General features: G+C 57.2%; 48 protein-coding genes. 15 read left to right on the forward strand and 33 right to left on the reverse strand.

Annotation, left to right across the window (positions count from 1 at the left end; genetic code table 11):
* The first annotated feature begins 36 nt into the window (after positions 1-36).
* Genes ACIOUG_RS14970 through greB form a run of 3 tightly spaced genes read left to right on the forward strand, consistent with a single transcriptional unit; the run spans position 37 to position 3,744 of the window.
* Positions 37-708: an ABC transporter ATP-binding protein gene (locus ACIOUG_RS14970; protein ID WP_401066690.1), complete on the forward strand. Its 672-nt coding sequence runs from the start codon at positions 37-39 to the stop codon at positions 706-708.
* Positions 708-3,212, forward strand: coding sequence for an ABC transporter permease (locus tag ACIOUG_RS14975; RefSeq protein WP_401066632.1), 2,505 nt, complete (start codon positions 708-710; stop codon positions 3,210-3,212). Before ACIOUG_RS14970 ends, ACIOUG_RS14975 begins: the two co-directional genes overlap by 1 nt.
* A 34-nt stretch (positions 3,213-3,246) precedes the next feature.
* Positions 3,247-3,744 carry a transcription elongation factor GreB gene (gene greB / locus ACIOUG_RS14980; protein WP_007964774.1) on the forward strand — a complete coding sequence of 166 codons (498 nt, stop codon included), beginning with the start codon at positions 3,247-3,249 and terminating at the stop codon, positions 3,742-3,744.
* 5 nt (positions 3,745-3,749) lie between these two features.
* On the opposite strand, the gene ACIOUG_RS14985 is transcribed toward greB, so the two are convergent.
* From ACIOUG_RS14985 to ACIOUG_RS14995, 3 genes are all read right to left on the reverse strand, one after another.
* Positions 3,750-4,058: a hypothetical protein gene (locus ACIOUG_RS14985; RefSeq protein WP_103483841.1), complete on the reverse strand. Its 309-nt coding sequence runs from the start codon at positions 4,056-4,058 to the stop codon at positions 3,750-3,752.
* 249 nt (positions 4,059-4,307) lie between these two features.
* Positions 4,308-4,742, reverse strand: coding sequence for a DoxX family protein (locus ACIOUG_RS14990; RefSeq protein ID WP_003226822.1), 435 nt, complete (start codon positions 4,740-4,742; stop codon positions 4,308-4,310).
* Between the two features lie 108 nt (positions 4,743-4,850).
* Positions 4,851-6,272, reverse strand: a complete 1,422-nt coding sequence (locus ACIOUG_RS14995; protein ID WP_401066634.1) for a transglycosylase SLT domain-containing protein — start codon at positions 6,270-6,272, stop codon at positions 4,851-4,853.
* Positions 6,273-6,507: 235 nt separating this feature from the next.
* Between ACIOUG_RS14995 and ACIOUG_RS15000 the strand changes: the two genes are divergently transcribed.
* The 3 genes from ACIOUG_RS15000 to ACIOUG_RS15010 all read left to right on the forward strand — a co-directional run bounded on the left by ACIOUG_RS15000 (position 6,508) and on the right by ACIOUG_RS15010 (position 9,525).
* Positions 6,508-7,314, forward strand: coding sequence for a TatD family hydrolase (locus ACIOUG_RS15000; RefSeq protein ID WP_401066636.1), 807 nt, complete (start codon positions 6,508-6,510; stop codon positions 7,312-7,314).
* A gap of 175 nt (positions 7,315-7,489) precedes the next feature.
* Positions 7,490-8,971: a methyl-accepting chemotaxis protein gene (locus tag ACIOUG_RS15005; RefSeq protein ID WP_401066638.1), complete on the forward strand. Its 1,482-nt coding sequence runs from the start codon at positions 7,490-7,492 to the stop codon at positions 8,969-8,971.
* A 188-nt stretch (positions 8,972-9,159) separates the two neighbouring features.
* Positions 9,160-9,525, forward strand: coding sequence for a terminase (locus tag ACIOUG_RS15010; protein ID WP_401066640.1), 366 nt, complete (start codon positions 9,160-9,162; stop codon positions 9,523-9,525).
* A gap of 1 nt (position 9,526) precedes the next feature.
* Here the strand turns inward: ACIOUG_RS15010 and ACIOUG_RS15015 are convergent, their stop codons facing one another.
* From ACIOUG_RS15015 to ACIOUG_RS15025, 3 genes are all read right to left on the reverse strand, one after another.
* A complete protein-coding gene (locus tag ACIOUG_RS15015) occupies positions 9,527-10,321 on the reverse strand; it encodes an acyl-CoA thioesterase (protein ID WP_401066641.1) in 795 nt (264 codons plus the stop codon).
* A gap of 220 nt (positions 10,322-10,541) precedes the next feature.
* Positions 10,542-11,306 (reverse strand): CHAD domain-containing protein, encoded by a 765-nt coding sequence (locus tag ACIOUG_RS15020; RefSeq protein ID WP_401066643.1) that lies wholly within the window; start codon positions 11,304-11,306, stop codon positions 10,542-10,544.
* 79 nt (positions 11,307-11,385) lie between these two features.
* Positions 11,386-11,664 (reverse strand): hypothetical protein, encoded by a 279-nt coding sequence (locus ACIOUG_RS15025; protein ID WP_401066645.1) that lies wholly within the window; start codon positions 11,662-11,664, stop codon positions 11,386-11,388.
* Between the two features lie 215 nt (positions 11,665-11,879).
* Between ACIOUG_RS15025 and ACIOUG_RS15030 the strand changes: the two genes are divergently transcribed.
* Positions 11,880-12,917 carry a patatin-like phospholipase family protein gene (locus tag ACIOUG_RS15030; RefSeq protein WP_401066646.1) on the forward strand — a complete coding sequence of 346 codons (1,038 nt, stop codon included), beginning with the start codon at positions 11,880-11,882 and terminating at the stop codon, positions 12,915-12,917.
* Positions 12,918-13,052: 135 nt separating this feature from the next.
* On the opposite strand, the gene ACIOUG_RS15035 is transcribed toward ACIOUG_RS15030, so the two are convergent.
* The 6 genes from ACIOUG_RS15035 to kdpF form a co-directional block, all read right to left on the reverse strand.
* Positions 13,053-13,751 (reverse strand): response regulator, encoded by a 699-nt coding sequence (locus ACIOUG_RS15035; RefSeq protein WP_262142259.1) that lies wholly within the window; start codon positions 13,749-13,751, stop codon positions 13,053-13,055.
* A gap of 48 nt (positions 13,752-13,799) precedes the next feature.
* The gene (locus tag ACIOUG_RS15040) at positions 13,800-16,451 is read right to left on the reverse strand and encodes a DUF4118 domain-containing protein (protein WP_401066648.1); all 2,652 of its coding nucleotides are present in this window, start codon (positions 16,449-16,451) and stop codon (positions 13,800-13,802) included.
* Between the two features lie 115 nt (positions 16,452-16,566).
* Positions 16,567-17,112, reverse strand: coding sequence for a potassium-transporting ATPase subunit KdpC (gene kdpC / locus ACIOUG_RS15045; RefSeq protein ID WP_401066650.1), 546 nt, complete (start codon positions 17,110-17,112; stop codon positions 16,567-16,569).
* Positions 17,113-17,307: 195 nt separating this feature from the next.
* Positions 17,308-19,365 carry a potassium-transporting ATPase subunit KdpB gene (gene kdpB, locus ACIOUG_RS15050; RefSeq protein ID WP_401066652.1) on the reverse strand — a complete coding sequence of 686 codons (2,058 nt, stop codon included), beginning with the start codon at positions 19,363-19,365 and terminating at the stop codon, positions 17,308-17,310.
* Positions 19,366-19,375: 10 nt separating this feature from the next.
* Complete coding sequence (kdpA, locus tag ACIOUG_RS15055) at positions 19,376-21,070, reverse strand: potassium-transporting ATPase subunit KdpA (protein ID WP_401066653.1); 1,695 nt, start codon at positions 21,068-21,070, stop codon at positions 19,376-19,378.
* Positions 21,071-21,078: 8 nt separating this feature from the next.
* The gene (gene kdpF / locus ACIOUG_RS15060) at positions 21,079-21,168 is read right to left on the reverse strand and encodes a K(+)-transporting ATPase subunit F (protein WP_007963673.1); all 90 of its coding nucleotides are present in this window, start codon (positions 21,166-21,168) and stop codon (positions 21,079-21,081) included.
* Between the two features lie 416 nt (positions 21,169-21,584).
* On the opposite strand from kdpF, the gene eat reads away from it, so the two are divergent.
* The 3 genes from eat to ACIOUG_RS15075 all read left to right on the forward strand — a co-directional run bounded on the left by eat (position 21,585) and on the right by ACIOUG_RS15075 (position 24,032).
* Positions 21,585-22,949, forward strand: coding sequence for an ethanolamine permease (gene eat / locus ACIOUG_RS15065; RefSeq protein ID WP_401066654.1), 1,365 nt, complete (start codon positions 21,585-21,587; stop codon positions 22,947-22,949).
* Between the two features lie 221 nt (positions 22,950-23,170).
* Positions 23,171-23,338, forward strand: a complete 168-nt coding sequence (locus ACIOUG_RS15070) for a DUF2897 family protein (protein WP_003226857.1) — start codon at positions 23,171-23,173, stop codon at positions 23,336-23,338.
* Positions 23,339-23,474: 136 nt separating this feature from the next.
* A complete protein-coding gene (locus ACIOUG_RS15075; RefSeq protein WP_401066656.1) occupies positions 23,475-24,032 on the forward strand; it encodes a TetR/AcrR family transcriptional regulator in 558 nt (185 codons plus the stop codon).
* Here ACIOUG_RS15075 and fabF read toward each other — a convergent pair.
* The 6 genes from fabF to ACIOUG_RS15105 form a co-directional block, all read right to left on the reverse strand.
* Positions 24,029-25,303: a beta-ketoacyl-ACP synthase II gene (fabF, locus tag ACIOUG_RS15080; RefSeq protein ID WP_401066657.1), complete on the reverse strand. Its 1,275-nt coding sequence runs from the start codon at positions 25,301-25,303 to the stop codon at positions 24,029-24,031. The genes ACIOUG_RS15075 and fabF overlap by 4 nt on opposite strands.
* Before the next feature lie 17 nt (positions 25,304-25,320).
* Positions 25,321-26,118, reverse strand: a complete 798-nt coding sequence (locus tag ACIOUG_RS15085) for an SDR family NAD(P)-dependent oxidoreductase (RefSeq protein WP_401066658.1) — start codon at positions 26,116-26,118, stop codon at positions 25,321-25,323.
* A gap of 209 nt (positions 26,119-26,327) precedes the next feature.
* On the reverse strand, positions 26,328-26,663 hold the full coding sequence (locus tag ACIOUG_RS15090) for a ComEA family DNA-binding protein (RefSeq protein WP_401066660.1): 336 nt from the start codon (positions 26,661-26,663) through the stop codon (positions 26,328-26,330).
* A gap of 110 nt (positions 26,664-26,773) precedes the next feature.
* Complete coding sequence (locus ACIOUG_RS15095; RefSeq protein WP_401066662.1) at positions 26,774-28,768, reverse strand: polysaccharide biosynthesis protein; 1,995 nt, start codon at positions 28,766-28,768, stop codon at positions 26,774-26,776.
* An 86-nt stretch (positions 28,769-28,854) separates the two neighbouring features.
* Complete coding sequence (locus tag ACIOUG_RS15100) at positions 28,855-29,883, reverse strand: glycosyltransferase family 4 protein (protein WP_401066663.1); 1,029 nt, start codon at positions 29,881-29,883, stop codon at positions 28,855-28,857.
* A 96-nt stretch (positions 29,884-29,979) separates the two neighbouring features.
* Positions 29,980-31,872 carry a hypothetical protein gene (locus ACIOUG_RS15105; RefSeq protein ID WP_401066664.1) on the reverse strand — a complete coding sequence of 631 codons (1,893 nt, stop codon included), beginning with the start codon at positions 31,870-31,872 and terminating at the stop codon, positions 29,980-29,982.
* Between the two features lie 447 nt (positions 31,873-32,319).
* Between ACIOUG_RS15105 and ACIOUG_RS15110 the strand changes: the two genes are divergently transcribed.
* From ACIOUG_RS15110 to ACIOUG_RS15130, 5 genes are all read left to right on the forward strand, one after another.
* Positions 32,320-33,327: a glycosyltransferase family 2 protein gene (locus tag ACIOUG_RS15110; RefSeq protein ID WP_401066665.1), complete on the forward strand. Its 1,008-nt coding sequence runs from the start codon at positions 32,320-32,322 to the stop codon at positions 33,325-33,327.
* A 154-nt stretch (positions 33,328-33,481) separates the two neighbouring features.
* Positions 33,482-35,566 carry a hypothetical protein gene (locus ACIOUG_RS15115; protein WP_401066666.1) on the forward strand — a complete coding sequence of 695 codons (2,085 nt, stop codon included), beginning with the start codon at positions 33,482-33,484 and terminating at the stop codon, positions 35,564-35,566.
* A gap of 387 nt (positions 35,567-35,953) precedes the next feature.
* Positions 35,954-36,352, forward strand: a complete 399-nt coding sequence (locus tag ACIOUG_RS15120) for a GtrA family protein (protein ID WP_121186553.1) — start codon at positions 35,954-35,956, stop codon at positions 36,350-36,352.
* Positions 36,353-36,362: 10 nt separating this feature from the next.
* Positions 36,363-37,646 carry an NAD-dependent epimerase/dehydratase family protein gene (locus ACIOUG_RS15125; protein ID WP_401066668.1) on the forward strand — a complete coding sequence of 428 codons (1,284 nt, stop codon included), beginning with the start codon at positions 36,363-36,365 and terminating at the stop codon, positions 37,644-37,646.
* Entirely contained in the window at positions 37,636-39,219 is a 1,584-nt protein-coding gene (locus ACIOUG_RS15130; protein WP_401066670.1) for a GMC oxidoreductase, read from the forward strand. The genes ACIOUG_RS15125 and ACIOUG_RS15130 overlap by 11 nt, the downstream gene beginning before the upstream one ends.
* Positions 39,220-39,320: 101 nt before the next feature.
* Here ACIOUG_RS15130 and ACIOUG_RS15135 read toward each other — a convergent pair whose 3' ends face one another.
* From ACIOUG_RS15135 to ACIOUG_RS15205, 15 genes are all read right to left on the reverse strand, one after another.
* Entirely contained in the window at positions 39,321-40,712 is a 1,392-nt protein-coding gene (locus ACIOUG_RS15135; RefSeq protein ID WP_401066671.1) for an FAD/NAD(P)-binding protein, read from the reverse strand.
* The gene (cysC, locus tag ACIOUG_RS15140; protein WP_210558234.1) at positions 40,709-41,302 is read right to left on the reverse strand and encodes an adenylyl-sulfate kinase; all 594 of its coding nucleotides are present in this window, start codon (positions 41,300-41,302) and stop codon (positions 40,709-40,711) included. The genes ACIOUG_RS15135 and cysC overlap by 4 nt, the downstream gene beginning before the upstream one ends.
* 64 nt (positions 41,303-41,366) lie before the next feature.
* Positions 41,367-46,256 carry a glycoside hydrolase family 99-like domain-containing protein gene (locus ACIOUG_RS15145; protein ID WP_401066672.1) on the reverse strand — a complete coding sequence of 1,630 codons (4,890 nt, stop codon included), beginning with the start codon at positions 46,254-46,256 and terminating at the stop codon, positions 41,367-41,369.
* A 4-nt stretch (positions 46,257-46,260) separates the two neighbouring features.
* Positions 46,261-47,628, reverse strand: a complete 1,368-nt coding sequence (locus ACIOUG_RS15150; RefSeq protein WP_401066674.1) for an ABC transporter ATP-binding protein — start codon at positions 47,626-47,628, stop codon at positions 46,261-46,263.
* Positions 47,618-48,436 (reverse strand): ABC transporter permease, encoded by an 819-nt coding sequence (locus tag ACIOUG_RS15155; RefSeq protein WP_182401933.1) that lies wholly within the window; start codon positions 48,434-48,436, stop codon positions 47,618-47,620. Before ACIOUG_RS15155 ends, ACIOUG_RS15150 begins: the two co-directional genes overlap by 11 nt.
* Before the next feature lie 117 nt (positions 48,437-48,553).
* Positions 48,554-49,561: a glycosyltransferase family 2 protein gene (locus tag ACIOUG_RS15160; protein WP_401066675.1), complete on the reverse strand. Its 1,008-nt coding sequence runs from the start codon at positions 49,559-49,561 to the stop codon at positions 48,554-48,556.
* A gap of 364 nt (positions 49,562-49,925) precedes the next feature.
* A complete protein-coding gene (locus ACIOUG_RS15165) occupies positions 49,926-50,888 on the reverse strand; it encodes a UDP-glucose 4-epimerase family protein (RefSeq protein WP_401066677.1) in 963 nt (320 codons plus the stop codon).
* Positions 50,885-51,808 carry a glycosyltransferase gene (locus tag ACIOUG_RS15170; RefSeq protein WP_401066679.1) on the reverse strand — a complete coding sequence of 308 codons (924 nt, stop codon included), beginning with the start codon at positions 51,806-51,808 and terminating at the stop codon, positions 50,885-50,887. Before ACIOUG_RS15170 ends, ACIOUG_RS15165 begins: the two co-directional genes overlap by 4 nt.
* 53 nt (positions 51,809-51,861) lie before the next feature.
* On the reverse strand, positions 51,862-52,752 hold the full coding sequence (gene rfbA / locus ACIOUG_RS15175; RefSeq protein ID WP_210558223.1) for a glucose-1-phosphate thymidylyltransferase RfbA: 891 nt from the start codon (positions 52,750-52,752) through the stop codon (positions 51,862-51,864).
* On the reverse strand, positions 52,749-53,642 hold the full coding sequence (gene rfbD, locus ACIOUG_RS15180) for a dTDP-4-dehydrorhamnose reductase (protein ID WP_401066681.1): 894 nt from the start codon (positions 53,640-53,642) through the stop codon (positions 52,749-52,751). Before rfbD ends, rfbA begins: the two co-directional genes overlap by 4 nt.
* Positions 53,639-54,715: a dTDP-glucose 4,6-dehydratase gene (rfbB, locus tag ACIOUG_RS15185; RefSeq protein WP_401066683.1), complete on the reverse strand. Its 1,077-nt coding sequence runs from the start codon at positions 54,713-54,715 to the stop codon at positions 53,639-53,641. Before rfbB ends, rfbD begins: the two co-directional genes overlap by 4 nt.
* A gap of 225 nt (positions 54,716-54,940) precedes the next feature.
* Positions 54,941-55,180, reverse strand: coding sequence for a lipopolysaccharide assembly protein LapA domain-containing protein (locus ACIOUG_RS15190; RefSeq protein WP_401066684.1), 240 nt, complete (start codon positions 55,178-55,180; stop codon positions 54,941-54,943).
* Positions 55,181-55,207: 27 nt separating this feature from the next.
* A complete protein-coding gene (gene ihfB, locus ACIOUG_RS15195; RefSeq protein WP_003189779.1) occupies positions 55,208-55,504 on the reverse strand; it encodes an integration host factor subunit beta in 297 nt (98 codons plus the stop codon).
* Between the two features lie 146 nt (positions 55,505-55,650).
* The gene (locus ACIOUG_RS15200) at positions 55,651-55,929 is read right to left on the reverse strand and encodes a hypothetical protein (RefSeq protein WP_401066686.1); all 279 of its coding nucleotides are present in this window, start codon (positions 55,927-55,929) and stop codon (positions 55,651-55,653) included.
* Between the two features lie 207 nt (positions 55,930-56,136).
* Positions 56,137-56,616 (reverse strand): S1 RNA-binding domain-containing protein (locus tag ACIOUG_RS15205; protein WP_401066688.1); only part of this gene is annotated, 480 nt, incomplete at its 5' end.

The raw sequence follows: 56,616 nt of genomic DNA on the forward strand, positions 1-56,616 counted from the left end.
AACCCCCCCCCCACCCCATACTCCCAGCGCGCAAGCATTCACCCCCCCCAGCACCTCACCAAACTGGTCCCCAGCGCGGAAGGTGAACTGACTATCCTGCACGAACTCAGCCTGGAACTGAACAAGGGCGACAGCCTGGCCATCGTCGGCGCGTCCGGTTCCGGCAAATCCACCCTGCTCGGCCTGCTCGCCGGCCTCGATCTGCCAAGCAGCGGCGAAGTCATCCTCGCCGGGCAATCCCTGAGCAGTCTCGACGAAGACCAGCGCGCGCGCATCCGTGCCGAACACGTGGGTTTCGTTTTTCAGTCATTCCAGTTGCTCGACAGCCTCAACGCCCTGGAAAACGTCATGCTGCCGCTGGAACTCGATGGGCGCAAAGACGCTCGCGAGCGCGCCACCGAATTGCTGCAACGAGTCGGCCTCGGCCAGCGCCTGACCCACTCGCCGCGCCAGCTCTCCGGTGGCGAACAACAGCGCGTGGCGATTGCCCGGGCCTTCGCTGCCGAGCCGGACGTGCTGTTCGCCGACGAGCCCACCGGCAACCTCGACAGCCACACCGGCGAGCGCATCAGCGACCTGCTGTTCGAACTGAACAAGGAAAGCGGCACCACCCTGGTGCTGGTGACCCACGACGAACGCCTGGCCCATCGCTGCCGGCGTCTGATCCGACTTGAAGCCGGGCTGCTGGTCGCCCCTCTGGAGCCTTGATGGCACGTCTGCCGCTGTTGCGTCTGTTCAGTCTCGCGCTGCGCCAATTGCTGCGCGATGCCCGCGCCGGAGAATTGCGCGTGCTGTTCTTCGCCCTCGTCGTAGCGGTGGCGGCGAGTACCGCCATCGGTTACTTCGGCGCTCGCCTCAACGGCGCGATGATGTTGCGCGCCACTGAATTTCTCGGCGCCGATCTGGTGCTCGAGGGCAGCTCGCCGGCCCGTGCGGAACAGATCAAGAGCGGCACCGAGCTGCGTCTGGCTCATGCGCAGATCGTCGAGTTCTCCAGCGTCATCGCCACCGACAACGGCATTCAGTTGTCGAGCATCAAAGCGGTCGACCGCGCCTATCCACTGCGCGGCGAACTGAAAAGTGCCCCTGCACCGTTTGCTGCTGAAACACCCGGCGGCGAACCGCAACCCGGTGAAGCCTGGGTCGAAGCACGTCTGCTGACCGCCCTGGACCTGAAGATCGGCGACAGCATCGACGTCGGTATGAAGACCTTGAAGCTGACCCGTGTGCTGACCTACGAGCCGGATCGCGCCGGCAACTTCTACAGCCTCACGCCTCGGGTGATGATCAACCTCGACGACCTCGCCGCCACTGGCGTGGTGCAGCCCGGCAGCCGGGTAAGCTACCGCGAGTTATGGCGCGGCGAACCGCAGGCGCTGGAAACTTACCGGCAACTGATCAAACCGGGGCTGGCGGCCAATCAGCGAATTCAGGATGCCCGTGACGGCAACCGGCAGATTGGCGGCGCGCTGGGCAAGGCCGAGCGCTATCTGAACATGGCCAGTCTGGTCGCGGTGTTGCTCGCCGGCGTGGCCGTGGCGTTGTCGGCCAACCGCTTTGCCAGTCGCCGCTTCGATGCCAGTGCGCTGTTGCGCTGCCTCGGGCTGTCGCGCCGGGAAACCATGGCGCTGTTCAGTATTCAGCTGACGGTGCTGGGCCTGGTCGCCGCGCTCAGTGGTGCACTGCTCGGCTGGCTGGCGCAATTGGGACTGTTCGCTCTGTTGCATGATCTGCTACCCGCCGATGTGCCACCGGGCGGCCTGTTTCCGGCGCTCGCCGGGATCGGTACGGGGCTGGTGGCGCTGGCCGGTTTCGCCCTGCCACCGCTGGCGGCACTGGGTCGGGTGCCACCGCTGCGGGTACTGCGCCGCGACATGCTGCCGATTCCGTCGAGCACCTGGATGGTCTATGGTGCGGCGCTGGGTGCGCTGGGCCTGATCATGTGGCGCCTGAGTCTCGACCTGCTGCTGACCTTCGCCCTGCTTGGCGGTGGCGTGGTCGCTGCGCTGGTTCTGGGTGGCTTGCTGCTGTTGTTGCTCAACAGCCTGCGCCGAATGCTCGCCCGTGCGCCGCTACCGTGGCGTCTCGGCCTGGGTCAACTGCTACGTCATCCACTGGCCGCTGCCGGGCAAGCGCTGGCGTTCGGTTTGATCCTGCTGTCGATGGCCTTGATCGCCCTGCTGCGCGGCGAATTGCTCGACACCTGGCAAAACCAGTTGCCGAAAAACGCCCCCAACTACTTCGCCCTGAACATCCTGCCGGCGGACAAACAGGCCTTCACCGATCATTTGATCAAGGTGTCCGCGCAGGCAGCGCCGCTGTACCCGGTGGTGCCGGGACGGCTGATCAGCATCAATGGCGAACCGGTGCAGCAGATCGTCAGCAAGGATTCGGCCGGCGACCGCGCGGTACAACGCGACTTGAGCCTGACCTGGGCCGCCGACCTGCCGGCCGGCAACAAGCTCACCGCCGGTTCGTGGTGGACCGAGCAACCCTCGGACGACGTTCCGGGCGTTTCGGTTGAAGGCAAAGTCGCCGAAAGCCTCAAGCTCAAACTCGGCGATCACATGGTGTTCAGCGTGGGCGGGGTCAATCGTGAAGCCAAGGTCACCAGCCTGCGCGAGATCAATTGGGACAATTTCCAGCCGAACTTTTTCATGATCTTCCAGCCCGGCACCCTGAAGGATCTGCCGGCCACCTACCTGACCAGCTTCTATCTGGCACCCGGTCACGACCAGCAGATTGTCGAGTTGTCGCGGGCATTTCCGGCAGTGACCATCCTGCAGGTCGAAGCCCTGCTGGAACAGCTGCGCAGCATCCTCGCCCAGGTCACTCTGGCGGTGGAATATGTGCTGTTGTTTGTGTTGGCGGCGGGGATGGCCGTGCTGTTCTCCGGGTTGCAGGCAACGCTGGATGAACGCATTCGCCAAGGCGCGTTATTGCGAGCACTGGGCGCGCAACGGCAATTGCTGGTCAAGGCCCGGCGCATCGAGTTCGGCTTGCTCGGGGCGGTCAGCGGCTTGCTGGCGGCCATCGGTTCGGAGGTGGTGAGTCTGGTGTTGTATCGCTTTGCGTTCGATCTGCCGTGGCATCCGCATCCGTGGCTGCTAGTGCTGCCATTGATTGGCGCCGCGCTGATTGGCGGTGCCGGCGTGTTCGGCACACGTCGAGCGCTGAACGCGAGTCCGCTGACAGTCTTGCGCGAGGGTTGATAGACTCCAGCCTTCGTCACCACAAGAAGTTGCCATGAGCCGTTATCGCCCTCCCCGCACCGCCGGCACCGCGCTGATCACCCCAGAAGGTGAAGCGCGGATGCGTGCCGAATTTCATGAGCTGTGGCATGTGCGCCGCCCGCAGGTGACGCAAGCGGTCAGCGAGGCAGCGGCGCAGGGTGATCGGTCGGAAAACGCCGAATACACCTACGGCAAGAAAATGCTGCGCGAGATCGACAGCCGCGTGCGGTTTCTCACCAAGCGCCTCGAAGCCCTGAAGGTCGTCAGCGAAAAACCCAGCGATCCGAACAAGGTCTACTTCGGCGCCTGGGTCACCATCGAGGACGAAGACGGCAAGCAGTCGCGCTACCGTATCGTCGGCCCGGATGAACTGGATCTGAAACTCGGTCTGATCAGCATCGACTCACCGCTGGCCCGCGCCTTGATCGGCAAGGCGCTGGACGCCGAAGTACGGGTACAGACGCCAACCGGTGAGCAATTTGTCTATATCGTGGCGATCGACTATCCCTGAGCGCTTCAGCGGCGGGTGATCAAACCCTGCCGCGCAACGCGGACCAGTTGCTTGATCATTTCCGGGGCGTCTTCCTGAGTCGGTGCCTGAATCACTGCCAGATCGAAACTGTCGCTGGCAAAGCGGGCCAGCGATTCACCGTCTTCGACAAACTGGATCAGGAACGCGGCAGGACCGCCGCTGCGGCGTGGCCAGCCATCGAGATAACGCAACAGCGTCGGCTGATGTTTGCCGCCAAGCAGGATTTTCGGGTTGCGCTGGGTGATATGTGCCGTGATCGGCGCGGGACGTGCTGGAGGGCGTAGTGCATTCATCGTGTCGTGTCTCTGCCTCAAAAGTCTGCATGGCAGGTGAGAGGCAACACCGAACCAGCGCTTTAGCGGTATTTCGAAGCCCTGTTCCGGCTTCTGACGGCAACTGTAGAAGTCACCTGGCGCCCCGCAAGTAGCTGTTTAAATCGGCGCATGAGCAACATCCTAGAGAACGTGACCGATGAGTGTCAAGAATCAGCCGCAACAAAAAAAGGCCCGCACAATGCGGGCCTTTTGCTGGAGCCAGAGCGTTCAACCGGCGATGGCGCGATCCACCGACAGCTTGCCGGCGCCTTCGATCATCACCGCAAGGCTGCCACCGAGCAACGCCAGGGCGAACTCGTAGCCGTTGTTGGCCATGAACAGCCCGTTGCTGATGTGCACGGTGAAGATCGCCACCAGCGACAGGAAGGTCAGCCCCAGCGCCGCCGGGCGCACCAGCAGGCCGATGATCAGTGCCAGACCGGCAAAAAACTCGGTGCCGCCGGCCAGGGTGGCCATCAGGTAACCAGGGTGCAGACCAAGGCTGTCCATGTACTGCGCGGTGCCCGCCAGACCGTAACCACCAAACAGACCAAACAGCTTTTGCGAACCGTGGGCAGCGAAGATCACGCCGACCGCGATGCGCAGAATGGTCAGGCCGTAACCGGCGCGGGTGAACAGTACCTTGTTGATCAGAGAGCTCATGGGGCATTCCTTGTTTTGCGAGAAGTGTGTTGGGATTGGCCGCTATATTAATCAGTTAAATTCATGTTAAAAGCGCAATTATTTCGCCATAACAATCAAATTATTAGATCATTTCCGTGAGGCGACTTTCTGGCCCCGGGGCTCCAGTGACTCCCGCTCCCGGTCGAACGCCAGGTAGTACTTGTTCACGCTATTAACATAGCTGACGGGGCCCATGCCCACCTGCTCCATGGCAATGCGCTCGACCTGAAAGAACCACTGGTTCGGATTCAACCCGCGCCGCCGCGCTTCGGCGCGCATGCCTTGCACACGCTCCGGGCCGATATTGTAGGCCGCCAGGGTGAACGCCATGCGCTCGCGCTCATTGAGTTTCGGACTGTTGAAAAACTTGCGCCGGATCATCGCCAGGTACTTGGCCCCGGCCTGCACATTGGCATCGAGATTCTGGATATTGTTCACGCCGACCCGCTGCGCGGCGGACGGGGTGATCTGCATCAGCCCTGTCGGGCCGCTGCCGCCCCGGGCGCTGGGTTGCAGGGCTGACTCCTTGAAGGCCAGCGCCGCCAGGTTCAGCCAGTCCATGCTTTGCGCGTCGGCGTGTTTTTGCAGAGTCGGGCGCAGTTTCTCCAGACGCTGGCGGTCAGCCTTGGCCAACGGATAGTGCACTTGATAGAGGCGCCGATAGATCCGCAGAAACTCTGCATCTTCGTTCGCCGGTTTCTTGTAGCCGACCAGGAAGCGATCGATGCTCGCCCGCAGCATCGAGGCATCGCGGCGCACGAACCAGTATTCCTCACCCGGTTCGCTGATCATCAACTGCCGGTCGAAACGCAGCTTGGGCAGGATCTTGCCCCAGCGCTCGGCGATTGGTTGCTCGACAATGGTCAGGTGGAAAATCCCGCCCTGCACCATCTCCAGCACGTCCTCGACTGCCAGCGTCGGGTCGACCCATTCGATCTTGATCGGCGCCAGTTTGTGCAGGGCCAGTTTCTGGTTGAGCTGGCTGACCGCCTCCCCCGCCGCACTGCCGGTGGGCAAGGCCAGGGTCTTGCCGGAAAGCTGCTCGACCTTGGTGTAGCGGCGCTCGCCCTTGATGCCGACCAGCACCAGCGGCACGTTGCTGGCGATCGGTTCACTGCTGGCGACCGCATGGCCCGGTTGCAGGTCGAGCAATTCGCCGGGTGCGACCAGATCACCTTCACCGCGCTGCAACGCGCCGAGCAGTTGATCCTTGGCTTTGGGAATGATTTTGAGGGTGATTTCCTGGCCGTCGCGGGCGTGGCCATTGAGGTATTGCTCGAAGGCCCGCAGGCGATGGTATTCGACGCCTATGGCCTGGCCCTGAACTTCTCCGGAGCTGTTGCGGCTCTGGTTGACCAGCACGCGCAGTACGCGGCTGCTACGAATCTCCGAGAGGTCGCGAACCTTGGCGGCCGGCACGGCTTGCTGTGGCCCGGGCAGGCGCGCAACCGCCGTTATCGGCAGCAGCAGCGACGCACACAACAGGAGCAAAACCGAGGGACGATGCATCCACTCTCCGGAAAGAATACGGGGCGCTTTCACCGCTGAACGGGGGAAATCGCCGACGAAAACAGAGCGCCTGGAGCGCTGGCAAAGTGCGAGAGACTGGCACAGTGATGGCATTCCTGCCAACACGGGCTGCGTCGCGGCATCAAAAGACAGCTATAACTCGTTGTAGTTCTTGGCTTTTCTTATAAATCTACAGCTCTGATATGCTTTCCGGCCTTCGGCCCGAGGTAGCACCATGCAACTCATCGATATCGGCGTCAACCTGACCAACCCCAGTTTCGCCGAAAAACATCAGGCCGTACTCGACCGCGCCTACGCGGCCGGGGTCTGCCAACTGGTGCTGACCGGCACCAGTGTCGAGGGCAGCGAACAGGCGCTGGAGCTGTGCCGGCAACTGGATGAAAGCGGCCAGCGGCTGTTCGCCACCGCCGGCATTCACCCGCATTCGGCAAGTGACTGGAACGCTGACAGCGCGCGCCGTTTGCGCAGTCTGCTGCAGGAGCCGAACGTGGTCGCCGTGGGTGAATGCGGGCTGGATTTCAACCGTGATTTCTCGCCGCGCCCGCAACAGGAAAAAGTCCTCGAAGAACATCTGGCGCTGGCGGTAGAACTGCAGTTGCCGGTGTTCTTGCACGAGCGCGACGCCAGTCAGCGCCTGTTGGAAATCCTCAGGGACTTCCGTGATCAGCTGTCCGCTGCCGTGGTGCACTGTTTTACCGGCGAGCAAAAAGCCTTGTTCAGTTACCTGGATCTGGACCTGCACATCGGCATCACCGGCTGGATCTGCGACGAGCGCCGTGGCACGCATCTGCATCCGCTGGTCAAGGAGATCAAGCGCGGCCGGCTGATGCTCGAAAGCGACGCGCCGTACCTGCTGCCGCGCACCTTGCGCCCGAAGCCGAAGAACGGGCGCAATGAACCGGCGTATCTGACCGAAGTGCTGCGAGAAGTGGCGCTGCATCGCGGCGAGACCGAGGAAGATCTGGCTGCGCATACTACGGCGTGTGCCCGCACATTCTTCAACCTGCCGACATTGGTTTAAACAGCAAAAGATCGCAGCCTTCGGCAGCTCCTACATTGAGAGGGTGAATTCCCTGTAGGAGCTGCCGAAGGCTGCGATCTTTTGATCCGTTGACCCATATCAAGCCCGACTTCCAGGGTAGCGGCACAATGCTGGCACCTTGCCAAAACTGTTTCCGCTATCAGAGAAGACCTCCATGGGTGCCTGGCTTAGCAATATCTCGCTGAAATACAAATTCTGGGCGGTCAATGCGGTCGCCTTCATCACCACCCTGTTGCTGGTGTTGTACGCCGTACAACTCGAGCAGCAGGCCCGCAGTCACGCCTCACAAGTTTCCGCTCAGGCACAGGCACAACTGCTCAAGGCCTGGCCGGCCGGGCAGGCGTTACCCAAGGCCGATCAGGTGCTGACCTTCAAACGCGGTGAAGCGCCGCGCCTCAACGATCAACCCGTGCTAGAGATCGGCGACAGCAACGGCTGGATCGAGATCAATCACCTGCCGTTGTTCGGCAACAACCCGCTGCTGGGGGCCGAAGTGTTCAGTCGTGCCGACGGCCAGCAGGTCGCGGTCATCGCCTATGGCCCAAGCCTGGCGCAAGTGTTCAGCGAACGCTTTGCCAACTACGCGGTGGCGGTGTTTATTCTGATGCTGGCGATGCTCGGCGCTTCGCAGTTGCTGATCCGTTTTCTGCTCAGTCAGCTCAACACCTTGAAAGACGTGATGCTGCACGTCGAGAAAAGCGGTGACCTCTCGGCCCGCGTGCCGCTGGCCGGCAAGGACGAAGTCGGGCAGATGGCCAACGCGTTCAACGCGATGCAGGCCGGTTATCAACGGGTGGTCACCACCGTCGCCAACACCGCGCGGCAACTCGACGTCGGCGCTGCACGTCTGGCAGCGAGCATGAACGAAGTGCGCCACGGCATGCTCGGCCAGCAAAGCGAAACCGATCAGGCCGCCACCGCGATCAATGAAATGACCGCCACGGTTTATCACATCGCCCAGCACGCCGGCGCCACCCGCGATCTGTCGCAGACCGCTGACGGTTTGGCCGGTAGCGGGCAGCAAGTGGTCAGCCGTGTGCAGCAGTCGATTGCCGGGCTGTCCAGCGGAGTGCAGCAGACCGCCGAGATGATTCAGCGCCTGGCCGAGGACAGCCAGAAGATCAACGGCGTGGTCAGCGTGATCCACAGCATCGCCGAGCAAACCAATCTGCTGGCGCTGAACGCCGCCATCGAAGCGGCGCGTGCCGGCGAGATGGGCCGCGGTTTTGCGGTGGTCGCCGATGAGGTGCGCAACCTCGCCAAACGCGTGCAGACCTCAACCGACGAAATCACCACCATGGTTTCGGCACTGCAGGCCGGCACTCGCGATGCGGTGGACTTCATGCAGGAGAGTTCGTACAAGGCCGACGACTGCGTGCAGCAGGCGCAGGAGGCTGGCGAGGCACTGGCGGAAATCACTGGCGCCGTAGCGCAGATGCGCGAGAGCAACACGCAGATTGCGGTGGCGGCGGAGCAGCAGAGTCAGGTGGCTGAAGAGATGAATCGGGCGGTGGTGAGCATTCGTGATGTGACTGAGAACACTGTGCAGCAGACGGTGGATTCGGCAACCACGAGTAATGAGCTGGCGACGTTGGCCGGGGAGCTGAGCAAGGCCATCGGGCAGTTGAAACTCTGAAGATCAAAAGATCGCAACCTTCGGCAGCTCCTACAGGTGTACGCATTTCAATGTAGGAGTTGCCGAAGGCTGCGATCTTTTTTTGTCCATCATTACTATGATGCCAATAGCCAAGCTTGATTCGCCGCCCCACCCGCCCCGGCCTATTCTTCAACCATGTGTTCAACATGGATCAAGGAGTAGCCAACATGGGCAAACGTCACCCCAACCTTCCCGCGTGGCAGTGGCGCGCGTACCCGAACAATCACCAGCATCCGACCAATCTGGTGTTGCACCTGATTGCCGTGCCGTTGTTCATCGTCGCGTTTCTGTTGATCGTCTCTGGCGTGTTCAGCCTGAGTCTGGCCAGTGTCGCCATCGGCGTGATCGGTATTGTTGCGGCGCTGGCTTTGCAGCGCCACGGCCACAGCCTGGAGGCGCAAGCCTCCGAGCCTTTCAGTGATCACCAGGATGCGGTGTCACGCTTGCTGGTCGAGCAGTTCCTGACCTTTCCACGGTTTTTCCTCAGTGGCGGCTGGTGGCGCGCCTGGCGTGAGCGTCATCGTCGGCATTGATTCAGGCAAAAATCGTCACAGTCTGCCGGCTCATGGCGATCAATTCCCCCTCCGCGCTCCACAGCTTGGCGGCGACATGGCCGTAGCCGTCAGCGGCGTATTCGATGTCCGCCAGGTATTTGCACCAGTCCAGCGTGCTCAAGTCGCGTAGCGGCTGCACGAATTCAATGGTCCAGGTCAGCGTGCTGCCCGGTGCCGGTTTCTTCAGATACGGCAACAATGCCGGTGGCCACGCGTCCACCAGCGCCAGCAGATGCGCCTCATTGACCGGCTCGTCTTTCACCTCGCCACGCAAACGCACCCACCCGCCCATCTGTCGCGATTGGTTGCCGGTGAACGGCATGCCGCCGACACTCCAGCGCATCGCCAGATGGCGCATGAACTCCGGGGTCACGCCCTTGATGTAAGGCAACTCCTGGCATTCGTCCCAGGGTTTCATTTGCGCAGCGGGATAGGCTTCAACCGCGACTTCCGAAGGCCGCGAAGCGCCGAAGCTGCCCTGCACGATCGTCACCACCTGATCGTTCTGCATGGCCCGGCCCAGCACTTGGCTGACCGCTTTGCCTTCACGCAACACGTCGACTTCGAAACGCACCGGGACCTCTGGCTCGACCGGACCGACGAAGGTGATCGCCAGCGAACGCACCGGGCGATCGGCCGGCACCTTGGCGCGCATGGCTTCGTATTGCAACGCCGCCACCAAGCCACCAAAACTGGCCCGACCCTGGCCCCACTCGGCGGGAATGGTCAGTTCGGGATCGCGGCGCACCGCGTCGAGCAGATCGGAAAAGCGCATGACAACCTCACCAGGCGAAAATTGAATGCAGCGATCTTAACCAGCATGGCAGAGCGCCGCAGCGTCTATTCCGGTCAAATGGACTGACAGAAAGGCCTTACCCGGATTTCCCATTCAAACAAAACCCCTGTAGGAGCTGCCGCAGGCTGCGATCTTTTGATTTTAAAAAACAAAGATCGCAGCCTGCGGCAGCTCCTACAGGGGCCGGGTGCTATCGATATTATTTGAAGCAGCTTGAACTGAGTTTATCCAGCACTCGGTCCGCCTTGCCTTCAGCCTTGATCAGGCCCGCCTGCCAGGTCGCGACGCACGGTTGCAGGTCGCTTTCCAGCTCGGCCCGCGCCAGCCACTGCCAGCAATCGTGCCAGTCACCCAGCGCGCCCTGCGCCGATTTCAGCCGCGCCAGCGCCGGCTCAGGCAGGCGATCAAGTTCCGGATAGGCTTCGATGCCATAACGCACGCGCTTGATCAGCAGGCGCAGACGATGCCGGTCGTGCGCCGGATCGTCCAAGGCCTCGTCGAGTTTTTTCCATTGTTTGTGCAGGCGTTTTTCGATGCGTTTGCCCAGGCCCTTGAGCAGTCCCTGGCGCTCGGAGGCACGCAGAAAGCGCGGGAAGGCATCGAGGATGATCAGCAGCGAAGCCACTTCGGCACTCGCCGCCAGCGCGGGATAGGCCTCGGCCATCTGCGCCAGGCGCCGCTGCGCCGCTTGCGGTTGATCATGTTTGAGCAGATACGCCGCCAGCACCTCGCGATCGCGCCACGGCGTGGTCAACTGACCGACCGCCGACGCGGCGCCCTCCAGCTGTTCCACACCCGGCAAGCCACGCAAGGGCCGCAACAGGCTGCGCAAGCGGCGGACCGTGGTGCGCAAGTCGTGCAGCGCCTCGGGGTCGGTACGCGCAGTCAGGCGCGCCTGACAGGCCAGCAAACGCACTTCCAGACTCAGGACATGAGCCACCAACCGGTCAACCAACGCAGACATCGCTTGCTCCTGATTCACATGGCTTGAAGGCTGAGTCTGCCGTGAGCAGGCAGGCGCATCCTTGCGTCAAGTCAGCAGCTTAGCGCCCGGCGCGGGATTCGCGAATATAGAAACGGGCTTTCTCGGCCTTGTTGCTGCATCCCTCGAAGCCTTCGAATTGCTGCTGGGTCTTGGCGGCGGTCAAGAGCGACAGCGCCTTGGAGTAACTGACCGTGCCGGCGAACCCTTCGGCCTTGGCCAGATCCAGTTCATGCCACGCCGTATCGAGCTGACTGCCGCAGCTGTCGCGATATGCAGTCTTGCCAGCGCAACCGGCCAATGCCAGCGCAATCAACGGCACACAGATCCAGGCTTTCATCACTCACACCTCAAATAGGTCAACAGTCGTGCAGGTAAGACGTTGCGGCGCAGAAAAAGTGCCTTGGCGTCCCATGAATCTGCGGTGACAACAGCATAGTGCCAGGTGGTCACGCCGTTGCGAAAAGCGACACCCTGACCGCCTCGAACGACGCTGGCGATTGTCGCCCGCCCTCGGTTGGGTGCATTGTGGAGGCCTTGTCGGGAGGAAGTTTGATGAAAAAGCGTGTCGCACTGGTGCTGGGCTCCGGTGGCGCCCGGGGCTACGCCCATATCGGGGTCATCGAGGAGATCGAAAGACGCGGTTACGACATTGCCTGCATTGCCGGTTGTTCGATGGGCGCGGTGGTCGGCGGGATCTACGCGGCGGGCAAACTCGACGAGTACCGCACCTGGATCGAAAGCCTCGACTATCTGGACGTGCTGCGGCTGGTGGACGTGAGTTTTCGCCTCGGGGCGATTCGCGGCGAGAAAGTCTTCGGGCAGATCCGCAAGATCGTCGGCGAGATCAACATCGAAGACCTGCGCATCCCCTACACCGCCGTCGCCGCCGACCTGACCAACCAGCAGGAAATCTGGTTTCAGGAAGGCTGCCTGCATCAGGCGATGCGCGCCTCGGCGGCGATTCCCAGCCTGTTCACTCCGGTGATGCAGGGCAACCGGATGCTGGTGGACGGCGGCATTCTCAACCCGTTGCCGATCGTGCCGGTAGTCTCCAGCCACTGCGATCTGATCATTGCGGTCAACCTCAACGCGACCAACCAGCGCCACTACAAACTGCCGGTGATCGAGCGCCCGCCAGCGTTTCGTTCGCGCTTCGACAGCCTGCTCAGTTCGCTGGGTTCGAAGATGCCGTTCCGGCGCAAACAGGCCGAACAATTGCTGTTGCTCGAACAGGAAGCCCTGCGCGCCGAGGCGGCCGAGATCAACCCGTGGCTCGAGGGCAGCGAGCCGGAAAGTCAGCAACCGGCAGCGGCCCCCGAGCGCGAAGGCGCACCGAAATCCGCCACCGGTTCGTTCATCATCGACAACGTCGGGCCGGCCTCACTGCTGGACCTGATCAACCAGAGTTTCGAGGTGATGCAGACCTCGCTGGCGCAATACAAGATCGCCGGCTATCCGCCGGACATTCTGATCAACGTGCCGAAGCGCGTGTGCCGGTTTTTCGAGTTCTACAAGGCGCCGGAGTTGATCGCGCTGGGACGCGAGATTGCGCGGGACACGCTGGATCGGTATGAGAGTGAGCAGGGTTGAGTATCTGAAAGGTCTCCGCTGGATGTAAGGCCCTCATCGCGAGCAGGCTCACTCCTACACTGGATCTGCGCCGTTCACAAAAACCTTGTAGGAGTGAGCCTGCTCGCGAAGGGGCCAGACCAGGCAACACAAAAACTACAGGCTGCTCTCACTCAACAACCGATACCCCACCCCCGCTTCAGTCACGATAAACCGCGGCCGCGTCGGATCATCCGCCAGCTTCTGACGCAAATGCCCGACCACAATCCGCAGATAATGACTGTCCTCGGTATGCGTCGGCCCCCAGATGTCCTTGAGCAATTGCTGCTGGGTGATCACCCGGCCCGGATGCCGCGCCAGCTGCGCCAGCACCGCGTATTCCTTGCGGGTCAGCGCCACTTCGACGCCGTCGAGCAACACCCGCCGATAAGCCAGATCCACGGTCAGCGGGCCGAACGTCAGCGCCGCTTGCTGGGCTTCGCCGGCCGGCGCCTGACGCAACAACGCGCGGACCCGGGCGAGAAATTCCTGAATGCCGAACGGCTTGGTCACGTAATCGTTGGCGCCGCCATCCAGCGCCTGGACTTTCTGCCCTTCACTGGCGCGCACCGAGAGCACCAGCACTGGCGCCGTGGCCCACTCGCGAAACTCGCGCAGCACCTGTTGGCCGTCCATGTCCGGCAGGCCGAGGTCGAGCACCAGCAGGTCGGGCTTGTTCAGCGCCGCCTGCGCCAGGCCCTCGGCACCGGTGCCGGCCTCCAGCACTTTGTAGCCCTGTGAGGCGAGGCTGATGCGCAGGAATTTGCGGATCTGCGGTTCGTCATCGATGACCAAAATGGTCGCGGTCTGGCTCATGAATTCACATCAACACAAAAGATTGGCAAGAGAGTAGCGCAGTCACGATCAGGCTTCATTGTCCATCCCCGGCTGCGTCTGCAACGGCAGGTGCAGGGTGATGCAGGTGCCGCGACCGTCGATGCCCTCGGCGACACTGATCCGCCCGCCATGCGCACCGACCATGCCCTGACAGATCGCCAGCCCCAGCCCCGTGCCCTGCCCGCCGCGATCACCACGGGCGGCGGTGTAGAACATGTCGAAAATTTTCGCTCGCTCGTCCTCGGGAATTCCCGGTCCTTCATCGCTGACCGCGAAGAAAATCTCTTCGTCACTGGCCCCGGTACTCAGTTGCAAACGCCCGTGTACTGGCGAGAACCGCGCAGCGTTTTCCAGTACATTGACCAGCGCCTGCTCGATCAACGCCGCATGCACGAACAGCAGCGGCAACTCGGACGGCACATCGGTGCTGACCTGCAACGGCGCGAGCACCGCGCGCAGGCGATTGAGCGAACTGCCGACAATGTCTGCCGGCGCCACCCAGTCGCGCGCCAGCTTCAATGCACCGTGGCCGAGGCGGGTCATGTCCAGCAGGTTCTGGATGTAGCGGTCGAGGCGTTCGGCTTCATCGCGGGTGCCTTCGAGCAGTTCGCGGCGATCCTCCAGCGGGATTGCTTCGCCAAGGGCCAGCAAACTGTCGATGCTGCCGCGCATCGCGGTCAGTGGTGTGCGCAGATCGTGCGACACCGAGGCCAGCAGCGCGCTGCGCAATTGCTCGGTTTCACCGTGCAGGCGCGCGGCTTCCAGATCGTCCGCCAGTTGCGCGCGGGCCAGCGCCTGCGCCAGTGGCTGACTCAACGCGGTGAGCAGGCGTCGGCGCTGGCCGCTCAGGGTCTGGCCCTCTTTCGCGCAGACTCCGAGCAGTGCCAGCGGCCCGTCCTCCACTGACAGCGGCCACCACCACCAGCGACCGAACGGCAGCGTGCCGGTGCCCATGCCCGCCGGTTGATCGTGTTGCCAGGCCCAGTCGGCGGCGGCGCGTTCCGATTCGCTGAATTCCAGCGGCCCGCCGGTCTCGACTTTCCAGCCGCCCTGCCCGTCTCGATTGAGCAGGCACAGTTGCAGATCGCTCCAGCCGTTGAGGTGCTGCGCGGCGGCGCTGATCACCGCCTGACGATCCGTCGCCGCAGTGAGTTTGCGCGACAGATCGAGCAGTTCGCTGGTCTCTTCCTGCGTATCGCGCAACGCCTGCAACTGCCGGCGCTGGCGTGCGGCGAGGTTACCGGTGAGCGCCGCCATCAGCAGGAAGAACAGCAAGGTCAAAACGTCTTCTTCGCGCTGAATGGCGAAGGAAAAATTCGGCGGAATGAACAGGAAGTCGTAGGTCAGAAACGACAACGCCGCGCAGGCCAGCGCCGGCCCCAGACTGCTGCGCACGGCCACCAGCAACACTGCCGCGAGGAACACCAGCGAGATGTTCGGCAACGGCAAAATACTCGACACCGCCCACGCCAGCGCACTGGCCAATAGCGTGGCAACCAGCGCCAGCAGATAGTCAAACCAGACCAGCGTCGGCGTGACCCGCAGGCGCGGCTGCGGGTGTTCATGGTCGTTGTCGAGGACGTTGATTTCCAGGCCATGGGCCTGACGCAGCAAACGCGCGGCAAGCCCGCCACCGAACAGACGCCGGCGCAGACTCGGCCGCGACTGGCCGACCAGCACCAGACTCGCACGGCGTTCGGCGGCATGCTGGATGAGGGTCTTCGCCACCTCGCCGGCGCGCAGCAACACCACTTCGCCACCGAGGCGTTCAGCCAGTTGCTGAGCACTTTGCAGGCGCAGGCGCGATTGCTCGTCGCGCACCGTGCCGTTGTCGACATGCACCAGGCTCCACGGCAGATGCCGACGCTGGGCCACCCGGCTGGCATGACGTACCAGGCGTTCGGCATGCGCATCGCCATCGACGCCGACCAGCAATCGACCACGCACCGCAGGAGCCGCCTGACCAAGTTGGCGATAGCCTTGCGCGAGATCGTTATCGACCTGCGCGGCGGCAGTCTGCATCGCCAGTTCACGCAGCGCGGTGAGGTTGGTCTGGGTGAAGAACGCATCGATCGCCGCCCGCGCCTGTTCCGGCACATAGACCTTGCCTTCGCGCAGACGCTCCAGCAATTCGCGCGGTGGCAGGTCGATCAGCAGCAGTTCGTAGGCTTCCTGCAGTACCCAGTCCGGCAGGGTTTCGCGCACCTGCACACCGGTGATGCCGCGCACTTGATCGTTGAGACTTTCCAGATGCTGGACGTTGACCGTGGTGTAGACGTCGATGCCGGCAGCGAGCAGTTCCTGAATATCCTGCCAGCGCTTGGCGTGACGACTGCCGGGGGCGTTGGTGTGCGCCAGTTCATCGACCAGGACCAGTTTTGGTTTGGCCGCAAGCAAGCCGTCGAGGTCCATTTCTTCGAGCATCACGCCACGGTATTCCGAGCGCACCAGCGGCTGCTGCGGCAAACCGCCGAGCAGCGCTTCGGTTTCTGCACGACCGTGGGTTTCGACGACGCCAGCGATGATTTTCACGCCCTGGCGCAACTGGGTATGAGCGGCCTGGAGCATGGCGTAGGTCTTGCCGACACCGGGGGCGGCGCCGAGGAAAATCTTCAGCCGGCCACGGCCGTCGCGGGGCAGGTCTGCTAACAGGGCGTCGGCGCGGCCGGAATCGCTCATCGGGGATTGCCTTGTTCGGTTTGAAATGAGGGTGAACCGTCAAAAGATCGCAGCCTGCGGCAGCTCCTACAGGTCGATCCAGTGTAGGAGCTGCCGAAGGCTGCGATCTTTTGATCTACAGTTTTTCCAGCGCCATGTTCAGCTCCAGCACATTCACCACCGGTGGCCCCACCAGCGGCTGTTCGATATGCGCATCGAGCAGTTGCTGCAAGGTCGACACCGGCAGGTTGCGGGCAGCGGCAACACGCGCCAGTTGATAGGCAATTGCCGCCGGTGGCAAGTGCGGATCGAGGCCGCTGCCGGAAGTGGTCAGCAGCGCCAGTGGCACCGGCCCCTGACCGGGCACCTGCAACTTGTTGGCGTCGTCGATCACCCGGGTGGCCAGCGCCGGATTGCTCGGCGCGAGGTTGCTGGCGCTGCTCGACACGGTCGCGAAGGCGCCCGCCGAAGGACGCGGATGGAACCAGGCATCACCGACGAAATCCTGGGCGATCAGCGACGAGCCGCGCACCTTGCCATCGGCGTCGTGCACCAGGCTGCCGTTGGCCTGTTCAGGGAAAGCGACCTGGGCGACGCCGGTCACCACCAGTGGATAGGCCACGCCGGTGATCAGGGTCATCAGCACCAGCAGGCTCAGGGCCGGACGTATCATTGTGGACATTGCAAAATCCTCTTCCAAATTGGCAACGCTGCGCCACCTGTGGCGAGGGAGCTCGCTCCCGCTCGGCTGCGCAGCAGTCGTAAACCATTCAATGCGGTGTGTCTGACGATCCGTGGTGGCCGGGTCGGGCCTGCTTCGCAGCCCAGCGGGAGCAAGCTCCCTCGCCACAAAAAGCGGCGCCCGGCCAGTCAGTCGTTACACCAGATGCAGCGCCGTCAGCAGCATGTCGATCGCCTTGATCCCCACGAACGGCACCAGAATCCCGCCCAGTCCGTAGATCAGCAGATTGCGCCGCAGCAACGCCGCGGCACTCGCCGCCTGCACCCGCACGCCACGCAATGCCAGCGGAATCAGCACCACGATGATCAGGGCGTTGAAGACGATGGCCGAGAGGATCGCGCTCTGCGGACTGGCCAAGTGCATGATGTTCAGCACGCCCAGTTGCGGGTAGATCGCGGCGAACAGCGCCGGCAGAATCGCGAAGTATTTGGCTACGTCGTTGGCGATGGAAAACGTCGTCAGCGCGCCACGGGTTACCAGCAATTCCTTGCCGATCTGCACCACGTCCAGCAGCTTGGTCGGGTCGCTGTCGAGATCGACCATGTTCGCTGCTTCGCGTGCGGCTTGCGTGCCGTCGTTCATCGCCATACCGACGTCAGCCTGGGCCAGCGCCGGAGCATCGTTGGCACCGTCGCCGCACATGGCGACGAGACGACCGTCGTTCTGCTCAAGGCGGATGCGCGCGAGTTTCTTCTCCGGGGTGGCTTCGGCCAGTACGTCATCGACGCCCGCTTCTGCCGCGATGGCCGCGGCGGTCAGCGGGTTGTCACCGGTGACCATCACCGTGCGAATCCCCAGTTTGCGCAGCTCGGCGAAACGCTCGCGAATGCCGGGCTTGACCACGTCCTTGAGGTGGATCGCACCGAGCAGTTTGCCCTCGGCGCAAACCAGCAGCGGCGTACCGCCGCTCTGCGCAATCTTGTCGATTTCCCGCGACAACGCCGGGGCCAGATCGGAGCGTTGTTGCCCGAGGAACGCCAGCAGCGAATCGACTGCGCCCTTGCGGTAAACGCGGCCCTGATAGTCGATACCGGACAAGCGGGTTTCCGCGCTGAACGGTACGGCAGTCAACGTATCCAGTGCCGGTTCGGTTTGCGGGTGCAGACCGCGCAGGTACTCGACGATCGATTTGCCCTCGGCGGTTTCGTCCGCCAGCGAGGCAAACAATGCGCCTTCGGCCAACTCGCGACCACTCACGCCCGGCGCGGCATACACCGCGCTGCAACGGCGGTTACCGAAGGTGATGGTGCCGGTCTTGTCCAGCAGCAGCACGTGCACGTCACCGGCCGCTTCCACGGCACGCCCGGATTTGGCAATCACGTTCAGCCGTACCAGTCGATCCATACCGGCGATACCGATGGCGGACAGCAGGCCACCGATGGTGGTCGGGATCAGTGTGACCAGCAGCGCCACCAGAAACACCAGCGGCAGGCTGCCGTTGGCGAAGTGGGCGAACGGTTGCAGGGTCACCACCACCAGCAGGAAGATCAGGGTCAGGCCGATCAGCAGGATATCCAGCGCGACTTCGTTCGGGGTCTTTTGGCGTTTGGCGCCTTCGACCAGTGCGATCATGCGGTCGAGAGTCGATTCACCGGGGTTGGCGGTGATCTTCACCAGCAACCAGTCGGACACCAGGCGCGTGTTGCCGGTGACCGCCGAGCGATCGCCGCCGGACTCGCGAATCACCGGCGCCGATTCACCGGTGATCGCCGCTTCGTTGACTGCGGCGATCCCCTCGATGACTTCGCCGTCACCGGGGATCATTTCCCCGGCTTCGACGCGCACCACGTCACCTTTGCGCAGGCTGGCGGCGGGCACCACCTGGAAGCTGCCATTGGCCAGTTTGCGCCGCGCGCTGAGGCCTTCGCTACCGGCCTTGAGGCTGTCGGCGCGGGCCTTGCCACGACCTTCGGCCAAGGCTTCGGCGAAGTTGGCGAACAGCACCGTGAACCACAGCCACAGGGCAATCTGCGCGGCGACGAAAGTCGGCACGACGTTGTCCGGGATGAAGCACAGCACGGTGGTGAAAATCGCCGTCAGTTCGACCACCAGCATCACTGGCGAACGCACCAACTGGCGCGGGTCGAGCTTGACGAAGGCTTGCACCAGCGCCGGACGCCACAGGGCCGAGATCGCAGTTTTCGCTTGTTCCGGTGCCTTGACGGCAGCGGGTTTGATTGCAGGCATATTCATGATCGATTCCTTAGAAGCCCATGCTCAGGTGTTCAGCAATCGGACCCAGCGCCAGCGTCGGCAAGAACGTCAGGCCGCCCACCAGCAAAATGGTCACGGTCAACAGCGTCACGAACAGCGGGCCGTGGGTCGGGAAGCTGTTCTGGCCGATCGGTGCGGTTTTCTTCATCGCCAGGCTGCCGGCCAGGGCCAGTACCGGCAGGATGTAGCCGAAGCGACCGATCAACATGCCCAGACCGAGCATCAGGTTGTGGAATGGCGTGTTCGCGCTCAGACCACCGAAGGCCGAACCGTTGTTCGCACTGGCCGAGGTATAGGCATAGAGCAACTGGCTGAAACCGTGCGGGCCGGGGTTGCTGATGGTCGCTGCCGGGCCTGGCAGGACCGCCGCGATGGCGCCGAGTACCAGCACACCGATCGGCATCACCAGCAGGGTGACGACCAGCAATTGCACTTCCCGCGCCTGCAGTTTCTTGCCGAGGTATTCCGGGGTGCGGCCAATCATCAGGCCGGCGAGGAACACCGCGATCAACACGTTGAGCAACATGCCGTAGAGCCCGGCACCGACGCCGCCGAAGATCACTTCGCCGACCATCATGTTGACCAGCGCGACCATGCCGCTGAGCGGGTTGAGGCTGTCGTGCATGCCGTTGACCGAACCGTTCGACGCAGCGGTGGTGGTCACCGACCACAGCACAGTGGCGGTGGTGCCAAAACGCGCTTCCTTGCCTTCCAGCGGTGCAGTCTGTTCGACGGCAACATTGTTCAGCGCAGGGTTGGGTTGGTATTCGGCCCACAGCGAAGTCGCGCCGCCGATCAGGAACAGTGCGAGCATGCAGGCGATGATCGCGCGGCTCTGACGCTGGTCTTTGACGTAATGACCGAAGGTGAACACCAGCGCTACCGGAATCAGAATGATCGACGCGAGTTCGAAGAGGTTGCTCCACGCGGTCGGGTTCTCGAACGGATGCGCCGAGTTGACGCCGAAGAAGCCACCGCCGTTGGTACCCAGTTGCTTGATCGCAATCTGACTGGCCGCCGGGCCGAGCGGGATCACCTGATCTACGCCCTGCATGGTTACGGCATTGACGTATTGCGCGAAAGTCTGCGGTACGCCCTGCCACACCAGGTACAGCGCCAGCAGCAGGCACAGCGGCAGCAGGCCGTAAAGGGTGGCGCGGGTCATGTCGACCCAGAAGTTACCCAGAGTCTTGGTCGACTTGCGACCGATCCCACGGCACAACGCAACCAGCACGGCGAGACCGGTAGCGGCGCTGACAAAGTTCTGCACGGTAAGGCCGACCATCTGGCTCAGGTAGCTGAGGGTCGCTTCACCGCTGTAGGACTGCCAGTTGGTGTTGGTCATGAAACTGACCGCGGTGTTGAACGCCTGAGTCCATTCCTGGCCCGGCAGGTTTTGCGGGTTCAGCGGCAGGTGATCCTGAAACAACAGGATCGCGAACAGCAGCAGGAACCCGGCAAGGTTGAACGCCAGCAGCGCCAGCGTGTACTTCTGCCAGCTCTGTTCAGCCTGCGGATCGACCCCGGCAATCCGATAACAGCCGCGCTCGACCGGGCCGAGAACCGGCGTCAGCCAGGTGCGCTGACCTTCCATCACCTTGTAGTAAAAACGCCCGAGGAACGGCGCCGGCAGCAAGACCACCGCAAAAAACGCGAGGATCAGCCAATAGTCATAACTGTGCATAGCCGCTCCTAGTTCCGATCCGCGCGCAACAGCGCAACCAACAGATAAATGAACAGCCCGGCTGCCAACAGCAGGGACACCCCGTCCAGAACGCTCATGGAAGATCTCCGTGTTACGGCGTATTGCCGCGTGTGGAGGCATTGTCGGAAAGGAGGCTGTAAAGGAACGAGACCGAGGGGGTTGGCTGGGCATAAAGAAAGCGTAAAGAGTCGGTTTATGCGTTCGTTACAGGTGGGTTTTGCGTCGTGTTGGCGGGCCCCTTCGCGAGCAAGCCCGCTCCCACAGGAGTAGGCGTTGTTTGGGCGAGCGCATTTCAAAATGTGGGAGCGGGCTTGCTCGCGAAGACGGCAGCACAGACAACATCGCACCCAACTGGCGCACAAAAAACGCTCATCCAGCCGCGAACATCCCCGATACGACAGCTTTCATCACATTACGACCTGACTCACAGCACTGGCACGCCCACTGCACACGCCCTCCCCCGAGCTTTCCAAACCGTTCAGGGAGCATGCGCATGAACACACAACTCAAACCCACGCTGGGCACCTTGCACCTGTGGGGCATCGCCGTCGGGCTGGTGATTTCCGGGGAGTATTTCGGCTGGAGTTACGGCTGGGGCGTAGCCGGTACGCTGGGCTTTCTGGTGACCTCGTTCATGGTCGCGACCATGTACACCTGCTTCATCTTCAGCTTCACCGAACTGACCACCGCGATTCCGCATGCGGGTGGGCCGTTCGCTTACAGCCGTCGCGCGTTCGGCGAGAAAGGTGGGCTGATCGCCGGGCTGGCCACGCTGATCGAATTCGTCTTCGCCCCGCCGGCAATCGCCCTGGCGATTGGCGCTTATCTGAATGTGCAGTTTCCGGCGCTAGACCCGAAACACGCAGCGGTCGGCGCATATATCGTCTTTATGGGTTTGAACATTCTTGGTGTGAAACTGGCCGCGACGTTCGAGCTGATTGTCTGCGTGCTGGCGGTGATCGAATTGCTGGTGTTCATGGGCGTGGTCGCGCCCGCCTTCAGCTTCAGCAGTTTTGCCCTGAATGGCTGGGCCGGTTCCGATGTGTTCGGTGCGCCGGCGATTGCCGGGATGTTCGCCGCGATTCCGTTTGCGATCTGGTTTTTCCTCGCCATCGAAGGCGCGGCGATGGCCGCCGAAGAGGCCAAGGATCCCAAGCGCACGATCCCCAAGGCCTACATCAGCGGGATCCTGACCCTGGTGTTGCTGGCGATGGGCGTGATGTTCTTCGCCGGCGGCGTCGGTGACTGGCGCACCCTGGCGAACATCAATGACCCGCTGCCGCAGGCGATGAAGACCGTGGTCGGCGACAACTCCGGCTGGCTGCACATGCTGGTGTGGATCGGCCTGTTCGGTCTGGTGGCGAGTTTCCACGGGATCATCCTTGGCTACTCGCGGCAGTTCTTCGCCCTCGCCCGCGCCGGTTACCTGCCGGCCTCGCTGGCGAAACTCTCGCGCTTTCAGACCCCGCACCGGGCGATCATTGCCGGCGGTATCATCGGCATTGCCGCCATCTACAGCGACGGCCTGATCAACCTTGGTGGCATGACGCTGACGGCGGCGATGATCACCATGGCGGTGTTCGGCGCGATCGTGATGTACATCATGAGCATGCTCAGCCTGTTCAAACTGCGCAAATCCGAACCGAATCTCGAACGTACTTTCCGCGCGCCGTGCTACCCGCTGATTCCGCTGATCGCACTGGTGCTGGCGGTGGTGTGCCTGATCGCCATGGCCTGGTTCAACGCCCTGATCGGCCTGATTTTCCTCGGCTTCATGGCAGTCGGCTTCGGCTACTTCCTGCTCACCGGTCAACTGCGCGCTGACGCCCCGGCCGATGCGATGCTCACCGGCCGGTAAACCCCTCATGTAGGAGCTGCCGAAGGCTGCGATCTTCTGATCTTGTTTTTGAAAAAGCAAAGTCAAAAGATCGCAGCCTTCGGCAGCTCCTACCGGAATTAGGGTGCGGCGGGGATATCGGGCCTAGAATGGAACCACTGCGAAGTCATTTCGCTCATAAGTGGTATGCAGCGTCGCTGGCGAAACCCTCGCCCGCCGAGCTGCCATTAAGGAGAGCCGTTATGCCCTGGTATGCCTGGTTGATTCTGGTCGTTGCAATCGGCTCGATCGTTGGCGGATTGATGATGCTGCGCGACACTGCCAACAAGGTTGAACTCACCGATGAAGAACGCAAACGCGTTGCGCAGCGCAACGCCGAAGCGGACATCAAGGACGCGCAGGATCGCTAAATGAAAAACCCCGCCAGAATCGGCGGGGTTTGTTTTTTATGGCTTTGGACTTATCCGCACCCTTTTTAGAAGTAGAAGTACAGTCACCATTCAATTTTCCTTGGTTAAGATGGTGGCCTTGTCGCGGAGAGTCGAAATGCGTTACTCGCAGGATCACAAAGCCCAGACCCATCAGCGCATCATCAAGGAAGCTTCGGCACGATTTCGCCAGGACGGTATCGGCGCGACCGGTTTGCAGCCATTGATGAAAGCACTCGGGCTGACCCATGGCGGGTTCTATTCACATTTCAAGTCCAAGGACGATCTGGTGGAAAAAGCCCTGCAGGAGGCTGGCGCGCAGCTGGATGCGCATTGCGCCATGCTGTTCTCCGAGGAACGCCCGCTGGAGGCGTTCATCGACAGCTACCTCTCCGAATGGCACTACAGCTCTGCGCACGAAGGCTGCCCGTTACCGACCATGTCCTCGGAAATGGGTCTGCGCGGTCAGCCCAGCCCGACCACCGACGCGGTGCTCAACAGCCGACTGGAACAAGTGCAAAACACCCTGGAAGGCCCATCCGCCGCTGATCGCAGCATTGTCATCATGGCCACACTGGTTGGCGCACTGGTGCTCGCCCGCAGCGTCGAAAATCCGCAGTTGGCCCAACGGATTCTCGACGTCACACGTGACGCCCTGAAGCAAGATCAGGACTAGCCTTCCCAGCGTTTGAACAGCACGCTGGCATTCACCCCGCCAAAACCGAAACCATTGGACAGCGCATATTCGATCGGCATCGACCGCGCCTGACCGTGAACGACGTCCACGCCCTCGCTCGCCGGATCGGGATTGTCGAAGTTGAGCGTTGGCGGCACCACCTGATCGCGGATGGCCAGTAACGTGAAGATCGCCTCCAGCCCGCCGGCAGCGCCGAGCAAATGCCCGGTAGCGGACTTGGTGGAGGTGACGGCGATTTTGTTCTGCTCGCCAAACACACTTTTGATCGCCGCCAACTCACCCAGATCGCCGACCGGGGTGGAGGTGGCATGTGCGTTGAGATGTTGCACTTGACCCGGGGCGATACCAGCCTGAGCCAGCGCCAACTGCATCGCCCGTCGTGCACCACTGCCGTCCTCCGGACCGGCGGTGAGATGATAGGCGTCGGCACTGGTGCCATAACCCACCAACTCGACCAATGGCTGTGCACCACGTGTCAGCGCATGCTCAAGCGACTCGATCACCAGCAAACCCGCGCCCTCACCCATCACAAAGCCATCGCGTCCGCTGTCAAAGGGCCGCGAAGCACGCTCGGGAGTGTCGTTATAACCACTGGACAACGCTCGCGCCGCGGCAAAACCGGCCAGGCTGACCCGATCAATGCAGGCTTCCGCTCCACCGCAAACCGCGATATCCGCTTCACCAGCACGAATCATCCGTGCAGCATCGCCGATCGCCTGGACCCCGGCAGCACAAGCAGTCACCGGCGCACCCAACGGGCCTTTCAAAGCATGCTGGATCGACACATGCCCGGCCGCCAGATTGACCAGAAACGATGGGATGGTGAACGGCGACAGACGTCGCGGGCCACGACTGTCCGTGGTGCGCACGGCGTCGGCTATTGCACCGAACCCGCCAACACCGGAGCCGATGATCGTTGCGGTGCGCTCCTGATCCCTGGCCTCGGACGGCTGCCATTCGGCCTGCGCCAACGCCTGCCGCGCCGCTTCCATGGCGAACAGGATGAAGCGGTCCATCTTCTTCTGCTCTTTGGGTGGCGTGGCAAGGTCCGGATCGAAACCGGCCTCGACGTCCTCTGCCGCCGTTGGCACCATCCCGGCAACCCGGGTCGGCAGATCTGCACTCACCGCGTCCGGCAAATTGCGCAAGCCGGAGCGCCCGTCCAGCAAGCGCTGCCAGACAACCTCGACGTCACTGCCCAAAGGAGAAACCAGGCCCATACCGGTGACAACAATTCGACGCTGACTCATACCGCAGTTACCTCTGATCAATTTTTGTAGCGTTCAGCCGCCGAACTGCGCGACAGATTTGGTGCCATGACATGCCGCGCTCGCACGAATGCCTGCCATTCACCTTCGTCCGGTAGCGACGGGATGGTGATCAACTCACCCTGATCCAGACCGGCCAGCGCCGCGTCGACCATCTCGCCGGCTTCCATCACCATCTCCGCCGGTATGCCACTGGCGTCGATGCCGGAACGCTCCCAGATTTCGGTGCGGGTAACGCCAGGCAACACCGCTTGCACCTTGACGCCGGTGCCTTCGAGCTCGGCGTTGAGCGATTGAGTCAGGCTCAACACATAGGCTTTACTCGCACTGTAGGTCGCGTTGAAACGCTCCGGAAACAGCGCCACCACCGAGGCGATGTTGATGATCGTGCCGCGTCCGGCCTTGGCGAAACTGGCGGCTGCTGCTGAGGCCAGCAACGTAACGGCGGTGACGTTCAACTGAATCAGACGTTCCAGTTGCTCGGCGTCGGAATTTGCCAGCAAGCCATCGGCTGCAACCCCTGCGTTATTCACCAACAGGCTGATGCTCGAATCACTGCGCAGGCGTTGCTGGAGTTTCAGCACATCGTCCTTTTGCGTCAGGTCGGCTTTGAGCACTTCGACCTTTACACCGTGGGCCTCGCGCAACTGATTCGCAGCGCTTTCCAGACGTTGCTGATCACGGGCGACCAACAGCAAATCAAAACCTCGCGCTGCCAGCCGCTGCGCGTAGATGGCACCGATACCTGATGATGCGCCGGTGACGACGGCCGTACCTTGAGACTGGACTGAACTCATGAGAGCGCTCCTGAAATACTTTGGGATTGGCCCTCAGCGTTGTATGCATGAAGGCGGCGGAAATTATTATAGGCATAATCTCACAGCCATATGATACCCATAATTTTCAGCTCACCGACAGACGCAACGCAGCTCCCTTTGGCGAATCTCTGACATCAGAAAACGGAAAGGCCGGTCAATGACCGGCCCCTTGGCGTTTAATTATCAGCTTAGTTCACTTCCAGCTTGTCGCGGTTGCGATCCAGAATCGCCTTGCCGATGCCCTTCACTTCCAGCAACTCATCCACCGAGGCAAACGGCCCATTAGCGTCACGGTACGCAACAATCGCTTTGGCTTTCGCTTCACCGACTCCGGCCAATTGCTTCTGCAGAGTAGCGGCATCGGCACCATTGAGATCGACCTTTTCACTCGGGGATGCCGTCACCGCTTCCGTCACCATCGCTGCCTTTTCCGCTTGAGGGGCAACGGCAGGTGCGGCGATTGCAGCGATTGAGGCGCTGGTTAGCAAGGCAAAAACCAGAGAGTAGAAAAAACCGTTACGCATAATTGACGCTCCATCATCGTTTGAGAAAGCAGCTTTTCCGAAGCTGCTCTCCAAACTTAGGCGATGGTTGGCGGGTGTCAAAAATGTGTCTATTACAGGATGTGAAACAATCAGGGTTCGAGACGGCGTTGCTGATAGATCCAGTCGACGATTTCGCCGTCGGGGGTGTAACCGCTGACAGTTTCTCGCAGCAACTGACGCACTCGTGAGTAATCATCCTTTTCGACCGCGACGAGCAATTCGTGCAGGCGAGCCTTGAGTACATCCCAGGAAAGGTGATCCTCGTTGGCGGTCATGATCATCGGGTGGGACGTGGCTGCTACGTTGTCGCCGATCAACAGCTCCTCGTAGAGCTTTTCACCTGGCCGCAAGCCAGTGAATTCGATGGAAATATCGCCCTGCGGGTTGCGCTCGGATCGAATGCTCAAGCCAGACAGGTGGATCATTTTTTCCGCCAGCTCGACAATTTTGACCGGTTCGCCCATGTCCAGCACGAAGACATCGCCCCCCTGCCCCATGGATCCGGCCTGTATCACCAGTTGCGCGGCTTCCGGGATCGTCATGAAGTAGCGAGTGATCTTGGGATGGGTGACCGTCAGTGGGCCGCCTGATTTGATCTGGCTGTGAAACAGCGGGATCACCGAACCCGACGACCCCAGCACATTGCCGAAACGCACCATGGTGAACCGGGTCTTATTGACTCGGGACACGTTTGATTTATCACCAAACAATACCGGCGCAATCTCACGGCTCAAGGCCTGCAACGTCAACTCGGCCAACCGCTTGGTGCTGCCCATGACGTTCGTGGGCCGCACCGCTTTGTCGGTGGAGATCAGGACAAAGTTCGCAACACCCGACTGTAGGGCCGCCTGAGCAGTATTGAGCGTACCGATTACATTGTTCAGCACGCCCTCGGCTATGTTGTGCTCGACCATAGGCACGTGTTTGTACGCCGCGGCATGGTAAACCGTGTCGACTTTCCAGGTTTTCATCACATCCAGCAGTTTGTCCTGATGGCGGATTGATCCAAGTATCGGCAACAGCCGTACTGAGACCGATTCCCTGTTACCGCGCTGCTCGAGCTCCGAAAGAATGCTGTAGAGATTGAACTCGCTATGTTCGAAAAGAATAAGTGTGGTCGGACCCAGGGCAAAAATCTGCCGACACAACTCCGAGCCAATGGACCCACCAGCGCCGGTCACCATCACTACGCGGCCGTTGATACACCGGGCCAGCAGGTCAGGTTGTGCCGGAACCGAGTCACGCCCCAGCAAATCGGCAATATCGACCTCCTGGATGTCTTCCACCCGGACCCGTCCGCTGGCCAGATCAGTAAAGTTGGGAACACTGCGAACATGCAGCGGAAACCCTTCGAGCAGATTGAGAATTTCCCGGCGACGAGCCCGGGTTGACGATGGTAGTGCCAACAGAATTTCCTGAGCACCAGTGACATCGATCATTTCTTGAATGTGCTTGGGTTTATATACCTGAAGACCGGATATCGCGCGATCGGCAATACTGGCATCGTCATCGATAAAAGCGACCGGGCGCATGACACGTCCCATACGCAATGCAGCGACCAACTGATTCCCGGCGACACCGGCACCGTAGATGGCGACCTTGGTAAGGCTGTCGTCCCTGCTCGTGAAGGGGACGTGCTGGACGGCTGTGAACCAATCGCCCATGAAATATTGGCGCATGCACAGGCGCAAGCCACCGATGATAACCAGGCTCAACCACCAATAGTTGAAAATGATGGAGCGCGGCACAACACTTTCATGATTGCTATACCAGTAAACCACCAAGGCGAGAATCAACGAGGACAGACTTACAGCCTTTCCGATTGCAATCAACGCGTCATTGCCAAAATAACGCATGACCGCTCGATACATTCCGAAACGTATGAAGAGCGGAATGGCAACGATGGGAGCACTGATGAACAGCCAAAAATGCACTTTCAGTGGGTTGTACATATCGTCGATACCAAGCCTGACGATAAACGCAAGCCAGAGCGAGACCCAGACTAGAAAAACGTCCGTGGCAACCTGTATCAATCGCTTTTGCCGGCGTGGCAAACCTAACAAAAAGGCGCGAATTTTATCCATAAACCTCAACCGATCAGAACAGTTTGACCGCGTAGTCCCAACTCATTGTACGAAATAATCCGGAGCCGACGGACATTTTCCTTGATTCAACGCTTAACGGTTGCCTCCTCCGGTTTCCCCGCGTGGAATGTTAGAGCAAGCACCAGAAGCGGTGTGTACGCCACAATCAGCGCCAGCATGCCGTCCATTCCGAATGCGATGACGCAAAATGCGATGGGAAACAGCCAAAAGATATTGATGGCGGCCACCCCTAACGTTACCGGCAAATGGCTGCCATAACGCCGAGAAGCATACTGATAGGCATGACTTCTGTGAGCCTGGTACACCTTGGCCCCCTGCAAAAGACGTCGCAACAGGGTGAAGGTTGCATCAACGATGAAAACACCCAGCAAAATCAGCCAAACCCACAGCAAGTCTGGATTGACCCAAGCAGCTTGAAGCGACAAAACCCCGAGAATAACGCCCAAAAACCCACTGCCTGAGTCGCCCATGAATATCTTTGCAGGAGGAAAATTCCAAAACAGGAAACCCAAGACCGCCATCAGCAACAAAACCGGGCCCCAGATCAACGTCCCATGACCGCTTATCCAGTAAAGGATGCTTACGCCAGCGCATACGCAAACAGCCTCAACACTGGCTATGCCATCAATGCCGTCCATGAAGTTGTACAGATTTAATATCCACACCAGATAAAGCACGGCAAGAGCACTGCCGATCCAGCTCAAATCAACCAATGAGCCAAGCAAATTCAATGGCGCAAGTCCGCCTATCCAGACAACCCCCCAGATCGCGGCGATGAAATGTCCGAGCAGACGCCAGCGAGCCGCGATGTGACCGTGGTCATCCATAAATCCGATGACAGCCGCGAGCAGACCGCAGCCAACAGCGCCGAGAAAAAAAGAAGTAGCGATCCATCCGCCAGACCAAAGACAGACAAGTGAAATCAAAAAGGTGACAACGATAGATACACCGCCCCCTCTGGGAGTGGGGACCGTATGTGAACTACGGTCGTTCGGGATATCGATCATGTTGCGCGTCAGCGCGTATCGACGCAGCACCGCAGTCAACCCGAAAGAAAGACCGAAAACCAGAGGCAAGATCCACCAAAAAACCATTGATACGTCACTCCATTTTTTCAGCTAACCCGGTAAAAACCCGTGCATGTGAATAAGCCTCGCGCATGTTGCCGGCCTATAGCCACTTCAGCGGTGCTATTTACTCATGTCGTACTTTTTGACTTCGATGGAATTCACGTGGATCTCGCCGCCGCGGAACCCGGTCGGAACAACAAGAAGCTCAGTGACATCATCATCTACGTAGATAACCTGTTTCGTTTCCAGAAAATTGGTAGGAAACCGCCCGTAAACATGATTTTCGGAGAAATCCTTAACTTTTGGAGACTTCCAGTAAACAGTCATGAAGTCATAGTAAAAACCGCCACTTATCTTCAGAACGACTTTCGAAACTATGCGTTCACCGTCAGAAACAGTCGCTTGCGGAACAGAAAGACTTATAACAGGAGGAGCGTCCACGTCATTGACATATACACCCTCAACGATTTTCGTGGCATTACCTACGGGTAGCGCGTTGACATCAAACTTATAGGAACCGACCTCGCGCTCGGCGGTTGCCTGAGAAGGCGTTACTCCCATATACCGCGCCAGTCGATAGGTCGACATTTCCTTGTGTATATTCCACGCAAAAAGATACGTGCTGTACACAACCACAATGGAAAGCAGGATGGCGGAAAACAAAAAGCTCGTGCGAACCACTCTATTCCAGCCAGCATAGTTTGGTTTTATCACGTCCAAGGCATTCACTCGGGCTTGCGAACTGAATCGCTCAACCAGGTAGCTCAACAACACGCCAAATATGATAAATACGAATGGTAGCGCCGGGTATGCGTATCGTGGCAACCCGTGAAAAGGCGCATTCATAAAGGTAATCGCGAGAGGCACTGCCGCCACAAAAAGTACTCGGGGTTCAGCCTTGCGCGCCAGAAACGGTATGACCACCAATGTTGGAATAATCAAAAGATGCTGCAACAGCAACCACGGACGCAGCAGCGTCTGAGCGTGTACAAGCCGCTCATCCCAGACATCGCCCCACATTTGCTGGGTATAGCCGAATACGCGCCAGTTCCAATATGTCAAAGGGGCGGGCGTACTGTTGGCTGCAATAACGTCAGTCAGATGACGATTGACGGTTGCGCCCATATCAAGAAAATATGGGACGGCCCCCCAGATCATCGGGCCTATGCCGGTTTCCGGGAGTAAAAGAATTCGACCGAACTCGAGGTAATTGTGTAGCCAATAGGGCGCCATCCCCAAGACCACGCCCAGCACAAATACACCGGATTGCCAGCAACATTCCTTGAGAACACCTCGCCCGTAAAGAATGAAAAAGACTATCGCCAGTAATGCGAACGGCAATGCCTGTGCTCGAACATGAACTGCGCAAGCCAGCACGAGCGCCGCAAGCAACGCGAGCCGGGCGGACCCTGTGCGCAGAGAGCTTATGAAGGCTGAAACAAAACCAAGCATGAAAAAAACAAACAAATGCTCTGTTAACAGTCGGTCGTTATTATACAAAAACCCCGGATATACAGCCGACAGCAATAGAGACAACAACACCAACAGTCTATGGACCTTCAACTGACTTAGAATCACAGCGATGAGAATCAGTGAAAATATGCTGAGAAGCACCTGCGCAACGATAATATTCTGAAAACTTTCGCCCGCAAATTTATAGACAAGAGCAAGGAACACAGGATATCCCGGCGACAGTCCTGTCACTGCTACAGATCGAGAAAAATCGCCATTGGTGATGTAGGGTTCCCTGACCATATAGCCATATTCAATAATGCTTTTGGCAGCATTATGATAGGTATATTCATCACCAGGAACAGGTGCTCGGTCCAGATCCGTGTAGGCAAGTCTAAAGTAAGCTCCAATCGCTAAAACCAACACCAATGCAACAAAATAAAAGTAATCTTGCCAGTGGACCCGGTTAAGCCGCACCACCGATAACTTATTTTTGCTTTCTAAAGCCGCAGAGGCTGCCTGAGCAGATGGTAGTACCGTTGACATGAAAAACTCTTCCATTATGAGTGCCGCTTTTAGTACGACTTCCGAAACATTTCTAATCGACGAAAAATGTGAACTTGCGCCATCAAAGGAAATACGGCCTCTCCCCGATCTCCTGAAAAGAATCAGCGCATCGTTTGGCTTGCCCCTTGACATTCCCTACTGGCGAGGCTACCCCCCCCCTCAACACGTGAGCAACTGCCACCACCCACGAGCCCTCGGAGCCCACACGTCTTGCAATCGCCGATTATGCTTGATTTTTTTTCGTGTGCATAAGGCAATCCCGACGTTTAGTCTGTAAAATGCGCCCCAAACAGGCTAGACCAAGCGCCAGCACGCAGGTTTTTCCAATATACAGTGGAAAATTCGGCAGATAGAAGCGCGGAGTTAAATTAATTTATCATGAACGGAAGCTATTAACTAAATTCAGTTTTTTGCTTTCAAACAAGACTGGGCGATCATCGGATGAGCACTGAAAAAAAAATTGCTGTAGTAATACCTAGTTTTCGGGTACGCAGTCATGTTCTCAACGTCATCAATAAAATCGGACCTGAAGTTGAAAAAATCTACGTTATTGATGATTGCTGCCCGGAACAATCGGGCGATTTCGTAGAGCAAAACTGCAAGGACGAACGCGTCAAAGTATTACGACACATCGAAAACCAGGGTGTGGGCGGCGCAGTAATGACCGGGTACCAGGCCGCGATCGACGACGGTATGGATGTCATTGTAAAAGTTGATGGGGACGATCAGATGGAACCCCATCTGATCCCCAACTTCACCGCCCCTATTCTGGCCGGCGAAGCAGACTACACCAAGGGTAACCGTTTCTTTGACCTCGAAGAAATCACGGCCATGCCGAAGCTCAGACTGTTCGGCAACTCCGTACTGTCATTGATGACAAAACTCTCATCTGGCTATTGGGACCTGTTTGATCCGACTAACGGATTTACGGCTATTCACCGCGACGTAGCCAAACATCTGCCTTTTAAAAAAATCAGCCGCCGCTACTTCTTTGAAACAGATATTCTTTTCCGCCTGAACACGCTTCGCGCGGTGGTGGCAGATATTCCGATGGATGCTAAATATGGCGATGAAGTCAGCAACCTGAAGATCTCCAAAATTATTGGCGAATTCCTTGCCAAGCACACTCGTAACTTTTTCAAAAGAATTTTCTACAACTACTATCTACGCGACATGTCGATTGCCTCGTTCGAGTTACCCCTAGGCATACTGCTGTTCCTGTTCGGCACTATTTATGGCGGATATAGCTGGATACACGGGCTATCGACCGGCATCGCGACCACCTCAGGCACAGTGATGCTGGCCTCGCTCCCCATCATTCTGGGGACGCAACTTATATTGGCGTTTGTCGCCTATGACATTTCGGCACTGCCCACCAAGGTGTTACACAAAAAGATGGCGCAGTTCAAAATAATGAAAAAAGAAGCCAGCAGCGTACAAGCAGAATAAACTCAGGCGCTACTCATTAAGCCTTTCAAAGGCTTAGTGAGTAGCGTAGATATAGATATTGGACGATATATCGAGCCACGTCGAGACCACGGACCGCCAAAGCAATACATGGACCTGCGCTCAAACGGCTCACTATTAAAAAGGCATTATAGACATGCTGCAAACTGATAGAAACAAGTGGTGGCTGGCCCTGGCCGCACTTTCCTGCATAGCTTTGATTTGGGTTGCGCTTGGACTTTACCAAAGCCACTTTATATCCGCGCTGCGCATTCTTGGAGACTACTCGACTCAAAGTATCATTGGCGTTTCCAAAGAGGGACGCGGAGACGAGTGGTCTACCTACCTGCCGATTCTAAAGCAGGCATACCTTGAGGGCTTTCCGGATAAATCGTCGCTCGTACCTTACTACGAAAACCTTGAATGGGTCATTTCCATTCCAAAGTTCAACGCATCGCTGTTTTTCCTGCCTAACCATCTTGCATTCTGGGTCCTGCCAGGAGCCAATGCACTTGCCTTGCAAGGCGCTTACTACAACTTTATCTTTCTATTTTCCATCTGCTGGCTTTTGAAAAACCTGGGAGTCAAGCCTGGCATCGCCATTTCCGTAAGTTTGATGATACTGTTCAGTCAAATGTACCAGGTTTGGTGGACAAGTAACTTCCCCGCCCTCGGCGCAAGCATTTTGCCTTTTGCGGTATTTGCCAGCAGGCTTCGCCCGCTCATTAAGTTTCCGCTTTTCTTCTGGGCAGTCGGACACGTCATTTTTGGGCAAATCTACCCACCGTTCTATGTCTCGCTCGCAGCAGCACTTCTTCCGATCCTGCTGGCTGCACGGCCGGACCTCATCAACAAGAAACAGATTTTCTGGTCGCTGATCGCCGCCGCGGCCGCCATTGCGTTTTTCATGTATATGCGATGGGACTACGTAAAAGACGTTTCAGCCACTTCTTATCCCGGGGTAAGGGTAAGTACCGGGGGCAATGTTCAACCAGAACTCTTGCTCTCGGCGATATTTCCCAGCATTCCCGTCGGCCCTGGCGGTCCGGGAGTGGATCCGGTACATGAGTTCAGTCTCATCGGCACCATTCTGCCGCTGATTTTTCTGTCCTTGCTGCCATTCATCAAATGGGACAAATTCAGTAGAAATCTGACCGCTGCCACGGCAGTGATGCTGGTCATCATGAGCGTCTTCATGCTCATTGGATTCCCAAGACTCCTGTCGAAGATTTCCCTGTTCTATCTGGTGCCCGGACGGCGCATGCTGCTTGGATTCTCCATGCTGATTGTTCTTTACTGCACAGTGATGATCTCTCATCAATGGCAGCAGATAAGAATCAGCGCTGTGGTTTTCGCATGTCTGGTGTTTTCGGCGATTTCCTACGCTTTCGGCGTACGGCATGATATCGAAACCGAATTTTATCTGATCAATTGGCTGTGGCTCATACCCACCTTGCTGGCTGTTTTGGCAATTCCGGCCTGGCTGTTCTTCAAGGATGAAAAAAGAGCGCGCAATGTATTTATCAACCTGTTCTTTATCGGAATGGTGTGCTTCCAGTTCCTGACTTACGGCTCATTCAACCCAATCATGAATGCGGGTGACATTCTCAGGCCAGTCGATAACCAACTTACGCGAGATGTGCGCAAGCTTGTTGAGCTTAGCGATGGAAAAGGTGCTTCCGTGATTGGCAACTACGGACACTTGCTCAGGGGCGAGGGTTTGGCGGTTTATAACGCCATTCATTTGGTTAACGTCAACAGATCGATCTACACAAAACTATTTGACATTACTCAAGACGAATCCGATGCACTCTTCAATCAGTTCCGCGGAATCTCGTTTGACAATATCGGCACTGCCAATACAACCGGCGCGACAGTCATATTCCCGGGAAATGTAGGCGCGGTAGCGTTTGCTCACAGCGTCATTAACTCGAGCAATGCCAGTAACTCACTGATCAGCAACATTCAAACCGGTGTCATCGGCAAATCCGACAAAGGCTTTGAGCTGTTCTGGAACAGCAGACTGTCGCAGCCCGTTCCTGTGGACGCTAAACTGACGATATCGCTTCCTTGCGGCACAGGTAATTCGTGGATGACCCGCTACCCGCTGATGGCTGGTGGAGAGGAACTGGTAGATGCCGCATTGCGAGGCATTTCTGGCAGAATCGAGGTTGAGGCGCAAACTGTCGAGCAAGCACAGGAGTGCTTGAAGCAGCTCACGGTCTCCTTGCCGCAGAAATAGGGTCTACGCAACTACCGTCTTCCGGGTGAGGCCAGCCCGACCACCGGTGAAGACACGGTTATCTGCTGACCCGTTCAAAAAGTGCTCGCATCGGAAGATGCGAGCATTTTTTTGCGCCAGGCAACGAACTCTGGATGCCCTTCTCAGCCACGCCCTTCCCCCGTGACGCTATCATCGAGGCGCACCCCGGCGGCTTTCCTGAGCTCGTGCAACCAGAAGTTTCTGATCGGCTACCCAAGCAGCAAATAGTATGTGCGATAATCAATGCGGGCTTCGCCCGGTGAGCTGCCTCCTTGCCGATAACCCTGATCACAGAGCCGTTTGGCTGTTTAAACATCCAGCCCTACAGTCTCCATCACCGCGTATCTTTATAAGGAAGAACAAGGTTTGATACTTGCAAAATACATAGGCGTACAATTTTTAGCGTACGCCTTGGACATGGGATTCTTCTTCCTTTTTGTTTATTTATTGGGTGGACGGCATGTTGAGGCGAATGTTCTTAGCAAGCTGTTTTCCGGCATTGTCTCCTTCTTCTTACATCGTCACTTCACATTTAAGTCGACACAGCTCAGCCCAAGAACTCAGGCAATCAGATATTTCTCATTGCTGGGTCTGAACATCCCCATTTCCGCAGGCCTGTTCAGCCTTACCCTCCAGTTCATAGCCCCACCGGCACTGGCCAAATTTGTATCTGATGCCGCCTGCACTGTACTTTCCTATTGGATCAGTAAAGTGGCAATCTTCCATAACAATCCATCAATCAATAAAAAGTCTACCGACACGTAAGGCTCGCCTGATGAAAATCTTAATTACCGGCGCCTCTGGTTATATAGGTGAACGCTTGGCTGCTCTGGCTTATAAAGAGGGCCACGAGATCTATGCCGCGAGCCGCAAGCAGACTCAATCCAATTATAAATGGCTTCCTTTCGACCTCAGTGCTCCCGTGCTTGATATTCCCGAAGGCACTCGCGCGTTGGTGCACCTGGCGGCGGATACAAGCCACAACAAAAACACATCGGCTGACGTCGAAATCGAAGCTACCAAGGCTTTGATCCTCGAAGCGCAGCGCAGCAACTCCAAGCTGATATTCATCTCCAGCCAGACGGCCTCTCCAGATGCTCCGACCTCTTACGGTCGAACAAAATGGCATATTGAACAAGATGTCATTGCTGCCGGCGGTGTGGTCATACGCCCCGGCCAAGTCTACGGTGGTAGCGAGCGCGGCTTGTTCGGTACGTTGTCCTCTCTGGTTCGTCGCTTCCCGGCAGTCCCGATGTTACTTCCAGCGCCGTTGATTCAACCGATTCACGTCGACGACCTTGCAGCCGCCATATTGACGGTCGCCAAATCGAATGATCTTAAAGGCGAGGTACTCTCTTTAGGAGCAAAAACCCCCGTCTCTTTTGGAAAGTTTCTGCTGTACATAGCGAATTACAAACTGTATCAGTCGCGCCTTCCAATCCCCATTCCAGTAGCCCTGTTCAGTCTTGCCAGCTCGATTCTCGGAAAGAAAAAAACCGCACAAATGGGCCTGGATCGACTGTTTTCCTTGCTGAAACTGAAACCGATGTCGACAGAAGACTCACTGGAACGCGTTGGCCTGACATTGCGACCAATGGCGTACGGGATGCATCGCTCTGGCAATGGCCGCCGCCGTTACCTGCTAGTGGAAGGTAAGACCCTCCTGACTTATGTGTTGAAGGTGAAGCCCGAGCCTGGCTTGCTGAAACGCTACCTGCAGGCCATTGAGACGCTTGGCGACGGGCACGCCGTCGTGAACTCAAGATTACTTAACACGTTCCCAGGTGCCGTTTCCCTGGTCGACAACCACGCCTTCCTTCGCCACGAATTCGGCAAAGAGCTGTCATGGCGCTTGCAGATTGCGACCAATCTGGCCGAGGCGAGCCCTCAGGGTGCCAACGTTTTTCTGGGACTGCGGAATTCCCGCGGTTTTTCCCGTACTTTCGTTGCACTTGGATTAACAGTTATCAAGGAAGTTAGCTGGAGACTGCTGGCAGTTTTTATCAATCCCTTGATCTTGAAACGTCAGTTAGAAAGGAAGATCGCGCGTGACGCCTGATTTTGATGTCATCATCGTTGGAAGTGGCCCCGCGGGAACCTCGGCAGCTTACCCGCTGGTACAGGCAGGACTGAAAGTGCTCATGCTGGATGCCGCATCGGGTGTTCGCTCGCCTGAAGTACCGAAAGGTAACTACCTGGATAATCGTGCAAACGAATCAAGGCAATGGGAGTGGATGATTGGCCGCTCGTTCCATGCCCTGAGCAACATGGATGCAGTGTCACCAAAACTCAAAACCCCGACCCATGAGCAGACTTTCAAGAAATTCAATGAGTCCAATGGACTGATCACTGAGAACTTCATCTCCGTCGGCTCACTTGCAACGGGCGGACTTTCCAATGCCTGGGGTTGCGGTGTCGCACGCTTTCCAAAAGAAGATTTTGCCGACCTGAACATCGATTACTCGGATTTCGAAAAGTCCTACGCCATCGTCGCGCGGCGAATGGGCATAAGCGGAAACACCGCAGATGATCTATCTGATTATTTTGGTGTGGATGAATGGGCTCAGGCGCCCATTGCAATGGATCAGCTTCATGACAGGCTACTCACCAAATACAACAAACTGCCGACCGCGTCACGCCTGCCTGAATTTCGGATGGGGCGCTCGAGAGTTGCTGCTCTGAGCCAGGACCAGGGAGACCGAAAGGCATGCGACCTTTCCGGAAACTGCCTGTGGGGATGCCACAACAACGCACTCTATTCGGCACATCAGGAAATACCGACGCTGAAGGTGTATCCCGGCTTTACTCATATATCTGGAGTGCTGGTGGACAGTATCAGCAAGAATGCTGATGGCTGGACAGTTTCCAGTTCCAATAGTGAGAAAACATTTTCTGCCAAACGACTACTGCTCGCCGCAGGGACACTCACTTCCACCCGGCTTGCACTGGAATGTCTGAAACATACTGCCCCGGTTTCATTGCAAGCGTCGCCCACTGCAGCCTTTCTGCTGTGGCTACCCAAAATGCTCGGAACACCGCGTACGCAAACTCTCGGTCTGGGACAGCTATCCTTTTCACTTGATCTGGAGCCAGGAGTTACCGCGTTTGGCTCGACTTTCAGCACAACAGGTTTGCCAATTTCCGAGTTTGTCGTCCGAACGCCGCTCAGCAAGCGATACAGCATCGAATTGATGTCTAACTTGCTGAGTTCATGTGTTGTAGGGAACGTATTCTTGCCCGGGCACCTGTCCGAACACACCGCAACGCTGATGCCCGATGGCAAGCTGAAAATCAAGGGCGCCGAGCATGCAGATACCGGCGCGCTGATGAAAAAAACCGAAACTCTTCTGCGCAAAGCCTATTGGAAACTGGGCGCGGTTTTAATGCCGATGAGCTTCACCGTCGGAAAACCAGGGGCGGATATTCACTATTCCGCCACGCTCCCAATGAGTTCTACCTCAAAGCCTGGCACGACCAACAAGATTGGCGAAGTAAATGGACTTGCGGGATTACACGTCGTCGACGGTGCAGTGTTACCTAAGCTGACTGAGAAGTCTCACACGCTCACCATCATGGCGAACGCCGACCGCATTGCGCGAGCAATCGTTTGCGAAATGCAATCCAATATCTGAAGTATCAAGGTATCGGCAGGCTCTGCACGACTTCGGGGAGTTACGTTTTCAGCGTAATATTCCCATTAAGTCTGCCTTACAGAGCCTGCACTTCGTTCAACTCATTGCGAGTCGACCGATAGACTCATCTGCCGGGCCAGACGTACGGCCAATGTCTTGGCGCATTGCCGTAGCTCTGGCACCGCAGTGGCTTCCCACAAGTCAGCTTTCAACATGGGACCTACGTAATTCAACCATGGCACTGCTCGACCATTGAAGTCATTCACTTCACAGTGTTGACTGAGGTTCAAGCCTAACCCCAAAGCGTCAGGCTGGATAAGACCGTCAGCTCTCAGTTGACTAATCAGGGTGTCATTCACCCGCGACAAGTTTGTATTGGGCCCAGTGCAATTAATCACTCGAGCAACATCGATGGTGGTCAACTTGCGCCCGTCTCGCAACTCTACACCGACCGTCAGACCGCTGGTATTTGCCGCTACCGTTCTGATACGCCCAGCCATCGAACGTACCTGACCTAACTTCAAGGCCTCCTCGAATCGCAGATAGGCTGCCGGCGCCACCCGATGGCGATGAACATCCCAATAAGGTTGAGCATGTCGCAAAAATCTCCGACGCTCGACGTCTGGTAAACGCGTCCATAGTTTCGCCGTAATGGAACGCATGACAGCTAACAAATCCCGCCAATCGAAGCCTTGCGATTTGGCAAGATTGATTTCATGCCGCATCACGCGCATATATCCGCGTACAGACGGGGCTTCCTCAAGAAGCCTTTGTGAGATAACGGAGGGTACTTCATGTGACGGACGTTGCTGGCGATGAGGCAGAGGCCGCAGCCCGCGCCGCGAAATCATATAGATCGGACCACGATGACCTTGCTGAAGCAGGCCCAATGAAACATCCAGTGCAGTAAGCCCAGCGCCTACCAACAGCACCGGACTCTCTAAATCGTGCGGTAGCATCTCAGCACCAGACCATGGGTCCGACTGATAGCGCTCACCCAAATATGAGCCAAACCCCGGAGGGTCCAATGGAGAAAAGTTACCAAAAGCCAATACCACCTGATCGGCATGTATTTGTTGGCCACTCCTCAACTCGAGCACAGCGCCGGCGCCTTCCGGGCGAAGACTTTGCACCTCCGAAATTATCCGTTCAAGCCTTACATCGGGGCGCGCCTGCTTCTCGGCCTCATCCAGAACGGATGTCAGGTAATCTCCATAGATCTTGCGAGGCACGAAGGATGAAGCCACACAATCAGAATCCCGAGCTTGGCAAAAACGTAGAAAATGTTCTGGATCATCAACATAGGCACTCATGTTACCGGCAGGCACATTCAACAGATGCAGTGAGCTGTTGGTTCCATATGCCAATCCTCTGGCCATTGCGCCCGAACGATTGATCAGTACGACTCGAGTATCAGGAGGGCTATGGTGCAGAAATTGCGCCGCCGTCACCGCACCGCTGAAACCCGCCCCAATGATAACGAGCGTTTTCATTGACCGAACCTTTTATCCAGGTACTCCAGCACTCGCGCAATGGATTCGGACAATTCCTCGGTAACAGTATTGATCCGGATATGCGGATCCGTTGGAGCCTCGTAGGCAGAATCGATTCCAGTAAAGTTCTTTATCTGTCCGGCCCTGGCCTTGCCGTACAGTCCTTTCGGATCACGGCGCTCGCACTCCTCCAGGGAAGTGTCGATAAATACTTCGACAAATGCATCATTTCCGATCACCTCGCGCGCCATCGCACGATCACGGTGAAACGGAGAGATAAACGCTGTGATCACGATCAATCCGGCGTCGATGAGCAACTTCGAAACTTCCGCAACACGGCGAATGTTTTCAACTCTATCAGCATCGGTAAAACCAAGATCCTTGCACAAGCCCATGCGCAAGTTGTCGCCATCCAGCAGAAAGGTATGCCGCGCCTTGGCCACCAAGGCTTGCTCCAAGGCATTGGCGATCGTTGACTTGCCCGCCCCGCTCAACCCCGTGAGCCAGATCACTGCCGGTTTTTGCCCTTTCACCTGTGCTCTGGCCGAGGCGCTGATCGACGTGGCGTGAAAAACCAGATCCTTACTCATTCGATTAACCTTATTAAAATCAGACGATCAAGGCCCGCCAGTGCACTGACGGGCCTCCTGAGCCCTATGCCTGGGGCAGTAGACGATCACGCAAGGCTTTGATGCGGGCCTCACAGATGCGATAGGACTCGCTGTTGAGCAAGTCAGCACGCTGCTGCTCGTCAGTCAGCGCAAGCGTATGAGTGTCACAGCCAATTCGGTGGATGTAGTCACCGATAAAACCACAGGTGCGCAATGACTCCCAATCTGTACCTTCGCGAGTGAACAACTGCATCGTCAGATAGTAGTCTTCCATATACTTCATATCATCGAAGTAAGTAATGGCTTGCAGATCGCACTGATTCAGATCCAGCAGAAAGCTGTGCAGCGGCGCATGGTTATGCTCGATGAAGTCGCGATAGGTTTCACCGTAATCATAAACTTTGTCACGTTTGATAATGCACCCGGTCGCCGAGTCCACCATGGTGGAGTAAACACGCGCGAAGGTTGCATTCTTGCCGCTCGACTTGATTTGCTCAAGTTGTGAACTGTAGGCCCACGGAAACAGCATGTCGTCATAATCAAGAAATGCCGCATAGCCACTGCCCACGGCTTTCAGCGCATCGTTCAACATCAGCGAGCGCAGATCCGGTGCCTGCTCTGTCGAGAAGTAACGGCGAATCACCGGTTCGCAGTGCTCGCTCCACGGCAGTTGATCGAGCTGCGCCTGGAGTAGTGCTATTTCTTCGTCATCCATGTCCTGGATCGCCAGCACAGGCAATACCCGGCAACCGGACTGGGCAACCAACGAAAGCAGTGCATTGAGCAGCGAAGCCCGGTCACCGCGACGGTGATAACGCACGATGGTCGATACCGTATCGGGTGTTGCGGACTGCATACCGCTCTCAGGCAGCAAACGGAAACATGTGGCTTCACAGCATATTTTGTAACCGACCGCTGGGGCCGCCGGTTGCAATGCCATGAACGCTACCTGGTCCGCATTGATACTGAAGTTGACGGTACCTTCACTCTGCACATAATGCGGGTCATTTCGCACACTGGCCGATACCGCATAACCCTTGTGCCGTTTGGCCATTTTCAGCAACGACTCGATGGCCGATGCAGGAAACAGGCAAATATCACTGAACACCAACGTGAAGTCAGCATTCTCGGGCTGGTGGCTGCCGACGTTCAGACCTTGCGCCATTAATGCCTGCTGGACCTGAGCGTTGTCTGCAGCAATCGAGCAATTCTGCAGCATGCTCGAGCCAGCCAGGCACGCAAGGAACTTGCGACGCGATTCCGGCTCGGCTTCAAGACGAGCCAAGGCGTCCGAGGTCAATGTTACGTTGAGCTTCAGACCCGTGGCAGGTGCGAAATGGCTGGTCGCTGTAAACGCCTGACCGGACAGTGCGCGCCCGATGGAATTGAGGTACCCGTAACCGAACCGGGTATCAGGTTCAAGGTGCGCGCCCTCAGCCCATTCATTCCACGCGTTGACGACAACATATCGACGATCTTCCGGCAGGTTCTGCTCGGAATAGTCCACCAAAAACTCCATCCAGGTCTGGAATTTTTCCGTAGTGAAGTTATTCAGCACATAGGCTCGATTGCCGTAACGAGCGGTGTTGTCCCAAGTTGGAACCAAAGACCGGAACAAGGTGAAATCCTTGCCCAGATCCTGTGCCATGTAATGGTCGGCAACTTCACCGTAGTTAAGAACGTTACCTTCCAGAGGCCAGTACGCACGCAATTGGCCGCGGGTGTCTTGTACGGCATCAGCGGTCCAGTCATGCAATACCCGCTCGACGGCCGCATCCATCCCGTGGTCGCTTGGCTGCGTAGCACCGCGCGTCAATGTCGCCACCATGTAAGGCGCCTTGAGACCCGCGTTCTCGCATTCTTCACGCCAGACTTCCAGGTACTCCTCGATGTGTTCGATCGAAGACGGACGATACACATGCAACATCGGACGTCCGTCTACTTTGATGTAGCGTTCGTCTTTGAAGAACGGAATCAGATATCGAATGAAGCCACGCGCATCCTCTTTCGAATAGACCTGGCCCAGTAGTATCTCCTGTTCGTTGCCGTCCCAACGGCGAGTCCAGTTTTCATTCGCCCAGCAGAAGGCAAAAGGCATGTTGATCTCGGGATTGGCCATCAGCATCTGTGCCGGCTTTTCGAGGATCATCCGTCCAGTAAACCAGTAGTGATAGAAAATCAGGCCATGAACCCCTGACTTCTGCATCATTTCGGCTTGCTGCTGCAATTGCGCCGGGCCATCCAGGTGGTAGTAGCCGATGTCTTCATGCGGAACATGTTGTTGGTAATGCCCGAAGAACAACGGATTGGCTGAACGAACTTTGTGCCATTCGGTAAACCCGGTCCCGTGCCATTCATCATTTTCAGGCGTGGGGTGGAACTGGGGCAGGTAGTACGCCAGCACCTTGACGGTGTCGTGCTTGATACTTGCGGAGTAATCGACCTGTGGCTCGTAGTAGTCCCGAGGTTCGTGGGAGATCTGCGGCGCTTCCAGTTGGTAATTGCGCCCTTCACTGGTCGTGGTATTTACCAGTACAAAACGCTCCAGCGAACGGCTCAACATGTCAGGCACAACATCGTTGGCGGTATGTGCGAAGTGCTCATACTGCAATGGCAGTTGCAGCAGATCGCTGATCGTGCCAACCCGTGCCCAGAACAGAGCGGCGCGCGGGAATTGCGCGCTCGGGAAAACTTTGGCATCAACCTCTCTGTATTTTTCCAGAGCCGTGCCGATTACATTTTCGGCATCACTCCAGCCGGCCTGATGGTAGGCAGCGGATTCAACGCGGGTGTCGACGGGAAACACCACCTTCGCATCCCCACCGAGCAATTGGAGAATCTGACCGATATTGGCAGGCGAACCACAGAGCAGATCAAGACGCTCTTTCACGCCCGAATCATCGGCAGCACCGGCTTCGTCGTGCAAGTGCGCGACAACGTCATATTCCTTGAGACGCCCGCCGAACTGGACAATCAGAGATGCAATCGCCCCGGCCTGCTCAGGTACGACATCAACAACCAACTGGCGCAGTAGAGGTACGGTAGCGCGCAGCAACTTGTCGTCAAACTTCGACCCACCGTTGCCAATCCGCGAAATGTACAGGTCGAATTCGACAGGGATGTTCTTGAGGTACCCAAGCCAGTCCCCGGACATTTGCTCACTGTTCAAATGAAGATGGACAGCAATCATCTGCGTCGCCGGTTTTGGAACCTCGCAAAGATAAGGATCCAGATAGTAAGGCACGACCTTCAGTACTTCGTACTCAGTCAATGCCGCATCGCCGAGCGGTTTGGAGACCTGGCTCAGGGCAAATCGCTTCTGACTACGCTTGAGTTTACGAACAGCAATCGCCAGCGCGTGACGCAGCCCTCCACGCCGTGCTTCACGCACAAAACGTCCGAGCAATTGCGGCTGCTGCGAAACCAGACTCAGCAGTTGCACGACAACCCGGTGACGACTCACCTTACGGGAAAGGTGATAGTTACGCCCCTTGGTGTCGAAAATCGGTCGACCTTCATAATATCCATAACGCAAATAATGTATCAGCGGGTTGATACGTCGCAGCCGTACATCTGAATAATGCTCCAGGTACAACTTGGTGGAAAACCCAGCCGATGGATCGCGCCCCTCGCGCCAGCCTTGCGCGAGATAGTGCTCCAACGGATTGATACCTGCGGCACGAACGTCTTCATAGGTACTCAGGTAGTAATCAGCATCGAACAGCTCGCTTTCAGCGGGGTTATCGCCTCGATACCGCAAACCCAATCGCTCGGCCATGTGCAAGACCAGCGACTTGAGCAGAAACCGCCCGGAGGTGTAGCGATACAGGTCAGTTTCGAGGCTCTGAATCGAGCCCTGCGATTCGGAAAGAGTCGATTGAAGAGAGTTGTGTTGGCTCTCAAGCCAGTGACGGTATTCGTTCAGTTTTGAATGTTCAGCTTTTAAATCGACGTGGCTCGTCTCAAGCTTGCCATGAGCGGTGACAAGTGCGCTGTGATCAGCTTCGAGAGTCTTCAGGCTATTGGCTTTCATACTCAGCTGCGCGCTTAGATCAGCGTTATTTTCATCGAAATGCCGCATGAGCCGATACTCAGGCAGACGCGTGAGCATCGCTTGATAGAGCTCGCTCACCGTAGCCACAACAGCCTGATCATCTGCGTGCTCATCGCGCGAAAGTTGCAAAAGCAGGAAACTGAGATTCAAGACATCCGCGGGGACCTTTTCGTCCTTGGCGAGTCCATCGAGGGTGAAGCTGTTGTGTTGCAACGAACTCTGGAGAAACTCGTGCTGATACTCCTGAAATTCCGGACCCTGAGGATCGAATGGCAATCCCAGCGACTTGGAGATGCGGCACAACTGCTTCTCAGGCTCTTGGAGCATTAGCTCGTAGTTTACAAAAACTCGTGAAGCGCCCTGGCTGTACTTCAAACTTAACAGCATGTGCTCTAGCCAGAGAAAGTAGCCCTTCTCTACTTCGAACTCGTTTCGCTTGACCAGCGAATGGGCAACATTTTTCGGATTACGAAAGGCGACGACGTAGCTGACTTTCAAACCCAGCTCGGCAAAGATTTCCTGCCAAAACGGGAGCAGTCTCGACATGCGTGGGTCTTTTACACCGAAACATTTGATGTCCGCGACTTTCTCGCGCAGATGCTCGATGGCACGAACTTTATGGCTTTGAGTGATTGGCGAATTCAGCTCTTCAGGGCTGATGGGCACCAGACTATCCCAGGCGTGGCCCAAATCGGCCAGCAACTCTTCGTTATACGCAGTGATGGTCGCGTCTTCGAAGAAGCCTTTTTCATTATTGCCAGACTCGGCGGGCAACAGGTTATCGCCCAGGTCGACACCAAGGACTTTTAAACCACGCGTAATGGCACTGGTACCGCTTCGGTGCATGCCCAGAACTACGACTATTTGTTTATCATCCATAAGATTAATTATGCTCAACGCTTGAAGTAGTAAAGGCTGCAATACATTTGAAATCTACCGTTCCGGTCGCTGTGATAGCGGTTTCCGGCAGAACACGAAACAGGCATGCGTCGATCAGCCGGTGCAGGTAGGTTTCTCCCTCCCCGACGACACCCACCACCCCCGAGTTGAGGAAATAGGTCCCAGGATTAAGGTTGCACTCAAACTTGAATTCGACATCCATTTGCGCGTCGGCTGCAACGTAGGTAATGGAGTCCTGCGCATTGGCTGCGCTGGCCGCACCACCGATCTCGATACCTGCCAGCGTTTTGATCATCATGCCAAAGCGGACAGCAACCGCGCCTGTCGAAAACGATACGCGGTAGGTATAGCGATAGCAGTCACCACGCTTGAGGCAGTTGACCTGTTTGCCGGCGGAATTGAGGATGCGTGGATCGCTGATCAGAACCCCGTGAGATTCGTAGGACATCACGCTTTTGGAGACGATATGAGGATCGAAGTATTCTTCCAGACCGTTGTCCGTGGCCTGGGAAGCCTCGACTGCAACCACTGAACGTTGCGCCTCTCGCTCCAGTTCAAGTCGTTCAAGTGCGCCGGATTTGATCGATTCGCGGATGTCGAGAACTTTGTCGGCGGGCGCATACAGCAGTTTCTGGTATTGACCGACGATGACCTTCGGCACCCCTTCGGCAAGCTTCTCGCCCTTGTCTAGAAGAATAGCGCGGGTACACAGTTCAATGACCGCACTCCCGGAGTGCGATACGAACAGGATCGTGGCGCCACTGGCTTTGATCGCTTCGATGCGTGCAAAGCATTTGCGCTGAAACAGTTCGTCGCCGACGGACAACGCCTCGTCGACGATCAGGATTTGTGGATCGACGTTAATGGCGACGGCAAAAGCCAGGCGAACCATCATGCCACTGGAATAGGTCTTGACCGGCTGATCAATGAATTCGCCGATTTCCGCAAATGCCTCGATTTCGGCAAAGCGTGCGTTGGTTTCCTCTCGCGTAAGACCGAGTACCGCGGCATTCATGTATACGTTCTCGCGGCCGCTGAATTCCGGATTGAACCCGGATCCCAGTTCCAGCAAGGCAGCTACACGACCATGGGTCAGAATATCGCCATGAGTCTGATTGAGAGTGCCGCAGATCATCTGTAGCAGAGTGGATTTACCGCTACCGTTACGCCCCAAAATACCGACCGTTTCGCCACGTTCAATGGTGAACGAGACATCCTGCAGGGCCCAGAACTCACGGAAGTACTGTTTGCGGCCGCGAGCGAACATCTGCATCAGCCGATCTCTCGGCTTGTCGTAGATATGAAAGCACTTGCTCAGATTATTGACGGCAATTGCTGTATTAGAGGACATCAGCGAACCCTTTACGCGTTTTTTGGAACCACGCAAATCCTAGCCAAAAGACAAGGGCTGCAGCGATATAGTAGAAACCCAAGTGCAGAAAACTCGGCAGCTCTCCCCGGAAAAGCAGCGCCCGCGTATCTTCGATTGCGGGTGTCAGCGGATTCAGGAACAACAGGTGCCGGTACTGTTCGGGCAACGCCGTGATCGGATAGAAAATCGGCGACAGGAACATCAGAACGGAAGTGCAGACACCAATGATCTGACTCACATCCCTGAGGTAAACCCCTATCGAGGCGAGAAACCAGACCAGGCCAACAACGAAAATCATCAGGGGCGCGAGAAATACCGGCAGCAGCAAAACCGTGTACTGCAGCTTTCCGAAGAAAATCAGGTAAGCAATCAACCACACGCTAAGACTGACAAGGAAATGAAACATGGCGGCGCCCAGCGTTACCCAAGGAAGAATTTCCAGCGGGAACACCACTTTCTTTACATAGTTGACATTGCCGACAATCAGACCCGGAGCCCGGTTAATGCACTCGGCGAACAGATTGAACACGATCAGGCCGGCAAACAGCATGAGCGCGAACTCGGTCTTCGAGCTGCTATCCACACTCCATCGGGCTTTGAACACGACGCTGAATACAAAGGTGTAGATCACCAGCATCACAATCGGGTTGAACAATGACCACAGCATGCCCATGATCGAGCCGCGATAGCGTCCGACAATTTCCCGCTGCACCAGCGCTCGAATGAGACCTTTGTTGCGCCAGATGCCATTGAGCATCTCCTTGGGCGAAGTCGAAAAGTTCAGCATTTTTTCAAAACCTCAATAAATCCGAGGGAGTTTAAATTCCCCAGCAAACTCTCTCGCCCAACCATTACTTGAATTACCACAGAACTCTTCCTGAAAGGAGCCAAGCCCGGCTGCGTGTCAGATTCCATTGAACAACGTCGCCAAAACCAGCCCAAGGTTGCCCCATAAGGATTGCCGGTAGACCCCGGATCGTCGTAACCAGATGACCCGGGCCAATCCTCGAGAGCTTCGCGCTCGCTGAAACCGATCCAGCCTCATCCGGCTTTCTTCATTCAACTGGAACCTGATCGATTCCAGTGCTGCAATATTCTTTTGATTCCACCCACGAAAACGACCGCGAAACTGCATGCGAACACGCATCAACTGAACCATGACGCCCGAGGCAGCACCGATGACATTCGCATCATGTTGCCTGTAGAGAATCGTCGGGCTGGTATCGTAAATGACACTGCCGCCCGCACCGGCAACGAGGAGATAGGCCCACCAGTCATGAGAGACCACATCCAGATCCTCGCCTGCCTGTTGAAACAGCTGTCGGGCCGCCTGGTTGAACACCATTGTGTTTCCACCACCTACACTTTGCACCAGTGCATTGGCAAATCCGACCGGACGCTCGAACAAAGGTGACAAGCCGATACGCGCTCCCTGCTCGTCAATCAACTCAGTTCTGCCACAGTACAGCGCCGGATTTTGCGAAGGCGTTTCCTGAAGTTTTTGCAGGGCGCATTCCAGCTTGTTCGCCTGCCAGATATCGTCTTGATCTGCCCAGGCGAAGTAGTCGGCTTCAATCGTTTTGTCACACGTCAATGAGAGGAAATTGGCGGCGTAACCGGACCTCGGCCCTTGGCGGACAGAGAGCTTGTCGCCCCCCCAGCGTTCGGAGTATTCACGCAGCAATTCCAGGGTTGAGTCGGTGGAGCCATCATCCGAAACCACGACAAACCAGTCAGGGCAAGTCTGTCGCGCGATGGACTCCAACTGCTGAGCCAGAAACCGCTCACCATTGAAGGTGCACAATAGAATCGCAATCCGCACCTTGGTCCCGGCGAAATCCGGCCGACCATGATCCACATCGTGATAATCCGAATTGTCGTTTTGGACAACCGGGGAAAGGGGGGCTACCACCGAGCACTCCGTTGCTGAAATGATAAAATTTTGCCTGCGACAGCTCGTCTGTTGAGGGCGAGCGACCCCTTGGCCGATCGAGCCGCACGAGGGCTCATGCGTCGCTCCAAGTCGCGCAAAATTTGCAATTATAACGACGAAGCCCTGCCATTTGATAGCCCAGTGACATTATCGCTTTCCACAGCCCGGTGCTGATATGGAAAGCTGAACTTTAGTAACCCTGAGCCTGGCGCTCGAGCATCGACAATGCGCCACCGCGCCGGGGGCATAGGGTACCAAGCGCACCGCGAGCAAAAAAGGGTAGCAGTTTGCCAACGCCTGAAAGCAAACGGCCTCCCACAGGGAACAATCGGGCAATGCGCCCTCAGCGCTGGAGCCTGGAATCATGATGCCCCGCCGTTTGACGCAGCGCCCGTTCCACCGTGATGACCGGTGACCAGCCCAGAACCGAGCGGGTTTTACCGATGTCGACCTGCAGCGAACCACACAGGCGCTGAGCCAAAGCACGCCGCCCGAGCAGCGACGCAGCACTACTCAGCAGCCATGAGGGCACTGGCAGTAAATATGATTTCACGCTCAGCGCAACGGCCATGCGGCGGAGCAGTTGCGAGGTGGAAAGATCCTCCCCATCGCTGACCAGGAATACCTGTCCGGTAGCAGCCGGATGACGAATGCAGACGGTTATCAAATCGACCAGGTTTCCGATCGCCACCAGACTGCGCTGGTTATTTATCGCGCCGAGCGGAAGCGGCACCCTCCGCTCGAGCCAACGCATCATATTGAAGAAATTGGCTTTAACACCTGGACCGTAGATCAACGGCGGACGAATGACGACAATCTCCATTCCCGTCTCCTTGCCTACCTGCATCAGTTGCTCTTCGGCCTCCCATTTGGAAACGCCATACGGATCAACGGGGGCGGGTCGATCATCAGCAGAAAATGGTTGCCCGGGCAGGGTCATCTCGCCATTGACCTTGATCGAACTGATAAAGATGAATCGTCTGACACCCGCGCTCGCGGCATGCCGGGCAAGGCGCACAGAGCCCTCGACGTTTATCCTGCGAAACTCCTGCAGCGGATCGGCCGCCACATCGTTCATCACATGCACACGCGCCGCGCAGTGAATGACTACCTCGACACGCTCAAGGCTCGGCAAGGCGCGATCCCCCTCCAGATCGAATGCAACGACCGGACAGAGTCCACTCAGCCTCGTCTCACCACGAACAGCAGCGACAGGTGTGAACACCTTGTCTCGCAATAAACGAAAGATCAGCGCCTCACCCACAAAACCGGTGGCGCCTGTTACCAGAACTCGTGGACCGCTCATTTGGCTTTTTTTCCAACTACCGCCGTCGCCCAGCAGATACAAAAGAAGAACAACTTATCGCGCACTCGGCGTCGACATTTCCAGGCACTCAATGAAAGCCTCAACAGTTGCCACCTCGACAACGAAAACCACTGCCTGACGAAAGCATCATGCTCAAGCCCTACCAAGCGCGTGATTGTTTTAACTTGTGAAAACCACCAGCCGTCATGGATGGTCTTGTAGCGTGCAATCAGCGAGTTGATGCCGGTATTGGCCCCCACCTGATTTCGCTCGTGCTGGCGATAGTCCATCGAAGGCTGCTCATCAATGAACCACTTGAAACCTCTACTTCGAGCAAAGGCGTAGCAGTACCAATCATGGAGACTGACTTCCTGCAACTCGTTCCAATTGGCAAGCATGCAGGCCTTGAGCGGACTCGATAGCTGGCGACTGAACACATACGTGCACCCCGGCCCAGCCGCCTCGAACAGAAAATCCCAAGCAGTATGAGGCTGAGCCTTATCGAGTAGATGTGTGCGGCCGTCTGGCCAGAATGCAATGACGTTACTTGAGTAGGCGTCTACGTGCCGATCCCCGATCTGACGGACTGCTCGCTCAAGTTTTCCCGGATACCAGACATCATCCTGATCGGCGAACGCGACGAAGTCGTACTCTTCAATCGGTACATCGCGAATCAACCTGAAGAAGTTGCGTGAGGCTCCACCGAAAGTACCAGCGCCAGGCAGCACGACGACGGCAGGATGCCGAGCCGCATAGGCATGACACCACGACTCGGTTCCATCCGTTGAAGAATCAACACTGATATGAACGGTTACATCGACGCCAGACTGCTCAAGAATCGAATCCAGTTGCTCTTCGATCCATTGCATTCCATTGAAGGCTGCCAGCAAAACCGCAACCTTGGGATGTTTTACTGGCATAGCTTTCCTGCTCGGACTTGTTGAACGCTCCCACTCGAAACGAGGTGTTTCAGTCAGTGGGAAGGTGAGTCCAGCAATTTTTGCAAGTACTGGCCGTAGCCGGTTTTCTTCAAGGCGTCGGCCTGCACAGCCAACTGTTCTGCAGTGATCCAGCCGTTGTGGTATGCAATTTCTTCCAGGCACGCCACTTTCAAGCCTTGACGCTGCTCAATGGTATGGACGAAGTGACTCGCCTCAAGCAGAGAGTCATGGGTGCCTGTATCCAACCACGCAAAACCACGCCCCAGCATCTCGACATTCAGGGTTTGCTGTTCGAGATAAGCACGATTCACATCGGTGATTTCCAGCTCGCCGCGCTCGGACGGCTTGATCTTCTTCGCGATATCAACGACTTGATTGTCGTAGAAATACAGGCCTGTGACCGCGTAGCTCGACTTCGGTTTAACCGGCTTTTCTTCGATACTCAGCGCACGACCAGCAGCATCAAACTCCACAACCCCGAAACGCTCAGGATCGGAAACATGGTATCCAAAAACGGTCGCACCTTGCTGACGGGCACTGGCGGAGCGCAGGTTATCGGAGAAATGCTGACCATAAAAGATGTTGTCTCCCAGGATCAAACAGCAAGGATCATTACCGATGAACTCTTCACCAATGATGAAAGCCTGCGCCAGCCCATCCGGGCTCGGTTGTTCGGCGTAAGTCAGTTTGATGCCATAGAGACTGCCGTCTCCAAGCAACTTACGGAAGCATGGCAGATCGTCCGGCGTGGAGATAATCAGAATTTCGCGCATCCCCGCAAGCATCAACACCGACAACGGATAAAAGATCATCGGCTTGTCGTAGATTGGCAGCATCTGTTTGGACACACCAAGCGTCAGCGGATGCAGACGCGTGCCCGAACCACCGGCGAGAATGATGCCTTTACGATTTGTCGTGGTCATTTATTCAGAACTTCCATAAGCATTCGGGTTACACCACTTTGCCAATCCGGCAAGTGTAGAGAAAAGTTGTCGCGCAGCTTCTGCGTATTCAAACGTGAATTCAACGGGCGGCGTGCGGGAGTTGGATAGGCAGTGGTATCAATCTGATTCACGGCTGTAACAGCGAGTTCCTCACCGTGCGCCTTGGCAAAGTCGATGACCAGACTGGCATAGCCGTGCCAAGACACCTCACCGGCAGTTGCCAGATGATAGAGGCCCGACAACGCCGGGCGATGCACCGCTTGCTGGATCGCCAACGCAGTCACGTCCGCAATAAGGTCCGCCCCCGTTGGAGCGCCTATCTGGTCGGCAATCACGCCCAGCGATTCGCGATCCTTGGCCAGACGCAGCATGGTTTTGGCAAAGTTGCTGCCACGAGCGCCATAGACCCAACTGGTACGAAAGATCAGATGCTTACAGCCCGAGGCTGCAATTGCCTGCTCGCCTGCCAGCTTGCTGGCGCCGTAATGGTTCACCGGAGCAACAGCATCGGACTCTTGCCAAGGGGTCGAGCCTTCGCCGCTGAATACGTAATCGGTCGAATAGTGGATCAGCCAGGCATCCAGCGATGCGGCCTCCTGCGCCATGACTCGACAGGCCTCACCGTTTACACGGTCAGCCAGCTCAGTCTCCGACTCGGCCTTATCGACAGCTGTATAGGCCGCAGCGTTGACGATAACGTCGGGCCTTACCTTGCGGATCGTCGCGCGCAGGGCATCGAGGTCAGACAGATCACCACTCAAACCAGCGACCGGGTGCCGATCAAGGGCAACCAACTCCCCTAGCGGAACAAGAGAGCGCTGCAACTCCCAGCCGACCTGACCATTTTTTCCCAGCAGGAGAATCTTCATGCCTTGTCCGAACGACCGGCGTAGTTCTGGTCGATCCACTGCTGATAGCTGCCGCTCTTCACATGGGCAACCCATTCAGAGTTGTTGAGATACCACTCGACAGTCTTGCGAATACCCGTCTCGAAGGTTTCCTCCGGGGTCCAGCCCAACTCACGCTGGATCTTGCTGGCATCAATCGCGTAGCGCTGATCATGGCCCGGGCGATCCTGCACATAGGTGATCAAACTTGCATGCGGGCGATGAGCAGAATCCGGTCGCAACTCATCGAGCAGCGCACACAGGGTATGGACGACTTCGATGTTCTGTTTTTCGTTATGGCCGCCGATGTTGTAAGTCTCGCCGATGACACCCTCGGTTACGACTTTGTACAACGCTCGCGCGTGATCTTCGACATACAACCAGTCACGCACCTGATTACCTTTGCCATAGACCGGCAGCGGCTTGCCTTCCAGTGCATTGAGAATGATCAGCGGGATCAACTTCTCAGGAAAGTGGCACGGACCATAGTTATTCGAGCAGTTGGTGACCAGTGTCGGTAAACCATACGTGCGCGCCCACGCACGCACCAAGTGGTCGGAACTGGCTTTGCTGGCCGAGTATGGCGAGCTAGGCTGATAAGGCGTAGTTTCCGTGAAGAGTTCTTCCGGGCTTTCCAGATCGCCATAAACTTCGTCAGTGGAAATATGGTGAAAACGGAAGTTGGTCTTACGCGCATCATCCAGTGCCGCCCAATATTGGCGTGCAGCTTCCAGCAAGGTATAGGTGCCGATGATGTTGGTCTGGATAAACTCGGACGGACCGGAGATCGAACGATCCACGTGGGATTCCGCGGCCAGGTGCATGATTGCATCCGGTTGATGCTCACGCAGAACCCGGTCGATCTGATCACGGTCGCAGATATCAACGCGCTCAAACGCGTAACGCGGATCCAGGCTGACTTCTGCCAACGACTCGAGGTTACCGGCATAAGTCAGCTTATCAACATTCACGACGGCGTCGTTGGTGTTGGAAATGATATGACGGATGACTGCCGAGCCGATGAACCCGGCGCCGCCGGTAACTAAAATTTTCACGCGAAAGCATACCCTTGAGCTGCGGACAGTGGCACCAGCGAGCACTGTCTAATCCTTGAATGCAGAAGCCATCAGATATGAGGCTTCCGTCAGAGTCAGTCTGAAACGACGCGGGAATAGACCACAATCGAACAAGGGTTGCATTTTACAGCTTAATGAACGTTTTACTAATGGATATGGATAAGCGACGACCCAAAATTGACGGATTCCTTGCGACCGCCGCGCTTAGACAAGACGCTTGCGCACAGCTCTTGACGTACGCCCCAGAAACCAGCCCAGAATCGGACCAATCAGCATACCGACGAGCAGTGCCAAAACCACCACCACAGACACTGGAAGTTGGGGACCTGCCATACCGAGGAACATTAATGAGATGGACTGCTGATTCTCAAGCACAAACGCCAGAATCAATAGCACCAATAAAAGAATGAAAACGCCAAGAAAGATGCGCTTGAGGTTACGCATGAGCCACCTCATGAAAAATAGCGACTGTCAAACCCCCTCCTCCTCTTCCTCATTCACCCGGTCACGCAATTCCTTGCCCGGTTTGAAATGCGGAACGAACTTGCCGTCCAGACTGACCGATTGACCGGTCTTCGGATTGCGGCCGACCCGTGGAGCACGGTAGTGCAGAGAGAAGCTGCCAAACCCACGGATCTCGATGCGATCACCAGTGGCCAGACATTGGGACATTTGTTCAAGCATGGTCTTGATGGCCAGCTCCACATCCTTGGATGAGAGTAGCCCTTGATGGGTGACAATTCGTTCGATCAACTCCGACTTCGTCATATTTTTCCCTTCTTTTTCAAGCAGCTAGATCAGCGCTTGAAAGGTTTTAGCACGCCCGGAAGATTTTGAACAGCCCAGGGATTGACATATCTTCCCTGGCGCCGAAACGCCCGTTTTCAGCGCACAAAAGCACAAGCCGAGTACATTCAACGGCACATGACCAGCATGGTCCGAGTGACGTAGCCTGCGGGATTGAAGCCAAACGGATATTCATCTTCATCCTTCGCCTGATCAGACCGGGTGATCACCCTGTAACCCGCCCCCTTGCACTCTTTCGCCGCGCGCTTTTGACACTTCTCCCACCCCGACCCCAAGCCGGAGCAGTCGATCTGAATACCGCTGACACCACGCACAGCATGCGTTTTGGCACTTGTGGTACAGCCAGCCAAAACCAACACCGCAATCAACACAATAAATCTGTTCATCCACTTCCTTATGCCAGGCAACGCCCGACTACTGCACGACTAACAACCAGCTTAGTCGCGAATAGGCGATTGATCCGATTAAAGAAACAGACAACCCGCTGAAGGGATTGGTTTCACCCTAGCTTCCATATACACGAACCGCCCCCACCAAATCGCAGGCACAAAAAAGGGCGACCGAAGTCGCCCTTTTTCATGATCAAGCAGAACTTAGTTCTGTTTGGCCATTGCTTGCTTCAGCAGTGCAGCCATGGTGGTGTCAACTGCTTCGCCTTCCGGAGCTGCTTTCAGGCTCTGGATAGCTTCTTTCTCTTCAGCATCGTCTTTCGACTTGATCGAGAGCTGGATTACGCGGCTCTTGCGATCAACGCTGATGATCTTGGCTTCAACTTCCTGGCCTTCTTTCAGAACGTTGCGCGCGTCTTCAACGCGGTCACGGCTGATTTCGGAGGCTTTCAGGGTCGCTTCGATGTCGTCAGCCAGAACGATGATGGCGCCTTTGGCGTCAACTTCTTTCACGGTGCCAGTAACGATAGCGCCTTTGTCGTTAACCGAGACGTACTCGGAGAACGGATCGCTTTCCAGTTGCTTGATGCCCAGGGAGATACGACGACGCTCTTCGTCGATGTCCAGAACCATGACTTCCACTTCGTCGCCGACTTGTACGACTTTCGAAGGGTGGATGTTCTT

It is taken from the genome of Pseudomonas sp. NPDC087803, from assembly GCF_044742995.1.
Lineage (GTDB): Bacteria > Pseudomonadota > Gammaproteobacteria > Pseudomonadales > Pseudomonadaceae > Aquipseudomonas.

Coding starts and splice junctions, on each gene's coding strand:
- ACIOUG_RS14975 (WP_401066632.1), top strand. CDS start 708: ATGGCACGTCTGCCGCTGTTGCGTCTGTTCAGTCTCGCGCTGCGCCAA.
- greB (WP_007964774.1), top strand. CDS start 3,247: ATGAGCCGTTATCGCCCTCCCCGCACCGCCGGCACCGCGCTGATCACC.
- ACIOUG_RS14985 (WP_103483841.1), bottom strand. CDS start 4,058: ATGAATGCACTACGCCCTCCAGCACGTCCCGCGCCGATCACGGCACAT.
- ACIOUG_RS14990 (WP_003226822.1), bottom strand. CDS start 4,742: ATGAGCTCTCTGATCAACAAGGTACTGTTCACCCGCGCCGGTTACGGC.
- ACIOUG_RS14995 (WP_401066634.1), bottom strand. CDS start 6,272: ATGCATCGTCCCTCGGTTTTGCTCCTGTTGTGTGCGTCGCTGCTGCTG.
- ACIOUG_RS15000 (WP_401066636.1), top strand. CDS start 6,508: ATGCAACTCATCGATATCGGCGTCAACCTGACCAACCCCAGTTTCGCC.
- ACIOUG_RS15005 (WP_401066638.1), top strand. CDS start 7,490: ATGGGTGCCTGGCTTAGCAATATCTCGCTGAAATACAAATTCTGGGCG.
- ACIOUG_RS15010 (WP_401066640.1), top strand. CDS start 9,160: ATGGGCAAACGTCACCCCAACCTTCCCGCGTGGCAGTGGCGCGCGTAC.
- ACIOUG_RS15015 (WP_401066641.1), bottom strand. CDS start 10,321: ATGCGCTTTTCCGATCTGCTCGACGCGGTGCGCCGCGATCCCGAACTG.
- ACIOUG_RS15020 (WP_401066643.1), bottom strand. CDS start 11,306: ATGTCTGCGTTGGTTGACCGGTTGGTGGCTCATGTCCTGAGTCTGGAA.
- ACIOUG_RS15025 (WP_401066645.1), bottom strand. CDS start 11,664: ATGAAAGCCTGGATCTGTGTGCCGTTGATTGCGCTGGCATTGGCCGGT.
- ACIOUG_RS15030 (WP_401066646.1), top strand. CDS start 11,880: ATGAAAAAGCGTGTCGCACTGGTGCTGGGCTCCGGTGGCGCCCGGGGC.
- ACIOUG_RS15035 (WP_262142259.1), bottom strand. CDS start 13,751: ATGAGCCAGACCGCGACCATTTTGGTCATCGATGACGAACCGCAGATC.
- ACIOUG_RS15040 (WP_401066648.1), bottom strand. CDS start 16,451: ATGAGCGATTCCGGCCGCGCCGACGCCCTGTTAGCAGACCTGCCCCGC.
- kdpC (WP_401066650.1), bottom strand. CDS start 17,112: ATGTCCACAATGATACGTCCGGCCCTGAGCCTGCTGGTGCTGATGACC.
- kdpB (WP_401066652.1), bottom strand. CDS start 19,365: ATGAATATGCCTGCAATCAAACCCGCTGCCGTCAAGGCACCGGAACAA.
- kdpA (WP_401066653.1), bottom strand. CDS start 21,070: ATGCACAGTTATGACTATTGGCTGATCCTCGCGTTTTTTGCGGTGGTC.
- kdpF (WP_007963673.1), bottom strand. CDS start 21,168: ATGAGCGTTCTGGACGGGGTGTCCCTGCTGTTGGCAGCCGGGCTGTTC.
- eat (WP_401066654.1), top strand. CDS start 21,585: ATGAACACACAACTCAAACCCACGCTGGGCACCTTGCACCTGTGGGGC.
- ACIOUG_RS15070 (WP_003226857.1), top strand. CDS start 23,171: ATGCCCTGGTATGCCTGGTTGATTCTGGTCGTTGCAATCGGCTCGATC.
- ACIOUG_RS15075 (WP_401066656.1), top strand. CDS start 23,475: ATGCGTTACTCGCAGGATCACAAAGCCCAGACCCATCAGCGCATCATC.
- fabF (WP_401066657.1), bottom strand. CDS start 25,303: ATGAGTCAGCGTCGAATTGTTGTCACCGGTATGGGCCTGGTTTCTCCT.
- ACIOUG_RS15085 (WP_401066658.1), bottom strand. CDS start 26,118: ATGAGTTCAGTCCAGTCTCAAGGTACGGCCGTCGTCACCGGCGCATCA.
- ACIOUG_RS15090 (WP_401066660.1), bottom strand. CDS start 26,663: ATGCGTAACGGTTTTTTCTACTCTCTGGTTTTTGCCTTGCTAACCAGC.
- ACIOUG_RS15095 (WP_401066662.1), bottom strand. CDS start 28,768: ATGGATAAAATTCGCGCCTTTTTGTTAGGTTTGCCACGCCGGCAAAAG.
- ACIOUG_RS15100 (WP_401066663.1), bottom strand. CDS start 29,883: ATGGTTTTTTGGTGGATCTTGCCTCTGGTTTTCGGTCTTTCTTTCGGG.
- ACIOUG_RS15105 (WP_401066664.1), bottom strand. CDS start 31,872: ATGGAAGAGTTTTTCATGTCAACGGTACTACCATCTGCTCAGGCAGCC.
- ACIOUG_RS15110 (WP_401066665.1), top strand. CDS start 32,320: ATGAGCACTGAAAAAAAAATTGCTGTAGTAATACCTAGTTTTCGGGTA.
- ACIOUG_RS15115 (WP_401066666.1), top strand. CDS start 33,482: ATGCTGCAAACTGATAGAAACAAGTGGTGGCTGGCCCTGGCCGCACTT.
- ACIOUG_RS15125 (WP_401066668.1), top strand. CDS start 36,363: ATGAAAATCTTAATTACCGGCGCCTCTGGTTATATAGGTGAACGCTTG.
- ACIOUG_RS15135 (WP_401066671.1), bottom strand. CDS start 40,712: ATGAAAACGCTCGTTATCATTGGGGCGGGTTTCAGCGGTGCGGTGACG.
- cysC (WP_210558234.1), bottom strand. CDS start 41,302: ATGAGTAAGGATCTGGTTTTTCACGCCACGTCGATCAGCGCCTCGGCC.
- ACIOUG_RS15145 (WP_401066672.1), bottom strand. CDS start 46,256: ATGGATGATAAACAAATAGTCGTAGTTCTGGGCATGCACCGAAGCGGT.
- ACIOUG_RS15150 (WP_401066674.1), bottom strand. CDS start 47,628: ATGTCCTCTAATACAGCAATTGCCGTCAATAATCTGAGCAAGTGCTTT.
- ACIOUG_RS15155 (WP_182401933.1), bottom strand. CDS start 48,436: ATGCTGAACTTTTCGACTTCGCCCAAGGAGATGCTCAATGGCATCTGG.
- ACIOUG_RS15165 (WP_401066677.1), bottom strand. CDS start 50,888: ATGAGCGGTCCACGAGTTCTGGTAACAGGCGCCACCGGTTTTGTGGGT.
- ACIOUG_RS15170 (WP_401066679.1), bottom strand. CDS start 51,808: ATGCCAGTAAAACATCCCAAGGTTGCGGTTTTGCTGGCAGCCTTCAAT.
- rfbA (WP_210558223.1), bottom strand. CDS start 52,752: ATGACCACGACAAATCGTAAAGGCATCATTCTCGCCGGTGGTTCGGGC.
- rfbD (WP_401066681.1), bottom strand. CDS start 53,642: ATGAAGATTCTCCTGCTGGGAAAAAATGGTCAGGTCGGCTGGGAGTTG.
- ACIOUG_RS15190 (WP_401066684.1), bottom strand. CDS start 55,180: ATGCGTAACCTCAAGCGCATCTTTCTTGGCGTTTTCATTCTTTTATTG.
- ihfB (WP_003189779.1), bottom strand. CDS start 55,504: ATGACGAAGTCGGAGTTGATCGAACGAATTGTCACCCATCAAGGGCTA.
- ACIOUG_RS15200 (WP_401066686.1), bottom strand. CDS start 55,929: ATGAACAGATTTATTGTGTTGATTGCGGTGTTGGTTTTGGCTGGCTGT.